Source organism: Mesorhizobium sp. C277A (assembly GCF_040324395.1).
In the GTDB taxonomy this organism is placed as follows: Bacteria; Pseudomonadota; Alphaproteobacteria; order Rhizobiales; family Rhizobiaceae; genus Mesorhizobium.
Genome location: NZ_JAMYVW010000002.1, coordinates 1,013,710 through 1,069,626 on the forward strand (window position 1 = coordinate 1,013,710; position 55,917 = coordinate 1,069,626).

At 64.8% G+C, this 55,917-nt stretch carries 54 protein-coding genes and 1 pseudogene (2 of these 55 cut by a window edge); 21 read left to right on the forward strand and 34 right to left on the reverse strand.

All coding sequences use genetic code 11. The features are described 5' to 3' along the window. Window positions 1-376, forward strand: the 3' portion of a protein-coding gene (locus NKK52_RS05010; RefSeq protein ID WP_023685460.1) for an SDR family oxidoreductase. Its footprint begins 353 nt before the window's first position; the window shows 376 of its 729 coding nt (coding positions 354-729); the start codon falls outside the window, past its left edge; the stop codon is at window positions 374-376. Between the two features lie 119 nt (window positions 377-495). Then, complete coding sequence (locus NKK52_RS05015) at window positions 496-2,103, forward strand: FGGY-family carbohydrate kinase (protein WP_023685461.1); 1,608 nt, start codon at window positions 496-498, stop codon at window positions 2,101-2,103. 10 nt (window positions 2,104-2,113) lie between these two features. Here NKK52_RS05015 and NKK52_RS05020 read toward each other — a convergent pair whose 3' ends face one another. The 6 genes from NKK52_RS05020 to NKK52_RS05045 are packed head-to-tail and all read right to left on the reverse strand — an operon-like array spanning window position 2,114 to window position 7,981. Beyond that, a complete protein-coding gene (locus tag NKK52_RS05020) occupies window positions 2,114-3,043 on the reverse strand; it encodes a phosphatidate cytidylyltransferase (RefSeq protein WP_023685462.1) in 930 nt (309 codons plus the stop codon). Window positions 3,044-3,063: 20 nt separating this feature from the next. Further along, on the reverse strand, window positions 3,064-3,732 hold the full coding sequence (locus NKK52_RS05025) for a lysophospholipid acyltransferase family protein (RefSeq protein ID WP_023685463.1): 669 nt from the start codon (window positions 3,730-3,732) through the stop codon (window positions 3,064-3,066). 3 nt (window positions 3,733-3,735) lie between these two features. Then, window positions 3,736-4,170, reverse strand: coding sequence for a hypothetical protein (locus NKK52_RS05030; protein ID WP_023685464.1), 435 nt, complete (start codon window positions 4,168-4,170; stop codon window positions 3,736-3,738). A gap of 10 nt (window positions 4,171-4,180) precedes the next feature. Beyond that, entirely contained in the window at window positions 4,181-5,551 is a 1,371-nt protein-coding gene (locus NKK52_RS05035) for a phosphatase PAP2/dual specificity phosphatase family protein (RefSeq protein WP_023685465.1), read from the reverse strand. A gap of 4 nt (window positions 5,552-5,555) precedes the next feature. Beyond that, window positions 5,556-7,337, reverse strand: coding sequence for a bifunctional alpha/beta hydrolase/class I SAM-dependent methyltransferase (locus tag NKK52_RS05040; RefSeq protein ID WP_031198109.1), 1,782 nt, complete (start codon window positions 7,335-7,337; stop codon window positions 5,556-5,558). Window positions 7,338-7,378: 41 nt separating this feature from the next. Continuing rightward, window positions 7,379-7,981 (reverse strand): CDP-alcohol phosphatidyltransferase family protein, encoded by a 603-nt coding sequence (locus NKK52_RS05045; protein WP_023685467.1) that lies wholly within the window; start codon window positions 7,979-7,981, stop codon window positions 7,379-7,381. A 237-nt stretch (window positions 7,982-8,218) separates the two neighbouring features. Here NKK52_RS05045 and NKK52_RS05050 point away from each other — a divergent pair, with 237 nt between their 5' ends. From NKK52_RS05050 to NKK52_RS05060, 3 genes are read left to right on the forward strand one after another with little or no spacing between them, the layout of a single operon-like run. Beyond that, window positions 8,219-9,220 carry a sugar phosphate isomerase/epimerase family protein gene (locus tag NKK52_RS05050; protein WP_023685468.1) on the forward strand — a complete coding sequence of 334 codons (1,002 nt, stop codon included), beginning with the start codon at window positions 8,219-8,221 and terminating at the stop codon, window positions 9,218-9,220. Then, a complete protein-coding gene (locus tag NKK52_RS05055; protein ID WP_023672510.1) occupies window positions 9,217-10,092 on the forward strand; it encodes a MurR/RpiR family transcriptional regulator in 876 nt (291 codons plus the stop codon). The genes NKK52_RS05050 and NKK52_RS05055 overlap by 4 nt, the downstream gene beginning before the upstream one ends. Next, the gene (locus NKK52_RS05060; RefSeq protein WP_023685469.1) at window positions 10,089-10,979 is read left to right on the forward strand and encodes a ribokinase; all 891 of its coding nucleotides are present in this window, start codon (window positions 10,089-10,091) and stop codon (window positions 10,977-10,979) included. Before NKK52_RS05055 ends, NKK52_RS05060 begins: the two co-directional genes overlap by 4 nt. 140 nt (window positions 10,980-11,119) lie before the next feature. On the opposite strand, the gene NKK52_RS05065 is transcribed toward NKK52_RS05060, so the two are convergent. The 3 genes from NKK52_RS05065 to NKK52_RS05075 form a co-directional block, all read right to left on the reverse strand. Then, entirely contained in the window at window positions 11,120-11,620 is a 501-nt protein-coding gene (locus NKK52_RS05065) for a hypothetical protein (RefSeq protein WP_023685470.1), read from the reverse strand. Between the two features lie 95 nt (window positions 11,621-11,715). Further along, a complete protein-coding gene (locus NKK52_RS05070; RefSeq protein WP_023685471.1) occupies window positions 11,716-12,366 on the reverse strand; it encodes a substrate binding domain-containing protein in 651 nt (216 codons plus the stop codon). Window positions 12,367-12,416: 50 nt separating this feature from the next. Further along, entirely contained in the window at window positions 12,417-12,662 is a 246-nt protein-coding gene (locus NKK52_RS05075; protein ID WP_023685472.1) for a LysR family transcriptional regulator, read from the reverse strand. Between the two features lie 105 nt (window positions 12,663-12,767). Between NKK52_RS05075 and NKK52_RS05080 the strand changes: the two genes are divergently transcribed. Then, window positions 12,768-13,778 (forward strand): zinc-dependent alcohol dehydrogenase family protein, encoded by a 1,011-nt coding sequence (locus NKK52_RS05080; protein WP_023685473.1) that lies wholly within the window; start codon window positions 12,768-12,770, stop codon window positions 13,776-13,778. A gap of 184 nt (window positions 13,779-13,962) precedes the next feature. Here the strand turns inward: NKK52_RS05080 and NKK52_RS05085 are convergent, their stop codons facing one another. Genes NKK52_RS05085 through NKK52_RS05095 form a run of 3 tightly spaced genes read right to left on the reverse strand, consistent with a single transcriptional unit; the run spans window position 13,963 to window position 17,734 of the window. Next, complete coding sequence (locus NKK52_RS05085; protein WP_023685475.1) at window positions 13,963-16,263, reverse strand: xanthine dehydrogenase family protein molybdopterin-binding subunit; 2,301 nt, start codon at window positions 16,261-16,263, stop codon at window positions 13,963-13,965. Next, the gene (locus tag NKK52_RS05090) at window positions 16,260-17,243 is read right to left on the reverse strand and encodes an FAD binding domain-containing protein (RefSeq protein WP_023685476.1); all 984 of its coding nucleotides are present in this window, start codon (window positions 17,241-17,243) and stop codon (window positions 16,260-16,262) included. The genes NKK52_RS05085 and NKK52_RS05090 overlap by 4 nt, the downstream gene beginning before the upstream one ends. After that, window positions 17,240-17,734, reverse strand: coding sequence for a (2Fe-2S)-binding protein (locus NKK52_RS05095; protein WP_023685477.1), 495 nt, complete (start codon window positions 17,732-17,734; stop codon window positions 17,240-17,242). Before NKK52_RS05095 ends, NKK52_RS05090 begins: the two co-directional genes overlap by 4 nt. Window positions 17,735-18,193: 459 nt before the next feature. Here NKK52_RS05095 and NKK52_RS05100 point away from each other — a divergent pair, with 459 nt between their 5' ends. Then, window positions 18,194-18,811, forward strand: coding sequence for a TetR/AcrR family transcriptional regulator (locus NKK52_RS05100; protein WP_033000518.1), 618 nt, complete (start codon window positions 18,194-18,196; stop codon window positions 18,809-18,811). 9 nt (window positions 18,812-18,820) lie between these two features. On the opposite strand, the gene NKK52_RS05105 is transcribed toward NKK52_RS05100, so the two are convergent. Beyond that, entirely contained in the window at window positions 18,821-20,917 is a 2,097-nt protein-coding gene (locus NKK52_RS05105) for an alpha/beta fold hydrolase (protein ID WP_023705137.1), read from the reverse strand. 134 nt (window positions 20,918-21,051) lie between these two features. Here NKK52_RS05105 and NKK52_RS05110 point away from each other — a divergent pair, with 134 nt between their 5' ends. Then, window positions 21,052-21,414 (forward strand): hypothetical protein, encoded by a 363-nt coding sequence (locus NKK52_RS05110; RefSeq protein ID WP_023685480.1) that lies wholly within the window; start codon window positions 21,052-21,054, stop codon window positions 21,412-21,414. 24 nt (window positions 21,415-21,438) lie between these two features. Here the strand turns inward: NKK52_RS05110 and NKK52_RS05115 are convergent, their stop codons facing one another. The 3 genes from NKK52_RS05115 to NKK52_RS05125 form a co-directional block, all read right to left on the reverse strand. Continuing rightward, window positions 21,439-21,747 (reverse strand): hypothetical protein, encoded by a 309-nt coding sequence (locus NKK52_RS05115; RefSeq protein ID WP_023685481.1) that lies wholly within the window; start codon window positions 21,745-21,747, stop codon window positions 21,439-21,441. A 14-nt stretch (window positions 21,748-21,761) separates the two neighbouring features. Beyond that, the gene (locus tag NKK52_RS05120; RefSeq protein WP_023685482.1) at window positions 21,762-24,311 is read right to left on the reverse strand and encodes a caspase family protein; all 2,550 of its coding nucleotides are present in this window, start codon (window positions 24,309-24,311) and stop codon (window positions 21,762-21,764) included. A 244-nt stretch (window positions 24,312-24,555) separates the two neighbouring features. Continuing rightward, window positions 24,556-25,791 carry an ROK family protein gene (locus NKK52_RS05125; RefSeq protein ID WP_023685483.1) on the reverse strand — a complete coding sequence of 412 codons (1,236 nt, stop codon included), beginning with the start codon at window positions 25,789-25,791 and terminating at the stop codon, window positions 24,556-24,558. 166 nt (window positions 25,792-25,957) lie between these two features. Between NKK52_RS05125 and NKK52_RS05130 the strand changes: the two genes are divergently transcribed. The 3 genes from NKK52_RS05130 (at window position 25,958) to NKK52_RS05140 (ending at window position 29,852) form a co-directional block, all read left to right on the forward strand. Beyond that, complete coding sequence (locus NKK52_RS05130) at window positions 25,958-26,614, forward strand: SGNH/GDSL hydrolase family protein (RefSeq protein ID WP_023715137.1); 657 nt, start codon at window positions 25,958-25,960, stop codon at window positions 26,612-26,614. 158 nt (window positions 26,615-26,772) lie between these two features. Then, a complete protein-coding gene (locus tag NKK52_RS05135) occupies window positions 26,773-27,918 on the forward strand; it encodes a sugar ABC transporter substrate-binding protein (RefSeq protein WP_032886623.1) in 1,146 nt (381 codons plus the stop codon). Between the two features lie 71 nt (window positions 27,919-27,989). Beyond that, on the forward strand, window positions 27,990-29,852 hold the full coding sequence (locus tag NKK52_RS05140; RefSeq protein WP_352580046.1) for an ATP-binding cassette domain-containing protein: 1,863 nt from the start codon (window positions 27,990-27,992) through the stop codon (window positions 29,850-29,852). 18 nt (window positions 29,853-29,870) lie between these two features. On the opposite strand, the gene NKK52_RS05145 is transcribed toward NKK52_RS05140, so the two are convergent. The 3 genes from NKK52_RS05145 to NKK52_RS05155 form a co-directional block, all read right to left on the reverse strand. Further along, window positions 29,871-30,875 (reverse strand): zinc-dependent alcohol dehydrogenase family protein, encoded by a 1,005-nt coding sequence (locus NKK52_RS05145; RefSeq protein ID WP_023693809.1) that lies wholly within the window; start codon window positions 30,873-30,875, stop codon window positions 29,871-29,873. Window positions 30,876-30,923: 48 nt separating this feature from the next. Continuing rightward, complete coding sequence (locus NKK52_RS05150; RefSeq protein ID WP_023685488.1) at window positions 30,924-31,196, reverse strand: hypothetical protein; 273 nt, start codon at window positions 31,194-31,196, stop codon at window positions 30,924-30,926. Between the two features lie 86 nt (window positions 31,197-31,282). Continuing rightward, entirely contained in the window at window positions 31,283-32,035 is a 753-nt protein-coding gene (locus NKK52_RS05155; RefSeq protein WP_023685489.1) for a DUF899 domain-containing protein, read from the reverse strand. 389 nt (window positions 32,036-32,424) lie between these two features. Here NKK52_RS05155 and NKK52_RS05160 point away from each other — a divergent pair, with 389 nt between their 5' ends. Then, entirely contained in the window at window positions 32,425-33,645 is a 1,221-nt protein-coding gene (locus NKK52_RS05160; protein WP_023685490.1) for a hypothetical protein, read from the forward strand. Between the two features lie 29 nt (window positions 33,646-33,674). Further along, window positions 33,675-34,307 carry a Vgb family protein gene (locus NKK52_RS05165; protein WP_023715140.1) on the forward strand — a complete coding sequence of 211 codons (633 nt, stop codon included), beginning with the start codon at window positions 33,675-33,677 and terminating at the stop codon, window positions 34,305-34,307. 52 nt (window positions 34,308-34,359) lie between these two features. Here NKK52_RS05165 and NKK52_RS05170 read toward each other — a convergent pair whose 3' ends face one another. Further along, entirely contained in the window at window positions 34,360-34,665 is a 306-nt protein-coding gene (locus NKK52_RS05170) for a hypothetical protein (RefSeq protein WP_023689804.1), read from the reverse strand. Window positions 34,666-34,949: 284 nt separating this feature from the next. Here NKK52_RS05170 and NKK52_RS05180 point away from each other — a divergent pair, with 284 nt between their 5' ends. After that, on the forward strand, window positions 34,950-35,294 hold the full coding sequence (locus NKK52_RS05180; RefSeq protein WP_023685493.1) for a PQ-loop domain-containing transporter: 345 nt from the start codon (window positions 34,950-34,952) through the stop codon (window positions 35,292-35,294). 37 nt (window positions 35,295-35,331) lie between these two features. Here NKK52_RS05180 and NKK52_RS05185 read toward each other — a convergent pair whose 3' ends face one another. Further along, window positions 35,332-36,063, reverse strand: a complete 732-nt coding sequence (locus NKK52_RS05185) for a DUF2270 domain-containing protein (RefSeq protein ID WP_023685494.1) — start codon at window positions 36,061-36,063, stop codon at window positions 35,332-35,334. A gap of 238 nt (window positions 36,064-36,301) precedes the next feature. On the opposite strand from NKK52_RS05185, the gene NKK52_RS05190 reads away from it, so the two are divergent. Further along, window positions 36,302-38,587 (forward strand): cation:proton antiporter domain-containing protein, encoded by a 2,286-nt coding sequence (locus NKK52_RS05190; protein WP_023685495.1) that lies wholly within the window; start codon window positions 36,302-36,304, stop codon window positions 38,585-38,587. 30 nt (window positions 38,588-38,617) lie between these two features. Here NKK52_RS05190 and NKK52_RS05195 read toward each other — a convergent pair whose 3' ends face one another. Continuing rightward, window positions 38,618-39,826, reverse strand: a complete 1,209-nt coding sequence (locus NKK52_RS05195) for an MFS transporter (RefSeq protein WP_352628388.1) — start codon at window positions 39,824-39,826, stop codon at window positions 38,618-38,620. Window positions 39,827-40,075: 249 nt separating this feature from the next. Here NKK52_RS05195 and NKK52_RS05200 point away from each other — a divergent pair, with 249 nt between their 5' ends. Further along, window positions 40,076-40,504, forward strand: a complete 429-nt coding sequence (locus NKK52_RS05200) for a VOC family protein (protein WP_156941257.1) — start codon at window positions 40,076-40,078, stop codon at window positions 40,502-40,504. A gap of 95 nt (window positions 40,505-40,599) precedes the next feature. Here NKK52_RS05200 and NKK52_RS05205 read toward each other — a convergent pair whose 3' ends face one another. Continuing rightward, on the reverse strand, window positions 40,600-41,187 hold the full coding sequence (locus tag NKK52_RS05205) for a dihydrofolate reductase family protein (protein WP_023685903.1): 588 nt from the start codon (window positions 41,185-41,187) through the stop codon (window positions 40,600-40,602). Between the two features lie 135 nt (window positions 41,188-41,322). Between NKK52_RS05205 and NKK52_RS05210 the strand changes: the two genes are divergently transcribed. Then, a complete protein-coding gene (locus NKK52_RS05210) occupies window positions 41,323-41,739 on the forward strand; it encodes a winged helix-turn-helix transcriptional regulator (protein WP_023685902.1) in 417 nt (138 codons plus the stop codon). Between the two features lie 450 nt (window positions 41,740-42,189). Further along, the gene (locus tag NKK52_RS05215; RefSeq protein ID WP_023685900.1) at window positions 42,190-43,293 is read left to right on the forward strand and encodes a flavin-containing monooxygenase; all 1,104 of its coding nucleotides are present in this window, start codon (window positions 42,190-42,192) and stop codon (window positions 43,291-43,293) included. Window positions 43,294-43,351: 58 nt separating this feature from the next. Here the strand turns inward: NKK52_RS05215 and gcvA are convergent, their stop codons facing one another. Then, window positions 43,352-44,251 (reverse strand): transcriptional regulator GcvA, encoded by a 900-nt coding sequence (gcvA, locus tag NKK52_RS05220; protein WP_023685899.1) that lies wholly within the window; start codon window positions 44,249-44,251, stop codon window positions 43,352-43,354. Between the two features lie 117 nt (window positions 44,252-44,368). Here gcvA and NKK52_RS05225 point away from each other — a divergent pair, with 117 nt between their 5' ends. Then, window positions 44,369-45,073: an SDR family oxidoreductase gene (locus tag NKK52_RS05225; RefSeq protein ID WP_023715144.1), complete on the forward strand. Its 705-nt coding sequence runs from the start codon at window positions 44,369-44,371 to the stop codon at window positions 45,071-45,073. A gap of 31 nt (window positions 45,074-45,104) precedes the next feature. On the opposite strand, the gene NKK52_RS05230 is transcribed toward NKK52_RS05225, so the two are convergent. The 7 genes and pseudogenes from NKK52_RS05230 to NKK52_RS05260 all read right to left on the reverse strand — a co-directional run bounded on the left by NKK52_RS05230 (window position 45,105) and on the right by NKK52_RS05260 (window position 52,591). Next, the gene (locus NKK52_RS05230) at window positions 45,105-46,007 is read right to left on the reverse strand and encodes a carbohydrate ABC transporter permease (protein WP_023673469.1); all 903 of its coding nucleotides are present in this window, start codon (window positions 46,005-46,007) and stop codon (window positions 45,105-45,107) included. A gap of 1 nt (window position 46,008) precedes the next feature. Then, entirely contained in the window at window positions 46,009-46,908 is a 900-nt protein-coding gene (locus tag NKK52_RS05235) for a carbohydrate ABC transporter permease (protein WP_460221873.1), read from the reverse strand. A gap of 141 nt (window positions 46,909-47,049) precedes the next feature. After that, window positions 47,050-48,375 (reverse strand): ABC transporter substrate-binding protein, encoded by a 1,326-nt coding sequence (locus tag NKK52_RS05240; RefSeq protein WP_023693796.1) that lies wholly within the window; start codon window positions 48,373-48,375, stop codon window positions 47,050-47,052. Between the two features lie 39 nt (window positions 48,376-48,414). After that, window positions 48,415-49,500, reverse strand: a complete 1,086-nt coding sequence (locus NKK52_RS05245; RefSeq protein ID WP_023685895.1) for an ABC transporter ATP-binding protein — start codon at window positions 49,498-49,500, stop codon at window positions 48,415-48,417. 195 nt (window positions 49,501-49,695) lie between these two features. Next, complete coding sequence (locus NKK52_RS05250) at window positions 49,696-50,286, reverse strand: DUF922 domain-containing Zn-dependent protease (RefSeq protein WP_023715145.1); 591 nt, start codon at window positions 50,284-50,286, stop codon at window positions 49,696-49,698. Between the two features lie 51 nt (window positions 50,287-50,337). After that, a pseudogene (locus NKK52_RS05255) lies at window positions 50,338-51,611 on the reverse strand (D-tagatose-bisphosphate aldolase, class II, non-catalytic subunit). Beyond that, window positions 51,611-52,591 (reverse strand): tagatose kinase, encoded by a 981-nt coding sequence (locus NKK52_RS05260; protein WP_023685891.1) that lies wholly within the window; start codon window positions 52,589-52,591, stop codon window positions 51,611-51,613. The pseudogene NKK52_RS05255 and the gene NKK52_RS05260 overlap by 1 nt, the downstream one beginning before the upstream one ends. Window positions 52,592-52,801: 210 nt before the next feature. On the opposite strand from NKK52_RS05260, the gene NKK52_RS05265 reads away from it, so the two are divergent. Then, window positions 52,802-53,431: a glutathione S-transferase family protein gene (locus NKK52_RS05265; protein WP_023685890.1), complete on the forward strand. Its 630-nt coding sequence runs from the start codon at window positions 52,802-52,804 to the stop codon at window positions 53,429-53,431. A 149-nt stretch (window positions 53,432-53,580) separates the two neighbouring features. Next, window positions 53,581-53,814, forward strand: a complete 234-nt coding sequence (locus NKK52_RS05270) for a hypothetical protein (protein ID WP_081726147.1) — start codon at window positions 53,581-53,583, stop codon at window positions 53,812-53,814. Between the two features lie 67 nt (window positions 53,815-53,881). Here NKK52_RS05270 and NKK52_RS05275 read toward each other — a convergent pair whose 3' ends face one another. The 3 genes in view from NKK52_RS05275 to NKK52_RS05285 are tightly spaced (at most 11 nt apart) and all read right to left on the reverse strand, a layout consistent with a single transcriptional unit that may run on beyond the window. Then, complete coding sequence (locus NKK52_RS05275) at window positions 53,882-54,379, reverse strand: GNAT family N-acetyltransferase (RefSeq protein ID WP_023685888.1); 498 nt, start codon at window positions 54,377-54,379, stop codon at window positions 53,882-53,884. A gap of 11 nt (window positions 54,380-54,390) precedes the next feature. Beyond that, entirely contained in the window at window positions 54,391-55,407 is a 1,017-nt protein-coding gene (locus NKK52_RS05280) for an ABC transporter permease (RefSeq protein ID WP_023685887.1), read from the reverse strand. Beyond that, window positions 55,404-55,917: the final stretch of a sugar ABC transporter ATP-binding protein gene (locus tag NKK52_RS05285; RefSeq protein WP_502902989.1), read on the reverse strand. Its footprint extends 1,118 nt past the window's final position; the window shows 514 of its 1,632 coding nt (coding positions 1,119-1,632); the start codon falls outside the window, past its right edge; it ends in the stop codon at window positions 55,404-55,406. The genes NKK52_RS05280 and NKK52_RS05285 overlap by 4 nt, the downstream gene beginning before the upstream one ends.

Consider the following 55,917-nt stretch of genomic DNA (forward strand, 5'->3'; position numbering starts at 1 on the left):
TTCCATCCACGCCGTGCTGCCGCATATGGTCGAACGCAAGACCGGCGACATCATCGTCACGTCTTCGATCGCCGGACTGGTGCCCGTGGTCTGGGAGCCGATCTACACAGCGTCGAAACACGCCGTGCAGGCCTTCGTCCATACGGTGCGCCGCCAGGTCGCCCCGCACGGCCTGCGCGTCGGCGCGGTGCAGCCGGGGCCGGTGGTGACAGCGCTGATCAGCGACTGGCCGAAGGACAAGCTTGAGGATGAACTGGCCAAGGGCGGCCTGATTCAACCGGTCGAGGTCGCCGAAGCCGTGCTGTTCATGCTGACTAGGCCACGGAACGTCACCATCCGGGACCTGGTGATCCTGCCGCAGAGCAATGATTTGTGAGGCAGTAGGCATTAGGCAGTAGGGAATGGGGAGAGGCTCTTGCAACTGGCCGTTCACTGCTGACCATCTCGCCTACTGCCTACTGCCTACTGCCTACTGCCTAACTTCTGAGGTTTCCCATGTCCCACTTGCTCGGCATCGACGTCGGCACTGGCAGTGCCAGGGCGGGGGTGTTCGACAGCAAGGGCACCATGCTTGCCTCGGCGAAGCGCGACATCGCTCTGTTCATCGAGTCCGGCGAAATCGCCGAACAGTCGAGCGAGGACATCTGGCGTGCGGTTTGCGCCAGCGTGCGCGAGGCGGTGACGAAGTCGGGGCTCGCCGGGCGCGACATTGCCGGCATCGGCTTCGACGCCACCTGTTCGCTGGTCGTGGTCGGCAAGGACGGCGCGCCGTTGCCGGCCGGCAGTTCCGGCGACAGCCAGCGCAACATCATCGTCTGGATGGATCACCGCGCGCTCGACCAGGCGCAGCGCATCAATGCCGGCAAGCACGCCGTGCTCGACTATGTCGGCGGCACCATTTCGCCGGAAATGGAAACGCCGAAGCTGCTGTGGCTGCGCGAGAACCTGCCCGCCACCTTCGATGCGGCCGAGCATTTCTTCGACCTGACGGACTATCTGACCTGGCGCTCAACCGGCAGCCTGGCGCGCTCGATCTGCACGCTGACCTGCAAATGGACCTATCTCGGTCATGAGCGGCGCTGGGACGATGCCTATTTCCGTGCCATCGGCCTCGGCGCGCTCGCCGATGAAGGCTTTGCCCGCATCGGCACCGAAATCGTCGAGGGTGGCACGGCACTTGCCCAAGGCCTCACTGAGGCCGCCGCGGCCGATCTCGGCCTGCTGCCGGGAACGCCGGTTGCGGCCGGCCTGATCGATGCCCATGCCGGCGGCGTCGGCACGGTTGGCGGGCAGGGCTCGGTCGGCACCTTGCAGTCGCGCATGGCCTATGTGTTCGGCACTTCGGCCTGCACCATGGCCAGCACCAGCGAGCCGGCCTTCGTGCCCGGCGTCTGGGGTCCGTATTTTTCCTCGATGGTGCCGGGGCTTTGGCTCAATGAAGGCGGGCAATCGGCGGCGGGTGCTGCAATCGACCACCTCGTCGCTTTCCATCCGGCCACGGCTGAGGCATCCGCAAAAGCCAAGGCGGAAGGTCTCGGCCTGACCGCTTGGCTTGGTCAGCAGGCGGCGAAACAGTCCGCCGACCTGTCCGCAGTAGCGCACCTAGCCGATGGACTGCATGTCGTGCCGGAATTCCTCGGCAACCGCTCGCCCTTCGCCGATCCCGAGTCCAAGGCCCTGATCGCCGGGCTTGGCATGGACACGTCCCTCGACAGTCTGGTCGCGCTCTATGTCGCCGGCCTGCTGGGCATCGGCTACGGCGTTCGCCAGATCCTGGCGGCGATGGCCAAAAAAGGCATTGCCATCGACACTATCGTCGTCAGCGGCGGTGCGGCGCAAAGCGAGCTGGTACGTCAGCTTTTGGCCGACACCACAGGCCTGACCGTCGCCGGTTCGACCTCGCCCGAACCGGTGCTGCTCGGCTCAGCCATATTGGCTGCGGTGGCGGCGCAAAAATTTCCCGATGTGATCGCGGCGATGACCGGCATGTCGCGCATCGGCGACATCTATCGCCCGGCCGGTGGCGACCTCGTGCCCTGGCACGACAAGCGCTTCGCCGCCTTCGAATTGCTGCAGCAGGCAGGCCGCGCCATCCGCGATTGAACGGCTTAGCTCACGTCCAGAAATAGCGGACGATGTGGAAGAACACCGGTGCGGCGAAGACCAGGCTGTCGGCGCGGTCCATCATGCCGCCGTGGCCCTCGATCAGGTGACCCCAGTCCTTGACGCCTTGGTCGCGCTTGATCGCCGACGCCACCAGCCCGCCGAGGAACCCCATCAGGCAGGCGATGAAGGCGACGCCTGCCGCCGCCAGCGGCGAGAACGGCGTCAGGAACGACAGCAGCGCGCCGAGAAGGCTCGATGCCACCAGCCCGCCGACCAGCCCTTCCCAGGTCTTCGAGGGCGAGACGGAGGGCGACAGAAGATGCCTGCCGAACAGCTTGCCGAAAATGTATTGCAGCACGTCGCTGCCTTGCACGGTGATGATCAGGAAGGCGATGAGCAGGAGGTTGCGGCCCTCGAAACCGGGCACGTTGAGGGTCAGCAGCGCCGGCACATGGCTGACGCAGTAGACCGAGATCATGACCGCCCATTGCTGCGCGGACACGCGCTCGAGGAAGCGCTCGGTGTCGCCGTTGAGCGCGGTGACCGCCGGCATCAAGAGGAAGCAGTAGACGGGGATGAAAATGGTGAAGAGCCCGTACCAGGCGGTCCACACCAGCCAGTACTGGAAGGGAATGATGATGCCGAACATGCCGAGCAGCACCCAGTGGTCGCTGCGCCGGCTGTGCGTCAGCGTCACGAACTCGCGCAGCGCGGCAAACGAGATCAGCGCAAACAGGATGGTCATGCCGGTGCGGCCGAAGAAGAAGGCGACGGTGATCGCCAGCACCATCACCCACCAGGCGTTGATGCGCTGGTTCAAGTTGACGAGCGTCGAGGGCAACGGCTTCGGCGCCCGCCACGACAGGATGCCGGCAATGACGCTCGCCGTGGTCAGCACGCAGACAAGGCCGGCCAGCAGGATGACGGTTTCATGCATCGGTGGAAGCGTGAGTGGCATCAGTCGTCTCGATCCGGACGCGGGTTGAGCGACAGCAGCGTCTGGCGCGCGCGCTCGAGGAAGGTGCGGCGTTCTTCGCCGGGCGCGATCGCCACCGGCGGACCGAAGACGACGCGGCACAAAAGCGGCACCGGTAGGAACTGGCCCTTGGGCAGCACGCGCGACATGTTCTCGATCCAGCACGGGATGAGTTCGACATCGGGCCGCGCCATCGACAGATTGTAGAGGCCGGAGCGGAACGGCAGCAGATCCGCCTCCGTCGTGTTGCGAGTGCCTTCGGGAAACAGGATCAGCGAGTGGCCGTCGTCGAGCACCGACAGCATGATCGAGATCGGGTGTTGCGTTTCGTCGGTCCACTGCCGGTGGATGAGCACGGACGACAGCATGTCCTGCGCGATGAAGCGGCGCAGCCGCGACTTGCCCCAATATTCGGCCGCCGCGATCGCATGGGTGCGGGCGCGCACCTTCTCGCTCAGACAGGCCGACAGCAGGATGAAATCACCATGGCTGGCATGGTTGGCGAAGTAGATGCGCTGCCGCTCCGACGGCTGGCTGCCGTTCCAGATTGGCCTGACGCCGGTCACCACCCAGGCCGCCGCCGACAGGCCGACCGAAGTCACCGTCTGCAGCAAGGTGAAGGTGTTGGCGCGCAGGTGAAGTTTTGTCATGGCTCAAACAAACGCTGCGAAAAGGGATGCCGCAGCAAACATGGCGAGCGCCATGCGCTGCCTTGTCAGCAGGCGGCGCGTGCCTGCCATGCGATGGTCGAGCGAGCGGCCGCCGGCAGCGGTGGGCTTCAGGCGCATGCGCGCCAGCACATCGTCGACCGCGGCACCCCCGGCGGCCTCGCTGGCGTGGCTTGCCATCAGCCGGAACAGCAGCGCATCGAACAAAAGCAAGGCCGAAAGAGCCAGCGTGGCCACGGCGCTCGCCGCCGCGACCAGCCAGGCCGCCGCGGACAGCGCTGTCGTCTGCGGTCCGGCCACCAGGCCGATGACCGGCGCTGCCATCACAGCCGCGACCACCAGCAGGATCGGCCACACCGCCTGCACCATCAGCCCGGCGGCGAATATTTCGGCCTTCTCGGGAAAATTGTCGCCACTCATGCCGGCCAACTCATGTCGGTTCTTCCAGCCCCGGTTCTTCCAGCCCCGGTTCATCCAGCCCGATCTGAAGGTGCACGGGCCTGCCCGACGCGGCGAGTTTCTTGCGCGCCTGTGCAGCTGTGTACGAGCGCCCCGTCACCACCAGCCAGTCGGCGACGACGGCTGCACTGCGCTGGAAGCCGAGCGCGCAGCAGACCAGGACGGTGCCGCGCCGGCGCGCCAGCTCGATCGCCGCCACCGCTCGCTCCAGCCTGTCGTGAGGCGGCGCCACGAGGTCGAGCATCGCGTAGCTGATCCAGCGGCAGGTCACGCCGCGCGGCCGTTCCATCTCGCCGGCAAGGTCGATCACTGTGCCGAAGCGGTTGGCCTCGTCGGCACTCGGAAACCGGCCGAGGAAAACACCGTCGGTGATCTCCGCTTGCGGCGCCAGTTGGCGGGTCCATACCCACACATTGATCCGGGCGCCAAGCCGGTAGGGCAGGAGCAGGATGCGGCTGGCCAGCGAGACACTGGCATCGGCCGCCTTCTGGAACACTTTGGCGCCGGCCCCGGCATAGGCGAAGGCGACGATGGCCAGCGCCAATGCCGGCCACAACAGGATGAGAAAATCGGCGGAGACAAACGCTCCGCCGGCAGCGCCGGCCAAGGCAAGGGCGGCGCCCAGCGCGTAGTAGCCCGCCAGCCGCCGCGCCTTGGGGTCGGCGGTCAGACGAAAACCCCAGAAAGGCAATTCGCCCTTGAACGGAAACAGCCATAGCGCAAACAGGCCGAGCAGCGCGCCGGTCGGAATGTCGATGAAATGATGCTGCCACGTCGTCAGCACCGAGGCGCCGATGAGAAAACACCAGACGTGCCAGACGGGGCGGAGAATGCCGCCGAGACGGTGACGTGCCAGAACGTGACGCCAATGGTCCCAGATGATCACCAGGAGTGCGATGTGCAGGGATGGCGCCTGGTTGAACGGCTTGTCGAAACCACCGAGCACTGCAAACAGGAAACCCGGCAGGCCGGTGGTTTCCGGCCGCACGAATGTCGCCGTCAGCGGGAACGCGATGAAGCAGGCGACGGCAATGATCTGCGCCGAGAGATAACGGCCGGCGAGCCGGTCGACACCGCGCCTGGTCGTGTTGAGCAGCAACGATAGGCCGTAGAACAGATTGATCGACCAATAGGGCACGATCGTCCAGGCGACGAAAGGGATGGCGTGTTCCCAGGCAAACACGATGCTGCCGACATGGTCGCGCCGCGACGCCAGCCAGTTGGCAAAGCCATAGGTCGAATAGAAGAACGGCGCCAGCAGCGCCAGCCAAAGGGCGGCCCTCAGCACGATGCCCAAATAGGGTTCCCGCGCCGGGGCAGGGTCAGTGACAGGCAGGGCCATGGTCTCAGACGCGCCGTGCGACCGAGACGGTGAAGATGCCCCATTGGTCGATGCGCTGGTCGATCTTTTCGAAACCGGCAGCCGTCACCAACTGGTCCATCTCGCCCTGCGTGCGCCGCCGCATCACCCAGGCCTGGCCGCCGCGATGCGAGGTCAGGCTGCGCGCGATCATCTCCAGCTGCGGATGCCATGGCTGGTTGGTGTAGACGAGCAGGCTGCCGGACTGCATGGCGCTGGCCAGCCCGCCGAGCGAGCGGGAAATCATCGTGTTGTCGGCGAACAATTCGTAAAGCCCGGAGACGATGGCGAGGTCCGGCGCCGGCTTTTGCCCGGCCAGCATGTCGGCATCGAAGGCGTCGGCCTGGTGGAAGCTGACGCTGGTCGGCAGACGCCGCTCGGCGATCAGCTTCGAACCCAACCCGACATTGAGCTCGGAATAATCCTGCAGCCGCACGCTTGCTGGTGGTTCAGTGCATTTGGCGACGGCATCGAGCACATAGCGGCCGTGACCGGCGGCGATGTCGAGCATGTGGACGGGACGGCCGGCTGCCTTCAGGCTGGCGGCGGCGTTGCCGATCAGCTCTTCCAGATGCAGCTTGCGCTGGCGGATGCCGCGCCAGCCGATGGCGTCGAGGAAGGTGCGGTCGACCATGCGGCCGATGAAGCCGGTGCCGCGCGCATCGTTCTCGTAGACATAGTCGAGCGTCGAGCCGGAATCGAAGCCGGTGGCGATGCCGATCTTCATGCCCGAAGACAGCCAGGCGCCCATGCGGATCGAGGCGCGACTCATCGCCCAGAAAATACCCTTGGGCGACAGCAGCGTCAGCGGCGAGGCGAGCCTCTCGGCCTCGTCGCGGGTGTAGCCGGCGCGGTCGGCCTGAAGCAAGTCGATGGTTCTCCCCGGCGTGGCAAATTGCTTTTCGAGGAATGGCCGGATCAGGTCCAGCGCCTGCTGGCGATCGCGCTCGCCCAGCGTGTCGTGGAAGAAGCCGGGCAGCACATGCCGCTCCTTGGCGCTGCTGCCGAGATTGACGAAGAACTCGTGCTGCGGTCCATGCCGCACCACCCAATCGCTGCCGGAGATCAAGAGCTGCGTCGGCGCGGTGATGGCGCGCGCGTCCGAGACGATGCGGGCAGCGTGGTCGTAAAGCTCGACCAGGATGTTGGAGGCGATCGGTCGCGTGATCAGCGGATCGGCGTCGAAGGAAGCGATGCGCTCGGCATCATGCGTCAGGAACTTCGCCTTGACGTAGGAATTGACGAAGAAGCGGCCCTTGAGCTTCTGCCACAGCGCAATGCCCTCCTTGGCGAAGGGCACGTAGAGCTTGACCGAAAAGGCCGGTGAAGCCACCACCAGCGCGCGGATGTCGGGCGCATAGTCATGCACCCAGGCAGCGGCCAGCACGGCGCCGAAGGACTGCGCGATCAGCGCGATGTCGCGCTGGCCAAAACCATCCCGGCCGATCTCACGCACCAGGCAGTCGATGTCACGAACCAGGGCGGCAAAGGACGGCGCATAGCCGCGCTCGCCGGCCGAGCGGCCATTGCCGCGCGCGTCCCAGGCGTAGAAGGCATGATCGGGCATGGCGAGTTCGTCGACCAGATGCGCCATGCGGCCGCCATGCTCGTGGCCGCGATGGAACAGAAGGATCGCACCCTTTGGCGTCGACTCGGCGGCCGGCCAGTAGCGGTAGAAGATCTCGGTGCCGTCATGGCTCTTGAACGTGCGCTCCTGCGCGATGCGCTCGAGGCTTGCCGGTGCTCCGGCTGCAATGGTCTGGTGGATCATGGTTTCCCTCTGGCGGTCGGGTGCCTGACGCTTTGGCATCATGCGCCGCCCGCTCTAAGGCCGCCGCGTATCCGGTTGATGGCGGTTACGACTGACAGTGTAGCCATGACCGGAAACACAAAGGGCACAATCGCTTGGAACCACAGGCCGCAGGCGATGAGGAAGGCGATGACGCCGAGCACCAGGGCTCGGTCGCTCTTGCCGAACGGCCCGGCATAGTTGCGCCCGCTGCCTGCGGCAACGCCAAGCACGCCGGCGAACTCGACCAGCATGGCGGTAATAGCGAAGGCGACGACACCCCAGGCCGGGAACAAGGTGGCAAAGGCCAGGATCAGCGCCAGGTCCGAGACGACGTCGCAGAGTTCGTTGAGATACATGCCGAGTTTTGATGCTTGTCCATGTTCCCTGGCCAGCATCCCATCAACGGCGTTGAGCACCATGCGCACGAACAGCACCACCGGCATCAACAGGAACACCAGGAGATGGAAGGCAAAGGCCGCGACCACCAGGCCTGTGGCGGTGGAGAGCGCGGCGGCGAGAAGCGTGATCTGGTTGGCGGTGACGCCGGCATCGGCCAGCCGGTCGGCCAGCGGCCGCAGCCTGGCCTGAAAGGCCGGTTTCAGTTGATAAAGCGTTGGCATGTGCGATCCCCCAACCGCGGCTCATGACAGTGTCGGCGAGATTGGTCAATCGGCAGGCAGGGCGCAAGGGCTCGCACCAGCATCCGCACCGTTGCGGGACTCGAAACTCCCGGCATGGATGCAGAGGCGCAGCCGAAGATCTCGGCCAAGCAGGATGTTGCGCGCTACAAACCGCCTCGGAAATGAGAACTTTACAAATATTCGTATTTATGTGAAGTAAACACTGAAAGGTTCATCATGACAAACAGTCGCTTCGCCACCCGCCTGAATTCCTTCGCCTCGCGGCCGCAAGCCGAATGGCCTGATCTCACCGGCAAGCCGTCCATGCTGCAGATGGCCACTCGCGCGGCCAAGGTCGACGGGTTGACCGATCTTGATCTTAATTTCCCCGATCATGTCAGTGAAAAGCCGGCTGAAATCGCCCGAAAGCTCGGCGGTCTCGGGCTTTCCATCAATGGCTTTGCCATGCGTTACTACTCCAATCCGGCCTTCAAGCTCGGCGCCTTCACCAATCCGGACCCGGCGGTGCGCCGCGAAGCCATCGACTTGACCAAGGCCGGTATCGATGCGGTGCGCGCGTGCGGCGCCAGTCTGATGACGCTGTGGCTGGGCCAGGATGGCTTCGACTATGCATTTCAAACTGACTATGCGACGCTCTGGCAGCACGAAATCGAGGGGATTCGTGAAGTTGCCGCGCATGATCCCGGCTGCCAGATCAGCCTGGAGTACAAGCCTAACGAACCGCGCTCCTACTCGCTGATGCCGGATGCCGCGACCACCTTGCTGGCGATCCGCGATGTCGGCCTACCCAATCTCGGCGTCACGCTCGATTTTGCCCATGTGCTCTATGCCGACGAACAGCCGGCCTTCGCCGCGGCGCTGATCGCTCGCCACAGCAAGCTGCTCGGCGTCCATCTCAACGATGGCTATGCCAAGCGCGACGACGGCCTGATGGTCGGCGCGGTGCACACGCTGCAGACCATCGAACTGCTGCGCCAGATTCGGTGCGACGGCTATGCCGGCGCCATCTACTTCGACACCTTTCCCGACATGACCGGGCTCGATCCGGTGCGCGAATGCGAAGTCAACATCGCCACCGTCAAGCGCCTGCTGCGCGTTGTCGACCGGCTGGAGAAGGATAACCGCCTGTCCGCCGCCATGGACAGCCAGGACGCCGTGACGTCGCAGGCTATCGTCCAGGAAGCCATGCTCGGGCCGGAGACGAGGGGACGTGGATGACGTTGAGCAATCTCGATCTGAAAGCCGTGGGGCCGCGCATCCGCATGATGATGCCGCATCTCACCCCGCTTGAGGCCAAGGTGGTGGAAACCGTCTTCGGCCGGCGCGGTTTCGACGAGACCATTCCGCTCAAGCAGATCGCCGAGGAGGCCGGCGTGTCCGAGGCGATGGTGGTCAAGATCGCCAAGAAACTCGGCTTCTCCGGCTACCGCGACTTCCGCACCGCCGTCTATGAATACAGCCGCCTCCCGACCGCCGAGATGCACCAGGAACTGTCGGTCGACGACAGCTCGGCCGAGATCGTGCAGAAAGTGTTCCGCACCTCGATCCAGGCGCTGGAGGAGACGCTCGCGATCCTCGACATGGACGATTTCGACCGTGCTGCCGATCTGCTCTACCGCGCCAGGAACCGCGATTTTTATGGCGTCGGCGGCTCCGCCCAGATCGCCCGCGATGTCTCGCACAAATTCCTGCGCATCGGCATCCGCGCATCGGTCTATGACGACTCGCACATGATGCTGATGTCGGCCTCGCTGCTCGGCGCCGACGACATCGCCGTCGGCTTTTCGCATTCCGGCAATACGTCGGCCGTCATCGACGCCATCCATCTAGCCCGCAAGAGCGGCGCCCGCACGCTGGCCATCACCAACTACGACAACTCGCCGCTGGCGCAGATTGCCGACATCGTGCTGTGCTCGACCGCGCAGGGATCGCCGCTGATGGGCGAGAACGCGGCGGCGCGCATCGCGCAGCTCAACATTCTCGACGCGCTGTTCGTGGCGGTGGCGCAGCGCGACTACCAGGCGGCGGAGCGCAATCTCGGCCGCACCATGTCGGCGGTCACCTCGAAGCGAAAAGACCGGGGCACATGACGGTTCCGCTGGTCACCGTCTTCGGCAGCCTGCATTACGACATCATGGTCGACGCGCCCGACCGTCCGCGCAAGGGGGAGACGGTGACCGGCCGTGCCTGGCAGCCGAAATGCGGCGGCAAGGGCGGCAACCAGGCGGTCTCGGCGGCACGGGCCGGCGTGCGTGCGGCGATGATCGGCGCCGTCGGCGACGACGATTTCGGCACGGCGCTGCTGGCCAATCTCGATCGCACCGGCGTCGATCGCCGCTTCGTGCGCGTGGCGGCAGGCGCAGGCTCCGGCGTGAGCGTGGCGATCTTCGACAGCGATGGCGACTATGGTGCGGTCATCGTCTCAGGCAGCAATCTCACCCTGGGCGGTGATGACATCGCGGCTGCAGGCGAGGTGGTGGTACAGACGGCAGTGCTGTTGCTGCAGAACGAAGTGCCCGATGCCGCCAACATCGCTGCCGCGCGCGCGGTGAAGGCATCCGGCGGCCGCGTCGTGCTCAACGCCGCACCGGCGCGAACACTGTCGGCCGAATTGACCGCGCTGATAGACATCGTCATCGTCAACGCCATCGAAGCGGAATTTTTGGCCGGCGTTCCGGTTGTCGATACGCTCGCCGGCGCAACCGAAGCCGCGCGGCGGCTGATCGATGCCTACCCCTCGGCGATCGTCACCGCCGGCGGCGAAGGTGTCGCCTATTGCGACCGGACCGGCGCGGCCTTCGCACTGGCGGCCGTCCCGGTCAAGGTCGTCAGCACCCATGGCGCCGGCGACGAATTCGTCGGCGCCTTCGCGGCAGGCCTCGCCCGTGGCCATCCGATGGAAGCGGCGATCGCCACGGCCAATGCCGCCGCCGCCTCGCTGGTGGCGACACCGGAGGGAAAGCGCAGCTCGCGTTGAAAACTCAGGCCGCATATTGCCGCCTCCAAACCCGTGCCCCCGTCGATGAGCGAAACGGCAAACCGGGCGCGGCGAGAACCTGCTTGGCTTTGCCCTGATGGAGGCGCGGGACCAAGCTGCGTGGTCGAAAGTGGGGAGCTTCAGTCCGCTTCGCCGGCCGAACTTTTGCCGCACTGCGCCAGCACCTTACCGATCGCAGCGCTCGAGCCCGTCAGCGGAAAGCTGTTCTCGCCATATTTGTCGGCCGTAACCGTGACGTCGCCCTTGCTGCGCAACAGGACGAGCAGTGGATCGTCTTTGCTCAGCTCAGCCGTGAAGTAATTATACATGGCCTCGAGGTCGAGCTTTTTGGTCACGCTCTTGTCACCGCCCTTGAAGGTGAAGGAAGCGCTGATGCCGGGTTCCAGCTGCTGGCCGGCCGCACCCAGATCGTAGCTCAGCACCGGCTTGTCGAAACAGACGAGCATCAGATGCGCATCGGCCTTCGGTCCGCCGCACACCGAAGCCGTCAGCACGCTGCCGCCTTCGTCTTCTTCCATCTTGGCGCTCCAGTTGCAGGACGCGGCAAAAGCCGGCTGCGCGGCTTGTAGCGCGGCCAGAACGGAACCTGCCATCATGAACTTCGCCAATGCACTTTGCATGATCCCCTCCCAAGCTACATTCAACGAGATCATACAGGACAAAAGGCCTGGTGACAGCGGCATATGCCGTCTTAGCCCCCGGCGCGCCCCATTGATCAAGCCTTTGAGACCGGCCTCGACGTCCAGGGCGGCTCCGGCGCGAAGCGCTTGCCGATCCACTCGGCGAAGGCGCGTGTCTTGGCGGCTTGTCCCTTGGCCGAGGGCATGACGACATAGACCGCGCCTTCGTCGGCCAGCGTCCAGTCCGCCAGCACCGGCACCAGCCGTCCGTCGGCGAGTTCGCGTCCGACAAGCCAGTCGGTGCTCATCATCAGGCCGAGGCCTTGCACCGCGGCTTCGACCAGCACCTCGGCATCGTCGCACACCATCGGCCCCGAGACGTCGACGTTGACGCGGCGTCCCGAACTGTCGGTCATCTCCCAGGTTGGAAAGGTCTGGAAGCCGGAGAAGCCGAGGCAGGCGTGTTCTGTGAGCGCTTCCGGCGCTTCCGGCGTGCCCCGGCGGGCGAGGTAGGAGGGAGCAGCGCACAGCAACCGCCGCCGTGTCGCGATCTTGCGCGCCACCAGGCGCGAGTCCTCCAGCGCGCCGAGACGGACGGCGACATCGAAGTTCTCTGCAACGAGATCGACGAACCGGTTGGAGAACTCGGCCTCGATGCTGACATCCGGGAACGTCGCTAGAAATTGCGGCAGCAGCGGCCCGATCCACATACGGCCAAAGGTTCCCGGCAGCGCCAGCCGCAGCAAGCCCCGCGGAGCCCCGCTGGCATGCGCGGAAGCAGCAGCCTCAGCTTCGTCTACCGAGGCCAGATGGCGCGGACACGCACCAGGAACTCCGCTCCGGCCTCCGTCAACGACACGCTTCGGGTGGTCCGGTTCAGCAGCCGCACGCCGAGCCGCTCCTCCAGCGATTGCAGGCGGCGTGACAGAACCGTCGAGTCGCGCCCGACGCGCAACGCTGCCTTGGTAAAGGAGCGCGCTTCCGTGATGGCCGCAAAGGCGGCCATTTCGGCAAGGCTGGCGGGGTCGTGTGATTGCTGCATAAAGCACAGGACTCAATGTAAAAATTCCGGATTATCTGCTTGTAGCGCAGCAAATAGCTTCACTCAATCCTGACGATCGACCCCTTCAACCGGAATGCGTGAGCCATGAAAGCCATCGAACTGACCGCCGCCAAGCTGGACGCCTTTCGCGCCACCACCATTGCCACGCCTGAACCGCAGCGCGGCGAAGTGCTGATCCGCCAGCGCGCCGCGAGCCTGAATTTCGTCGATGTGGCGGTGGCCAGCGGCAATTATCGCGTGCCCGGCTTTCCGCTCATTCCCGTCGCCGACGGCGCCGGCGAGATCGTCGCGCTGGGGGAGGGCGTTACGGATTTCACCGTCGGCGATCGCGTCGTTGCCCATGCCAAGCCGCGCTGGATCGGCGGTCCGCCCCGGCCTAACGAGATGACGCAGATGCGCGGAATTTCGCTGCCGGAGTCGCTCGCCGAATATGTCGCGCTGCCGGCCAACTCGCTCGTGCCGGTACCGGCTCGTCTCTCTTTCGAGGCGGCGTCGACCCTGCCGATCGCCGCGACCACCGCCTGGAACGCCGTCCGCGCCGCCGATGTCGGGCCGGGCTCGGTCGTCGTGCTGCTCGGCACCGGCGGCGTCTCCATCTTCACCCTTCAGCTGGCGAAAGCCGCCGGCGCAACCGTCATCATCACTTCTTCGTCGGACGAGAAGCTGGAGCGGGCGAAGGCACTCGGCGCCGATCATCTCATCAACTACCGCGCGACGCCCGACTGGGACGGCAAGGTGCTGGAACTGACCGGCGGCCTCGGCGCCGACCTCGTCGTCGAGACCGCCGGCACCGCCACCTTCGCCCGCGCCGTCAACGCCACCGCGCCTGGCGGCACGCTGTTCACCATCGGTTTCGTCACCGGCGCCGAGGCCACGGTCGACCTGCTGCCGATCATCATCAAGGCGCTGAAGGTGGTCGGCAACAACACCGGGTCGGTATCTGATCTTCGCGCCGCCGTCCGCGCCATCGCCGCCGCCCGCATCGACCCGGTCGTCGACAAGGTGTTCAGCCAGGAGCAGGCGGCCGAAGCCTACGCGCACATGTCGGCGGGCGGGCAGCATTTCGGCAAACTTGCGTTCAAGCTCGACTGGTAGCCGAGGTGGGCGTGCTGCCAATCTCCCCCCTTGAGGGGGAGATGCCCGGCAGGGCAGAGGGGGTCGGTCCGACCGGGCTCGACCTACTGCGGCGGAAGGAGGTTGGCGCTCTACGAGAGGCGACCCCCTCTGTCGCCTTCGGCGACATCTCCCCCTCGAGGGGGGAGATTACGCACGCCGCTTCCTAGATCAACTTCTCCAGCGTGATCGGCAAGTCCCGCACTCTTTTTCCCGTCGCATGGAACACCGCATTGGCGATCGCCGGCGCTACGCCGACGATGGCCAGTTCGCCGACACCCTTGCCGCCGAGCACCGAAGAGTGCAGGTCGGGAATGCCGACCGAGATGACCTCGATATCGGGGATGTCGGCATTGGTCGGCACCAGATAGTCGCCGAGATTGTTGTTGACGATGCGGCCATGCCTGCGGTCGACAATGCCTTCTTCGAGCAGCGCCTGGCCGATGCCCATGATGATGCCGCCCTTCCACTGGCTCTCCGCGAGTTTCGGGTTGTAGAGCCGGCCGGAATCCAGCGCCGACACCACGCGCGACACGCGCACCGTGCCGAAATCCTCGTCGACGCGCACCTCGATGAAATGCGCGCACCAGGAGTGGCGCGAATAGTCGCCCTCGGTGTGCGGCAGCGCCGCCGCGATGGTGGTGTAGTTCTTGTGGCGATCCTCGGCGGTCGAGTTCGCCGGCATGGTGTCGCCGGTGGCCTCGATGCGGTCGCGGCCGACGCTGGCCAGCAGGTCGGCGATCGAGACATCGGGACCATCGCCGCGCGGCGACCTGATGCGGCCATTGGCGACGACCAAAGTGTTCGCCTGCAGCGCGTGGAAGGGCGAGCGCGGATCGCTGATCGCCAGCCCGACAAGCTGGTCGAGCGCCGATGTCGCCGCCTTGTAGACCGCGCCCGTCATCACGCCGGCCAGCCGCGACCCGCCGGCCACGCCGGCGCGGGGATACCGGGAATCGCCGAGCTTCACGACGACATGGTCGGCCGCCACGCCTACCGTTTCGGCCGCCGTCTGCGCCAGGATCGTGTACGTGCCTTGGCCCATGTCGATCGAGGAGCTTTCGACCTCGACCGAGCCGTTGGCAAGGATACGCACGATGGCCTCGCCGTAAGCGCGCCGTACCGGATAGGTGCCGGCGGCGACGCCCCAGCCGATCAGCTGGTTGCCATCGCGCATCGAACGCGGTTTGGGCGTGCGCTGGGGCCAGCCGAAGCGTTCGGCGCCAGCCGCGAAAGCCTCGCGCAACTGCCGCGTCGACCAAGCCTTTTTTGCGTGCGGATCCTGCTCGGCGTAATTCCTCAGCCGGATCTCCAGCGGATCGATGCCGACCTCGTAGGCGAGCTCGTCAATGGCGCTTTCGATGCCGAAGGCGCTAGGGTTTTCGCCCGGCGCGCGCATGGCGCCAGGCACCACCGAATTCACCCGCACGACATTCTGCTTCGATGAGAAGTTGGGCGTCGCATACATGATCGAGGTGACCACGCCCAAAGGCTCGACCCACATGCCGTCGATCGACGTTTCATTGACGCCGCGATGCACGATCGACTGGATCTTTCCGTCACAGTCGGCGCCGATCGTCACCGTCTGGCGGGTCGCGGCGCGGCCGCCATAGCCGGTAAAAGTCTGCGGCCGCGTCATCACGACCCGCACCGGACGTCCCAGCATCTTGGCTGCGGCAGCAGCCACCGCGCCATGGCCGAGCGCCAGCGCCTTGGAGCCGAAGCCGCCGCCAATATAGGGCGAGACCAGGCGCACATTCTCGAACGGCACGCCGAACCATTCGGCATAGGTGCGGGCCATGCCGTCGAGCCACTGGCTCGGTTCCCACACGGTGAGCTTGTCGCCCTCCCAGCGGGCGATGAGGCCATGCGGCTCCATCGGCGCCTGGTATTCGCGCGGCGTGTTATAGGCGCCGCAGACGCGCACCGGGGCAGCGGCGAAAGCGGCCTGCGCATCGCCCCATTCCTTGGTCATGGCGGCGATCGGAATGCCGTCGCCCGCCTTGGCGTCGCTGAGGTCGACGATGGCCGGCGTCTCGTCATAGCTGACCTTGACCAGGGCTGCGGCCGCAACGGCCTGCTCGAAGGTCTCCGCGATGACTGCGGCGACATGCTGGCCCGAAAAGGTGATATCGCGCGCCAGCGGGCAGTAGGGCTTGTCCGGCGGCGGTGTGCCGAACCAGTCCGATGCAGTCTTCAGCGGCATGATGGTGTCCGGCGTCAGCACCTTGAGCACACCAGGTGCCGCCTCGGCGGCTGACGTGTCGATCGAGCGCACCTTGCCTGATGCGATCGTGCTTTCGACCAGGACGCCGTAGGTTAGCCCGTCGAGCTGCTGCTCGACGGCATATTTTGCCGCACCGGTAATCTTGGCCGGGCCGTCGACGCGCGACAGCCGCCCGCCAACCTGATCGGCAGTGCCGTCCGAAGCGTCGCCGTGCCGTGTCCTCGGGTCGTGAATGGTCATGACATGGCTCCCGTCTTGAGGATGGCGCGGGCAACGACGCGCGGCGCCAGTTCGATCTTGTAGTGGTTGGCGCCGTGGTCGATCGCCCCTTCCATGGCGAGCAAGCTGGCTGCCAGCACCCTGTCTTCGCTGAGCACCTTGCCCTTCAGCGCCGCTTCCACGGCGTGCGCCCGCCACGGCTTCGTCGCGACGCCGCCCAGCGCGACGCGCAGGTCGCGAATGGTGCGGCCATCGGCTTCGAAGTCGATGCCGACTGCGGCACTTGCAGCCGCGAACTCATACGACTGCCGGTCGCGGATCTTGAGATAGGTCGAACGCCGGGCCGTGCCGGAAGCCGGTATGCTGATGGCGGTGATCATCTCGCCCGGTTGGATGGCATGTTCCCTGTCGGGCGTGGCGCCGGGCAGGAGAAAGAAGTCGTCGACGGCAACCTGGCGTTCGCCAAGATGAACCACGGCGTCGAAGGCGACCAGCGCGGTGGCGAGGTCACCGGGATACATGGCGATGCAGGCGTCGCTGGTGCCGAGCACGGCATGGCCGCGGGTGACGCCCCCGATCGCCGAGCAGCCGCTGCCGGGCGAGCGCTTGTTGCAAGCGGGAAAATTCGCGGGATCGCGGAAATAGGGGCAGCGCGTGCGCTGCATGAGATTGCCGCCGATGGTCGCCATGTTGCGGAGCTGCGCGGAGGCCGCCTGCCACAGCGCTTCCGAGACCGCGGGGAAGCGGCTTTTGATCTCGGCATGGTCGGCAACGTGGCTCATCTTGGCCAGCGCACCGATCATGGCGCCGTTGCCGTCAACCTTGATTGCGTCGAGCCCTTTGAGATGGGTGATGTCGACCAGGCTGTCGGGTTCGGCCACGCCGCATTTGGCGAGATCGACCAGCGTCGTGCCACCGGCAAGCAGCATGGCCCCAGGCAGGGCGGCTGCCTGTCGTGCCGCATCGATGCTATCGGCGCGAACGTAGGAAAAATCCCTCATGACGCGACCTCCAGTGCCGCGTGGCGCACGGCGGCAACGATGTGCGGATAGGCGCCGCAGCGGCACAGATTACCGGCCATGTATTCGCGGATCTCGTCATCCGAGCCGGCATGGCCCTCGCGGATGCAGGCGACCGCCGACATGATCTGTCCCGGCGTGCAGTAGCCGCACTGGAAAGCATCCTGGTCGAGGAAAGCAGCCTGAACCGCGTTGAGCGTGCCGTCATCGCCGGCCAATCCTTCGATGGTGGTGATCTCGCGGCCTTCGACCTGTGCTGCAAGCGTCAGGCAGGCCAGCACGCGCTGTCCCTCGACATGCACCGTGCAGGCGCCGCACTGGCCCTGGTCGCAACCCTTCTTGGTGCCGGTCAGGTCGAGGCGATCACGCAATGCATCGAGCAGCGTGACGCGCGGCTCGACCTGCAGTTCGTGACTGTGTCCGTTGATGGTGAGACGGATTGGGATAGTGGTGGATTTGGTTTGGTCGGTCATGAGGCGTCTGGCTCCAGTTGCTTGACGCTAGGGGATTGAAATGGGCTCGAGTGGGAGAGGACAAGGGAAGAGGCGACGGTGCGCCTAATCTCCCCCCTTGTGGGGGAGATGCCCGGCAGGGCAGAGGGGGCGCGAAGGAATGCGACGTTCCCGATTTACATGCGTCGACACGAATCTTGTCCGAGGAGGCGCTAGTCAGGCCTTGATAGGCTGGCGGGACAGCGCCCCCCTCTGTCCTGCCGGACATCTCCCCCACGAGGGGGAAGATTGGCAGCTCTGCCGCCCCGACTCTCCAGCCGGCAGGGGATGCTTCAGTCTTCACAATCTCAACACGTGACATATCGGCTCCCCTGATTATATGATAAGACTGCTCCACTAAAACGGAGGCGCCTCCGTTTATCTAGTTGGGGGCTTACCCCTTTGGGTTCAAGCCCCCATATATCAACAGTGGAGAAAAAATTGACCGAGCAGTCGCAAGCAATTGCCGACGAGAAGCGCGAAGCCGCAGCGCCAAGGCCGCTGCGCGCCGATGCGCAGCGCAACCGCGACCGGCTGGTCGAGGTTGCGGCAGCGGCCTTTGCCGAGCACGGTGTCGATGCCTCGCTGGAGGAGATCGCGCGCCAGGCCGGCGTCGGCATCGGCACGCTCTACCGGCATTTCCCAACCCGCGAGCATCTGGTCGAAGTGGTCTACCGGCGTGAAGTCGAGGCGCTCTGTGCGGCGGCCGATGACCTCGCCAGCCACCATTCGGCCGACATGGCGCTGGAACAGTGGATGCAGCGCTTCGTCGACTACATCGCCACCAAGCGCGGCCTGGCGGCCAGCCTGCGCATCCTGTTCAACACGAATTCCGCCGTGTTCTCCGACATGTCGGGCCGGGTGTCGCTGGCCTTGCGGCAACTGGTCGAGGCGGCGGTGGCCGAAGGCTCGATCCGCAGCGACGTCGATGCCTCCGATGTGCTGCACGCACTCGGCGGCATCTACTCGGCCCCCGACACCAAGGACTGGCGCGACCGCTCGCGCCGGCTGGTCGAGCTGCTGATGGACGGGCTGCGGTTCGGGGCAGGGAAGAGGTGACCTAGCGGCTCAAGCCGAACCATCGACCGCATAGAACGGAAACGCGCCGGGCAGCCCGCTTGCCGCCATTTCGCCACGCTTCTCGAACCGCAGGCCGGAGCCGACCACGAGATCGCGCACCGTCCTTGATGCGATGATTTCGCCCGGCCGCGCATGGTCAAGCAGACGCGATGACAGTTCGATCGCCGCGCCTGAAAATTGATGGCCCCGCTGCTCGCACTCGCCGATATGCACCGCCGAGCGGACCTCGACACCGGATTGCCGCAAGCGATCGCGGATGGCGATCGCGCACTGGATCGACCGCGTTGGCCGCTGGAACACCGCGAGCACCTTGCCGTCCGATCGCCTGATCTCTCTGCCTTCGGCCGCGAGGAGTTCGCCACGGAGCGCTTCGGCGTGCCGCTCGGCCGGGTCGATGCCGAAAGGCGAGCCCGTCATATCGAGGGACAGCACCGACACAAGCAGCCGTTCGCCTGGGGCCGCCGGCAAGGCGCCGGTGACGAAAGCCTGGATCTCGTCGACGATCCGATCGGAATTCTCGCCCCAGATGACGTGGTCGCGGCCGGCGAACTCAATGTATCGGGCGCCCTCGATGTGCGTCGCCAGGTAACGTCCTTCTTCCCGCTTCACCCAGCCGTCGCCAGTCGTCTGCATGATCAGTGTCGGAACATGGACAGCAGGCAGAATGTCGCGAACATCGATTTCGGCTCCCCAGCGCCACAGGGCGATCGCGTCGGCGGGCGAGGCAGAATTCCTGAGATAGGCGGCGAACCATTCTGTCTCGAACGTGTCGCTCATCAGACTGGGCGCCGCGTTGCTCATATCCGCCGCCGCTCCCCATTCTTTCTCGACGATCGCCAGATCCTCTTCCACCTGCTCGCTTGTCTTCGCCCACGGATAGTCTTGTGACCACCTGCCGCGGGCGTAGGCCCCATTGAGCACGAGTGCCGCTGTGCGCTCGGGATAGGTCGCCGCGAACAGCATGCACATCGGGCCGCCCTCGGAGCTGCCGAAAAGCACCGTGCGCTTTGAGCCAACCGCATCCAGCACTGCCCGCACATCTTCCATCCGCTCTTCCAGGGTCGGCAGACCGACATTGCGGTCCGAGAGCCCGGTGCCGCGCTTGTCCATGCGGATTAGGCGCGAGAAAGTGCCGAGCCGCCGGTGCACATGCGAAAGCCGCGGCGAGCCCCAGGCGTGGTCGAGGTTGGAGACCCATCCCGGCACATGGATCAGGTCGACCGGACCGTCGCCGGTCACCTGATACGCGATGTTGATCCCGGCCGATTTGACATAGTGGGTCGGGGGGGCTGCGAGTTCGTGGCTGAAGCCGGTAGCGTCATCCGCATCAGTCGTGGGTGGCCGTGCCGGCGCCATTGTGCGGCGTGTGCGCAGCGTCTCGAACAATTGCCGCGTCTCCGGCTCCGGCTGCAGCTTGAGATCGCGTAGAAGCGCGGTGCGGCAGTGCTCATATTGCTTCAGCGCGAGATTGGTCCTGCCTTGCGCCGCATAGGCGCGCATCAGGGCACGGTGGACATCCTCCCTCAACGGGTCCATGGCCAGCAGGCGCGCCGCCGCGCGCACGCATGCGGCAGGATCGTTCGTCGCTGCATAATGGGCGACGAGCCTGTCGAGCGCCGCGACGGCCAGTGCCCGCAGCCGCTCGCGTTCGATCCTCAGCCAGTCCTCGAATGGCTCCTCCTTCAGGCCGAAGCCGTCGAGCAGGTCGCCGCGGTAGACATTGAGCGCCAGTTCGAGGTCTTCGGGTGCCGGGCTGGCGACCAGCGCCTCGAACCGCGCGACGTCGAAATCAAGGCCGTCGAGATGCAGAGCGACGCTGTTGCCATCGGTGAGGAAGCGGCCGCCGCCGCACGTCTGCATGGCCTTCCTGACAGACGATACCGCTTGCCGCAGGCTCATTCGCGCCTGCGCCTCGCTGTTGATGCCCCAGAGCAGGGTCGCCAGCTTCTCGCGCGACTGCGAATGCCCCGACTGCAGCGCGAGATAGGCGACCATCGCACGCGCCTTGCGGCTGATGGCTGGAACCGTGGCCCCGACGCCGGCAAAGTCGAAACCACCCAGCAGGTGAAGATAAGGTCCGGTCATCGGATCCGCCACGGTCACAGCGCGACGACGATCCGCTCAAGCTCACTCCATTTCAACACTTATTCCGCCGCCGAGGCGCTTTTCACGATTCCATCACGCAGGTTCCCACGCGTTGCTCACGGCGCTTGAGGAGATTGTTCGCACTGGATCTCTTTTCGCAGGAGGATACCGTGCATCACCCTGGCCCGACCGAGTGGCCCATCTGGCATGACGACCCCGGGCGCGACCGGCAGGAGCTTGGCGCACCATCGCGTCACGATATTGCGCTGGCCCGCTATCTCGAAACACAACAGGCCCATCGGGCATTGGCGGCTCGCAGACTCGATCCGGCGGCGGTCGTGGCCTCTGCACTGGCAGCGTTCGTCCGCTGCCTTTTCCGTGCAGCGCTGCGCCGAATTGTCCGCTGGCCAACCGATGCCGCGACAGGGATGGACGATTTCGGCTTGACGTTGTCCAAGGCTCATGCGGATCTTAGCAAGACCCTTTGGGGCCGCTGAGTGCAGCGCCCTTGGTCGACGATCTCATCCCCAACCGCCACCGCCGCCGCCAGCCCCACCGCCGCCTCCGCTGCCGCCGAGAGAAGGAATCACGGGCGGCTTTTGCGGGATCTCCTCGGCCGGCTTCACCACTTTGCCGGTGGTCGCCTTCTTGTATCTGACCACCTTTGGCTGAGGTGCTACGCGAACCACCTTGCGATGTTTCACCGGCGGTGCCGGCTCAAACATCGGCGACACCGAGGTGCAGCCCATGAGCCCGGCCAGAACGCCGGATAGAATTATCCCGATGAATGCCTGCCCGATGAATGTCTGCTTGAATGCCTTGCCCACCATGGCCTCCTTATTGTTCAGAACAAATCCCGACGCGGATTGGCTTCTTCCCAGACCCCCCGGGCCGCATTGACCAGTTGCGTGTCCAGCGAACCGGACGCGGGAATCTTCGACTTGAGCTCTCGACGCAGGGCGTCCAAAGCTGCCGTTTTCGGCTTGGTGCCGAACTGCGCCAGGCCCTTTTTGGCGTCCGGCAGCTCCTTGCGCAGATCGAGCGCGACGGCGAATGCCAGGAAGCGCACCGCGACAGCCTGATCGGCCTTGTCGCCTTTCGCCATTTCAAGCGCCGCGCGATCATAGGCGCTCGACGGATCGCCGCGCGTGGTCGCCAGTTCGAACAGCCTTTGCGCTTCCGCCGGGTCCTGGCGCACACCGGCGCCGTCCCTGTACATGCGGGCGAGGCTGCCCGGAGCGTAGGGCTGGCCAAGATCGGTGGCCTGCTGGAACAACGCCTGCGCCGTCTTCGGATCCTTGTCGATGCCCTGGCCGGCCAGGTAATTGCGGCCGAGCAGGTTCATCGAATACATGTCCTGGCGCTGCACCCCCGCTTGCAGGAAGGCGACGGCGCGGGCCGGATCGGCAGGCACGCCGTTGCGGCCCTCGGTGAAGATGGCGGCAAGATCGTTCATGGCATAGGTGTGCCCCATGGCCGCCGCCTTGAGCAGCAGGTCGAGGCCCTTGGCCGTATCGCGGTTGACGCCATAGCCATTGAACAGCGCGCGTCCCCACGAGGTCATGCCGTAAGGATCGCCCTTGTCTGCGGCAGCCTTGTAGAGAGCGTTGGCCTGGGTGCGGTCTATGGTCGTTCCGGTTCCGGTTGCGTTGAGATAGCCGAGTTCGAAGACGGCGCGCACATGGCCTTTCTTGGCGGCGTCCTCGATGGCTGTCCTGGCCTCTCTAACCTGGCCTGCCGCAAGCAGGGCGCGGCCGAGCTCGTAGTGGAAGCGGGCGACGTCTGGATAGGTTTTCACGGCCGCCTCGCAGGCTGCCACCGCACCGGCGCCGATCTCGTTCGGCAGCAGGCCGGGCACCACCCCTTGCAGGTCGAGAGGCTCGCCGGCGGCGGTATCGCAGGCATCGACCGTCGGCGACAGCTTCATTGTCGCGGGCTTAGCCGAGCTGCTGTCGGCCCGGATTTCGAAGCCGACCTCGACCGGCGCGCCGGCGCCGATCTGCGGCTCGTAACGGAGATGGTCGACTTCACCGGCCAGAAGGCTGGATTGCGGCGACAAGGTTCGATCAGGCAATGACAGCGTTCCCGTTGCCGGATACCCCGAGACCTTCAGGCTGACCGCCGGATCGTCGGTGGGGAAATCCAGATTGAGCGCGACCGGGCCGACGCCGACGGGAATATCAAGCTTGCGGTTCTCGATTGCTTCGGCGGCGCCGGTGATGTGGATGCCGCGCTCCAGCACCTGCTGTTTCTGCTCGGCCTCGAGCGAAGCCATGATCTGCTGGCCGGCAGCGCCTTCGCCGCTCTTGACGCGGAATACGAGTATGCCCTGGCTCCCGCCGCCCCAAATGTCATGCGTGGCGTAGGCCAGCATATCCACCTCGTCCTGCGTGGCGGCTCCTTTGGGGATATCCATCTGCAGGCGCGGCAGGTCCTTGCCGGCAATCGGTTCGCCCACCGCGACGTCTTTGCCGTCCAGCACCAGACGGCCCATTGCCGGCGGCCGTTCGATGCTGATGCTGATGGCGCCGCCATCGACATCGACCGGCTCCGGCAGGCCGAGAGCGACAGGCCCGACCCCCGACAGCACCACCTTCTCCAGCACTGGCGGCAGCGAAGGCCGATTGTTGCGGCGCACCAGCACCACGTCGTCGATCAGCGAGGAATTTTCCCATGGCACCTGCATGCCGTTGGTGGCCTGCACGACATCGCGGCGCACCGCCGACATGACCGTTCGGATCTCCTGGTTCGGCGCCAGCGCGCGCCGCGAAAACGCCGATGAAAACGGGCTCAGGTCGCCGCTGCCGTCATAGGCGACCGCACCTGGTTCGGTGGCGAAGGCAATCAGCGTGTTGAGCGAGCTTCGCACCTGCGCCAGCCCATTATTGCCGGCGGTGACAAGCTGGTCGCGCAGCCAGTAATTGTTGCGCGGGAAGGGGTTGTTGCGGCAGGCATCGAGGATGATCACCTGGATCTTCGACTTCGAGCGCAGCTGCTCCAGCACGTCGTTGAGCTTGATGGCTTGGACCTCGATGTCGGCCGCCTTCTTCAACGAGGCGTCGACGGGTATCAGGAAATTCTCGCCGCCGATCTGAAAGCCGTGCCCGGAATAGTAGACGACGGCGAGATCGGCGCCGTCGGCGGCGGCAAGATAGTCCCGGAACTGGCCTTCGAACTGCTGCTTGGTGAGGTTCTCGGCGACGAAAACCTCGAAGCCGGCCAGCCGGAACGTGGCCGATACGTCCTGGGCATCCTTGGCCGGGTTCTTCAGCGCCGGGATGTCGCGATAATCGGAATTGCCGATGATGAGCGCGACCCTTCGATCGGCGCAGGCCTCAAAGCTTGTGAGGCCGGCAAGGATGAAGGCCGCGATGAATCCGCAAAGTCGGAGCATGACAAAACTCCTGGTCGCGGCCTGACGCCGACGAGAACACCGCTTGCGGCATCAAGGTCCGTTGAGAGTATGCAACCTGCCACAGCATAAAGTGAAAGGCCCGTCACCGCCAGACCATGGCAGGCGATTTCTTTCGGCGTCGACCGACCGCAGAGTGCAAGTAGCACGCGCTTCACGAGCAGGTATGTGACAAGTCTCACAGTTCGCTGTTTTGGGGGAATGCCTGGTGCCGGCGGCTGCGCGCCTATTCCTTGAAGAGCAATTCCTTGTCGTTCGAATATTTCACCAGCAGCGGAATGCTGGCGCCGCCGATAACGGGGCCGAGATGGCCAAACGTCCCCTCGATGACAGAGAACGGCTCGGGACGATCGACAAGGATACGTGCCAGTTTTCTGCGCATGGCCTTGGCGATCTCCTTGCGCACGCCATTGGGTATGGCGCCATCGATCACCACATTGTCGATGTCGAGCAAGGCAACGGCACTGCGGGCGGCATAGGCAAGCCCGTCCGAAACCTCATCGATCCACGCGGTGACCGGCTCTCCAAGGTCGCCCCAATCGTCGGGCGACGACCAGATGCGGCCGGCGTCCTTCTCCCCATTGTCCTGGTCGTTGAGCTTGCCGGCCAGCGAATGCAGCGAAGCGACGCGCAGCAGAGGCGTCATCCGGTCGCCCCTGCGCCCCGGCGCGGGCACCGGCATGTCGCCTAGCGCCCCGGCCAGCTTGTTGCGGCCGGGGAACAAGTGATGATCGAGCACCAGGCCGCCGCCGATGAAGTGCCCGACATAGGCATAGAGAAAGTCGGCGCGCGATCCGCCGGCGCCAAACATCAGTTCGGCCGCGGCCGACACCGTGGCGTCGTTGTAGAGGAACACCGGCCAGTCGAACGCCCGGTCCAGTTCGGCGCGAATGTCGATTTCCCTCCAGGCATCCAGCCTGCTCGCCGGCACCGCGCCCTCTTCGCTCAGGTTCCACTGATGGAATGGCGAGGCGATGCCAAGACCCGCGATGCGGTCTTGCTCTATCGATCTGTGCTTGCGGCACATGCGCGCGATGGCGCCCTTGGCGAATTTCATCACCTCGACGGGCGTCGGATAGTCGAACAGTGTGCGTTCGAACGACATCACGTCGCCGACGAAATTGACCAGGGCGACATCGGCGCTGCGATGGTCGACCTTGAGGCCGAAGGCGTACGCGGCTTTCGGGTTCAACGCATAGGGAACCGAGGGTTGCCCCAGCCGTCCGCGCAAAGGCTCCAGGCGCAGCAGCAGCTTGTTGTCGGCGGCGCGGTTGACGATGGTGGTGATGGTTTGCGCGGCCAGCCCGGTCAGCCGCGTCAAATCGGTCTTAGCCAGCTGCCCGTGCCGGCGGATGAGCGAGACGATCAGGCGTTCGTTGTAGATGCGGCTCTCGGCCTGCGTGGTTCCGCCGCTGCGGCCCTCGGCGATCTTTTCGAGACTGAAGAAGCTGGTTCCGGTCACGCTTTCCCCTGCGCAAGGAGTTTGGCCGCAAGGCGAGCCGATCAAAGCGCTGACGTAGCAATGCGGGCCTGGCAAGGCAACACTTAAATCCACCCGATGGAAAAATGTAGTTGACGCCGGCCGGCCTGCTGTCGTTCAAAGTATGCAGGCCTGGAGGAGCAATGCCGTGACGCAGACCCGGACCATCATGTGCTTTGGCGATTCCAATACCTATGGCGCCATTCCCACCCTGGCCCGGGTCGGACGGCACCGCTTCACGCCCGACCGGCGCTGGCCGGGCATCATGCGCCGCCAGCTCGGCAGCGGATGGGATGTGATCGAAGAAGGGCAGGGCGGGCGCACCACCGTGCACGACGATCCGATCGAAGGTCTCCACAAGAACGGGCTCAAATCGCTCCCGGTGTGCCTGGAAACGCATATGCCGCTCGACCTCGTCATCCTTATGCTCGGCACCAACGATCTCAAGCATAGGTTCTCGGTAACGCCGAATGATGTCGCTGATTCTATTGAGATCTTGGCCAGAATTGTGCTGCGCAGCGAAGCTGGCCCCGCAGGCGTGGCGCCCGCGGTCCTGATTGTTGCGCCGCCGCCGATGCTGGAGGTCGACTGGTTCGGCCAGATGTTCCTGGGCGGCGCTTCAAAGTCGATGCACTTTGCCGGCTTGTTCCGTGATGCCGCCCGGCGCGCCGGCGCCGCGTTCTTCAACGCCGGCGATGTCGTCGAGTCGAGCGCGGTAGACGGCATTCACCTCGACAGCGACGCGCATCGCGTGCTCGGCACGGAATTGGCCAAAGTCGTCCAGTCGCTGATCGGCAAGGCGTGATCGCGTGGGCGAGTCACCCGACTATCTCTGATTAATTAATTCCACTGGAAAAAGTTTTGACTTGCGAGCGGGAAGGTGGGTATCTGGGGAGACTGGGAAGAGTAGCGACCGCGAGGCTTGCGATGCGCGGCAACAATCAACGACAGGGAGGAAGTGAAATGCGATCTGACAGGAACATGATGCTGGCGACGCTGCTCGGCGTTGCCGGTGTGCTCGCGGGCGGTACCATTCTGGCAGGCGCGCAGGACGGCCCGGCCGGGCTCACCAAGCCGGCGGTATTTGCGCCGTTCGATCCGAAGGCGCCGGCCTGCAGCCCACCGCCCGGCCTGAACAAGGTGCTGGCCTTCGCGCAGGATAACGAGCGTGAATTCATGCAGGGCGTCGACCGCGGCCTGGCCGCCGCCGCCAAGGATCGCGGGCTGGGATATCGCCGCGCGCTTGCCAACAATGACGCCGCCAAGGGGGTCGAGCAGGTGCAATTGTTTCTCGCCTCCAAGATCGGCGGTCTGGTGGCGGCGCCTGTGGACCCGGCCTCCATGAGCCGCAGCCTGCAGGAGCTTATCTGGTCGGGCGCCTATGTCGGCACCATCGTGCCGCCGCCAGCCACGTCGCTGCTCAATGCGCCGCAATACGAGACCGGCAAGGTGCTGGCCGAAGCGGCCGCAGCCTACATAAAGGACAAGCTCGGCGGCAAGGCCAATGTCGTCATCCTGTCCCATGACAGCATGGAATTCCTGGCGCCGCGCTTTGCCGCCATGCGCGACATCTTCAAGGCCATGCCTGATGTCACCATCGTCGCCGACATCTCACCCAATCCCGTCAACAAGGAAGGCGGCTTTGCCACGATGAGCACCATTCTCCAGGCCCATCCCGACGTCGATGTCGTGCTCGGCGCCGACACGGTCGTGCTCGGCGCGCTGGCTGCCCTGGAAGCGGCGGGCAAGGCGCGGCCGGACCAGTTCCTTGGCGGCATCGACGGCGAACCGGAGGCAGTCGCCGCGATCAAGAAAGGCGGCGGTCCCTACAAGGCAAGCATCAGCCTGGCGTCGCCGGTCTTCGCTTATGCCATGGGCCAGCACGCGGCCGACTGGCTGGAGGGCAAGAGCATCCCGCAGGCGATGGATATCCTGCCCGTGGCGCTGACCAGCGACTACATGGCCCAGTACGAGGCCGATGTCGCCGACCCGGCCGCGGTCTACAAGGACCCGAAGCGCCGCGATATCTATCTCAGGATGTACGGCAACATCTGCTACGATACGCGCGACCAGTATGTGAATTTCCCCTGGTCATCCGAGGCAAAGTAGCGCCTGTTTTTCCCGCGCGATACGGGCGGTTCAGCCTGACCTGAAACCGCCCGCTTCAGTGAGAGGCAAGCATGAGCACAGACAGCCTTCGAACGGGGACGACACCGCTGCAAACGGGCCGGTTTTCATCCTTGCTGCCGGGCGTCAAGGCGCCGGGCGAAGCGTCTGGCCGCATCGGGCTGGCGCTGGTCGCGCTCGGCTTGATCGTCGCCTTCTCGCTGTTGAACAAATCGTTCTTCAGCCTCGACAATTTCGTCGTCATTGGCGTCAACTCGACCTCGATCCTGATCGCCGTGCTCGGCACCTCCGCGCTGCTGATCGCCGGCTATGTCGACCTCTCCATCGGCAGCATGGTCGCCCTGATCGGCATCATCACTGCCAAGGTCGCGGTGGCGACGCAGAGCGCGCTGCTGGCAATCTGCGTCGGCCTGGGTCTGGGCCTTTTGCTCGGTCTGCTCAACGGTCTGCTGGTGCGCAGGCTGAGCATCTCGCCGTTGATCGTCACGCTGGCGATGCTGGCGCTCTATGGCGGCCTTGCCTTCGTCGTCTCCAGCACCGCGGTCTATGGTTTTCCCGAGGCTCTGCTCGAATTGGGGCGGGGCAAGATCTTCGGCATCCAGTACACCGTGATCATCGCCGCGCTGGTCTTTGTCGCCGGAGCCTTTGTCCTGACCAGCACGGTCACCGGCTTGAGGCTCTACGCCATAGGCGGCGATCCGCGCGCAGCCGAACTCTGCGGCATTCCGGTGGGGCGCACGGTGGTCGGCCTCTACGCCTCCAATGGCTTGCTGATCGGTCTGGTATCGGTGCTGATCGCCGGCCGCCTCGGCAGCATCACGCCGACCATCGGCGTTCGCTTCGAGCTCGACGTGCTCACCGCCGCCATCCTAGGCGGCGTCGCTTTTTCCGGCGGCTCCGGCCGGCCGCTCGGCATCGCCATCGGCGTTGCCACCATCGGCATCCTCAATGCAGGACTGATCTTCGTCGGCCTGCAATCATGGTGGCAATCCATTTCGGTGGGAAGCATGCTGTTGCTGGCGTTGGTGGCCGACCAGGCTGCGATCGGTTTTCGCGGCCGGCGCGCTCGGGCCGCCGCGACCAACTTCGCGGTGGCGGACGATGGTGCCGTCGCCTCGGCCGGCCCTGCCGTGACGGAGGGCAATGGAGAAGCCCCGCAAGGTCCGGCATTCTCGATTGCCGACGCCCGCAAATCCTACGGCGCGCTGACGGCATTGGAAGAGGCGAGTTTCACGGTCGGCAAAGGCGAGATCGTCTGTCTGCTCGGCGACAATGGCGCCGGCAAGTCGACGCTGGTGAAGATTATTTCGGGCGCCATCCGGCCCGATGCCGGCGCGATGACCCTCGAGGGCCAGCCGATTTCCTTCAGGAGCCCGCAGGATGCACGCGGCGCCGGCCTGGAGACCGTCTATCAGGATTTGGCGCTCTGCCCGAACCTCAGCGTCGCCCACAATATGATCCTCGGGCGTGAGGAAACGCGGCGTTGGCTCGGTGTCTTCCCGGTTCGCGACGACCGAAAGGCCGCCGAGCAGTGTCGTGCCCGGCTTGCCGCGCTGGGCGTCACGCTTCGCGACGAAAACGTTCTGGTGCGCTCGCTGTCGGGCGGCCAGCGGCAGTCCATCGCCATTGCCCGCGCGCTTGCCGATCACGTCAAGCTTATCTGCCTCGACGAGCCCACCGCCGCGCTCGGCGTCAAGCAGACCGCGCAGGTCGTCAAGCTGATCCGTTCGATCGCCGCCAGCGGCACCGGCGTCATCCTGGTCACGCACGACCTGTCGACGGTCAGGGCGCTGGCCGACAGGATCGTCGTGCTCAGCCTCGGCAGGGTGGCTTACGACGGCTCGGCCAAACAGCTGACCGCCGATCAGCTCTGGGGCCTGATGGCAAGCGGGACGCTGGCGCCGGCCGCTGGGTAGGAATGCCGATCGCAGGATCTAAAGCTCGAGGCAGACCTTGCCGAAATGCCTTTGCGCTTCGTAGTGCCTGAAGGCGGCGGCGATATCCTGCAGTGGAAAGCTGCTGTCGATGACAGGCTTCAGGCGGTTGACCTCTATCGCACGGATCATGTCCTGCTGGTCGGCTTTGCTGCCGATGGAAATTCCGCTGATGCGGATCTGGTTTGAAAACAGCGCCGGGATTGAAACTTCTGCTGCAAAGCCGGTCAGGACGCCGATGAGTGCGATATGCCCGCCTGTCCGGCAGGCCGCTATCGACTGCGCCAGCGTCGCCGGTCCGCCGACCTCGATCACATGATCGACGCCGCGTCCGTCCGTCAGTTCCCTGGCCCTGCCGCCCCACTCCGGCACCGCCTTGTAGTTGATGACGCTGTCGGCCCCGAGTCGTCTGAGCTTCTCCAGCTTCTCTTCATCGGACGACGTGGCGATGACCCTTGCGCCGGCGGCCTTGGCAAATTGCAGCGCAAACAATGACACGCTGCCGGTGCCAAGGATCAGCACCGTGTCGCCGGGCTTTACCTTGCCGCATGTCACCAGGCCGCGCCAGGCGGTGACGCCCGTGCAGGTCAGCGTTGCCGCCTCGAGATGCGTATAGCCCGCCGGCGCCGTGGTGAAGGCCTGCGCCGGCATGCACACATACTCGCTGGCGAAGCCGTCGAAACTGTCTCCGGGAATGTCGCGGCTTGTATCGGATCTCATGTCGCTGGCCAGCCACCAGGGGTAGAAAACACTGACGACGCTGTCGCCCGGCTTGAACGTGTCGACGCCGTCACCGATGGCGATCACCTCGCCGGCGCCATCCGACAGCGGCACGCGGCCGTCGGCGAGCGGCACCTTGCCCTGTACGGCGAAATCGTCGCGCATGTTCAGCGCGCAGGCGCGAATCCTGACCAGCATTTCTCCCGGCCCAGGCCGGGGCTGATCCTCCTCGACTAGGTCTAGCTTGTCCAACCCGCCCGGCGCTCTCAGCCTGACCAGCTTCATAGTCTCTCTCCGACGTAAAGAGCGTTAGCATGGCGGCGGCGGTCCAGCCTATCGCCGGACCGGCCGGCCGGAAATCACGCGCAGCCAAGGCGCCAGATGGACGGCGCTCATCAAGAGATACATCAGCGGCATGCCGGTGAGCGGGGAGGCATCGGCCCCCAGGCACGACATGACGCCGTCGCCAGCGTGAATGCAGGTAAGCAGCGCCATCACGGCGAAAACAGGGGCCGCGGCGAGGCACAGCCAGTCGGCGGTGCGGAGAGAAACTGCATCGGAGCGTTGAGGGACCTCACTGCCGGTGCCTGTGCCGATATCGCTCATGGTCGTAATCCCTTGATGATCAATGCCCGGGTTTCCTGTCCCGTGAGGCACAGGAAACCAAGCTGGATGGGCGCCGCTCCAGGTCCTTACTTGCCGTCCTTGTTGCGGAACGCGGCTTCGCCGGCCGCCGACACTTCCTCCCACGTCTTGTCGGGTGCGGCGTCGTAATTGTCGTGCCAGTTCCACCAGCTGTAGAGCTCGGTCTGCGGATAGCCTTCGGGCGAATCCTCCCAGATTTCCTGGCGGCCGAGCGGCGTTGCGTCGAGGTAGCTCCAGACCGTGCCCATCTGCTCGTCGCCGCGGTTGTTGATGAAGTAGGTGCGATAGACTTTCTTGCCGTCCTGGATGAACACGTTGTGGCCGTGCCATTCGTCGACGCCGAAATCCTTGTCGAAACTGTCGGTGATTGTGTACCAGGGCATCTCCCAACCCATCCGCTGCTTCAAGCTGGCAATGTCGGCCTGCGGCGCGCGGGAGGCATAGGCAAGCGTGGTGTTGCGGGCGTTGAGATGGGCGAGATGGCCGACCTGGTCGGCGCCGAGCGAACAGCCGCGGCAGGCATGTTCGGGCCAGCCGTGGACGCCGGGTTCGTAGAAGGCGCGGTAGACGATCAACTGGCGCCGGCCCTCGAACAAATCGAGCAGGCTCGCTTTGCCGTTGGGACCTTCAAACACATAGGGCTTGTCTACTTCCATCCATGGCATGCGCCGGCGCTCGGCCGACAGCGCGTCCCTGGCGCGCATCGTTGCCTTTTCCTTCACCAGCATCTTTTCGCGCTCGGCTTCCCATTCCTGCCTTGAAACGACCGGTGGGGTCTTCATTGCCACGTGCTTGGTCATTGCTTGTTTCCTTTGCCAGTTGTTGAGCCGTTGTGGCTTGTCGTTGCCTGTTGATCGTGAGGCAGGCTAGGGCCGCGAGGCGGCGAGGGCGGAGTTACAAATGTGACGGCATTTGCAGGCGGGCCACCGCAGCAGGGGTGGCGAGGCCGCACGGTGGGCTCGAAGTCCTCGGAAGCAGGCATGGTCGGTTTTTCCTTATTGAGAAGCTTAACACGACTGTCTGAGATGCTCAGGCTAGCGAATGCGAATATTGCCGTCAACGCAGGCCTGGGCGTCTTCAACCAGTCCAGATGGCTAGGTCGCCGTCCGCGGCTTGCTGCTTGGCGGTGGTGACTTAAGTTAGGGCCGATAAGGGGAGCGGTGGGAGTTACAAATGTGACGGGATTTGCATGGACTCGCTGATCACCGCGGCAGGGCTGGCGCTGGCGGCGGGCAATCCGCTGGCGGCACTCGACCGCGTCGCCTTGCGCGAGGATGCCCCGGCGCTGGCGTTGCGCGGCATTGCCATGGCGCAGCTCGGCGATTTCGATCGCGCCAAAGTACTGTTGCGTAGGGCCGGCCGTGCCTTCGGTCCAAAGGAGGCGGTGGCGCGCGCCAGGTGCGTTGTCGCCGAAGCCGAGATCGCACTTGTTTCGCGTGATCTCGGCTGGCCGTCCAAGGCGCTCGACGCGGCGCGGTCGACATTGGAAAAGCATGGCGACCGGCTGAACGCGGCGCATGCCGGGCATCTCAAAGTGCGCCGCCTGCTGCTGATCGGCCGCCTCGACGAGGCTGAAGACGTGCTGGCTGGGCTCGATCCGTCGCCGCTTCCGCCGGCCTCACGCGCCGCGCATGAACTCGCGGTTGCCGGCATCGCCATGCGGCGCCTGAAGACGAAGGCCGCGCGCGCAGCCCTTGAGTGGGCGCGCCATGCCGCCCGCCGGGCCGGCATTCCGGGTCTTATGGCGGAGGTCGACAGCGCCTTCCTGGCGCTGGAGACGCCGGCGGCGCGGCTGATCGCAGGCGGCGAGGAGCATCCGCTGTTGCTCGAAGAGGTCGAAGCGCTGCAGGCGTCGCGCGCGCTGGTCGTCGATACGTTCCGCTATATCGTGCACAAGCAGGAAACAACGATCTCGCTGGCAACGAGGCCGGTGCTGTTTGCGCTGGCGCGCGCGCTTGCCGAAGCCTGGCCGGCGGATGTGCCGAGGGCGACGCTGATTGCCCGCGCCTTTGGCGGCCGGCATGCCGATGAATCGCATCGCGCCAGGCTGCGGGTCGAGATCGGCCGGCTGCGCGCCGAATTGCGGCCGCTGGCGGGCATAGGCGCGACCAGCCAGGGCTTTGCGCTAAAGCCGCGCGAAGCAGGCTCCGTGGCGGTGCTGGCGCGGCCGATCGAGGAGCGGCACGCCGCGGTGCTGGCCTTCCTGGCTGATGGTGAATCCTGGGCCAGCTCGGCGTTGGCGCTGGCGCTGGGCGCCGGACAGCGCAGCGTACAGCGGGCGCTCGAGCAGTTGGCCGAGACCGGCAAAGTGCAGTCCTTCGGCCACGGCCGGGCGCGGCGCTGGATGACGCCACCGGTCGCTGGTTTCACGACCACCTTGTTACTCCCGTCGCCGCTGCCGAACGGCTAGGAAAGGTGACCATGATCGAGGACCAGGACATGAAACATTCAGCAGCGGAAATCCTGCGCGAATACGGGCCCTTTCCTGATGTCGACACCGTGCACGGCGTGAGCTTCGACGGACAGAATGTCTGGTTTGCGACGGGCGAGCGGCTGACCGCCTTCGATCCGGCAAGCGGTGAGACGCTGCGCTCGATCGATGTCGCCGCCCATGCCGGCACCGCCTATGACGGCCGACATCTGTTTCAGCTCGCCGGGGACCGCATCCAGAAGATCGACCCGGATACCGGCAAGGTGCTCTCCATCATCCCGGCGCCCGGCGGCGGCCGCGATTCCGGCATGACCTGGGCCGAGGGCACGCTCTGGGTGGGGCAAAACCGGGAGCGCAAGATCCACCAGATCGATCCCGAGACCGGGAAAATCCTGCGGACCATCGACTCAAACCGCTTCGTCACCGGAGTGACCTGGGTCGATGGCGAGCTCTGGCACGGCACCTGGGAAGGCGACCAGAGCGATGTCCGGCGCGTCGATCCGCAAAGCGGAAAGGTGCTGGAACGGCTCGACATGCCGGCAGGGGTGGGCGTTTCCGGGCTCGAATCCGACGGCGGCGACCGCTTCTTCTGCGGCAGCGGCCCCGGCGGCATGGTGCGATCAGTGCGTCGGCCGAAGTAAGGCCGTCAAGTATTGGGCCGGCAGCATATTTCCTACGGTCATCCCGCCGAGATCATATCCCGGAGCCGTCGAGCAGCGGGACGTCTTCGCCTTGCCACGGACTTGGCATTGAAGCCCGGCTCAGATTGGCCGTCGGCAGCGGCATCCAGCATTTTAACTCCGGTTCGGGGTATTCGATCACCCGTCCTGGCGACGAATCGGAAGAGCGCCAGCCCTCCGTGCCGAACTGGTCGGCGCGCGACCAGTAAGCGAGGTCGACCTCGGCCGGCCCCTGTTCCGATGGCCTGACCGTGACCAGGATGCGGCTGCCGTCCTTGGGCGCGCTCGCCATGTGCCGCCAGCGATCGGGTTCGTCCATTCTCATGTCCTCCTGCACGTTGCAGGGATAGTCGCCGCGCTCTTGGCAGCGGTCAACCCGAACTTTGCCCAAGCACGAGATCTGTTTAGTACTCCCGCGCCGTCGGCCGAAACAGGATCTGGTTCATGTCGACCTCGTCGGGCTGGCTCACGGCGAACGCCCACATGGCGAAAGAATCCGGGTGCCGGGCCGCAACAGGAAAATCAAAGCCGGCATGTGAACGGGCTCACATGCCGCCACTGCAAGGAACGCTATGGGACGTCCGGCCATGACAGGGGTTTCGGATGACACTTGCAGATCTGTCTTTTTATCTCTTCACTATTTTCAATGGCTTGCGCGTGGTGTCCTACCTGCCGCAGATCGTGCGGGTGGCCCGGGACAGGCACGGGGCGTCGGCGATTTCCTACGCGACCTGGCTGTTGTGGACAGGCGCCAACGCCACGACGGGACTCTACGCCCACATCAATCTGAACGATCCCGCTCTGGCGGCGATCAACTGGCTGAACGCCGTATGCTGCGTGCTGGTCATCGCGCTCACCGCCTACAAGCGCCATCGCGCACGGCTTCCGGTTGAGGAAGCCGCAAGCCGGTCGGAAGCGACCGCTCTGTTGGTCGACAATGTCTGCTGAAGATCACCGCGGCAGATTGCGCTTTTCGAGGCCGCTCTCAGACATGCACGGTGCCATGCGAAAGCTCGCCCTCGTCGCTTGAGATGAGGAAAGCGGCTGCGAGCAGGCCGACATAGAACAGCCCGACCATGCACACGACATAGATGCCTGGAACCGGGCCGAGCTGCGCCACGCGCGCGGCGTCGAGAAATGACGCGCCCAAGCCTATCGGCGACCCTTCGCGCTGCAGACTGGGCGTCGTGATCTTCAGCACCCACGCCAGCATCAGGATCGTGTACATGAAAATGTAGTTGCGGCGCAGCCGGCGCACCAACGCCGCGCGTTGCGAGATCAGGAAGCGCGGCGAACGCAGGCCTTCGCCGACGATGGCCAGCCAGTTGGAGGCGTAGTCGGGCTGCGGCGAGAAGATCTGCGCGAAATAATAGCGCTCGAACTGGCGCACCCTGGCCCGGTAGACGTCGAAGAAACGATAGCGCCGCGCCTCGATCCATAGCAGCAGCGTGGTCAGCAGCATGGCAAAGAGCAGCACCCCGTGATGGGCGCTGGGCGTCGACAGTGAGACTGAGAGCATGGCGGCGACGACAGTAATCGCCCAGTTGCTGGTACGGTCCAGCCGGTCGCGCCAGCCGGCCATGCGGGCGATTTCGGCGCGGTGGAAATGCGACATGGTGGCCACGAATTCCGATGAGGTGAGCTTCAGCGCGAACGCATCAGAGGCCCGCGGCGCTGCAGCCGCTTCGTCGGTTTTCACGGTCTTGACCCGGGACATCCCTTGCCATGCGCCTCCCAACGCCATGGCCGGCCGAAACGACGCCGGTCATCCCCATCTGCGCAACGCGCAATCGGTTGAAAATGTTCCGTCGCCGGCCCGGGTCTCGGCGGTTTATCCGCAGTCAGATAGGCCTGTTATGCGATTCAGGTAAGGAGGAACCTGCGGCGCGCCAAGGGAGCGTGGCGTGCAACCGATCTCGCCCGCAAACGTTATACCGGGCACAATGAGGGGGTGCATGTCCTTCGTGGTCAACCGGCGCTGGTCGGTCGCGCTTGCCGCGGCAGCTTTCGCATTCATGCCGGCCGCATCGTTGGCAGCCGAAAAGACCGGCATGTCCAGCGAGGGCATTTTCGTTCTCGAAATCCTCCTTCTGCTTCTCGTCGGCCGCGGCATCGGCGAGTTGCTGGAGCGTCTCGGCCAGCCGGCGGTGATGGGTCAGCTCATCGGCGGCATCCTGCTCGGGCCATCGCTGCTCGGCTGGCTATTGCCGGAAGCAGAACGCGTGATCTTTTCAGGCGACGCCACCCAAAAGAGCATGATCAGCGCCATCGCCCAGCTCGGCGTGTTGATGCTTCTGTTGCTCACCGGGATGGAGACGGATCTGCGGCTGGTGCGCAGGGTCGGCCGCGCGTGCTTTTCCATCTCCGCCGCGGGCGTCGCCGTGCCTTTCGCGCTCGGCTTCACCGCCGCGCAGTTGATGCCGGCCTCGCTGCTGGCCGACGGAACCGAGCGCATTGTCGCCGGTCTCTTCCTCGGCACGGCGCTGTCGATCTCCTCGGTCAAGATCGTCGCCATGGTGGTGCGCGAGATGAACTTCATGCGCCGCGATCTCATCGTCTCGTCGGCCATCATCGAGGACACGATCGGCTGGGTGATCATCGCCATCACCATCGGCATCGCCACCAAGGGGCGCATCGAGCTCGGCAGCCTTGCCTTCACCATTGTCGGCGTCGCCGCCTTCATGGGGTTTTCCTTCACGATTGGCCGCCGCATCGTTTTCGACGCCATCCGCTGGACCAACGATACGTTCCGCAGCGAATACGCCGTCGTCACCGTCATTCTCGCCATCATGGGCGCAATGGCGCTGATCACCGATCTGATCGGCGTCCACACCGTGCTCGGCGCCTTCGTCGCCGGCATACTGGTTGGGGAATCGCCGATCCTGTCGCGTCATATCGAAGGGCAATTGCGCGGCGTCATCATGGCGCTGTTCATGCCGGTTTTCTTCGGCGTCGCCGGCCTTTCGGCGGATCTCACAGTGCTTGTCGACCACGAGCTTGCGCTACTCACGGCCGCTTTGGTGCTGATCGCCAGCTTCGGCAAATTCGCCGGCGCCTTCATCGGCGCCGAGCTTGCCGGCATGAGCCGCAAGGAAGGCATCGCCGTCGGTTGCGGCATGAACGCGCGCGGCTCGACCGAAGTCATCGTCGCCTCTATTGGCCTGTCGATCGGCGTTCTGTCGCACAATCTTTTCACCATGATCGTGACCATGGCCGTCATCACCACGCTCGCCATGCCGCCGACCTTGCGTTGGGCACTCGGCCGCTTGCCGATGGGCGAGAACGAGAAGAAGCGTCTGGAGCGCGAGGAGATCGACCAACGCGGCTTCATCGCCAATCTGGAACGACTGCTGGTGGTGACCGATGAGGGCGTTGTCGGCCGCTTTGCCGCTTACCTCGCAGGAGTCGTGGGCGCCGGCAGGCCGACGACGGTGCTGCATGCCCGAGGCGAGGGGGAGGAGGCCGAGCCCGGCACGGATGCGAAGCTCGAGCCGATCGAAAAGGGTGCCGAGGACAGCCGCGAGGCCGCCAGGAGTTCGGACGAGGAGCTGGCCCGCGCGGCGCCTGTCACGCGGCGCCACGAGGCCGAGCTTTCGGCCGAAACGGTTGCCAAGGAGGCGCGCAAAGGCTATGGGCTGCTGCTGATCGGGCTCGGCCGCGCGGTCACGTCGAAAGGTGGGTTTGCCCGCCGCATCAACGAGATCGCCGGCTCCTTCGAGGGCCCGCTATGCCTGGTGCTGAAGGCGACCGGCGCCGGCCGCCAGATGCCAAGGCTAGGACCTGAAGGCGGGAAGATTCTGGTTCCGGTCAACGGCACCGCGATCGCCCGCCGGGGTGCAGAAATGGCGCTGGCGATTGCAGCGGTCACGGGTGCGCGGGTCAAGATACTTTATGTCGCGCGCGTCGGCCGCGACGAACCGCGCGACACTGTCTCGCATCGCCGCAGGGAGGCGGTGCTGAAGGATACCGTCGCACTAGCCGACCGCTATGGCGTCGAGATCGAGACGGCCATCCGCAGCCGGGCCGCCGCCGCCGATGCCATTGCCCGCCAGGCCGGCAGGGGGGCGGCGCTGATCGTCATGGGCGTGGCGCGGCGCCCTGGCGAGGAACTCTTCTTCGGCGAGACGACCACCGGCGTGCTGCAGCGCTGCCAATGCCCGGTGGTGCTGATCTCGGACGCCAGGCTCAGCCGCGACGACGAGGGCAGAGAAGAGCTGCGCTCGGGAACGGGGACAGGGTGATGAGTATTTCCCCTCGAGGGGAAATTTCGCTCATGCCGCCTGCAGCCTCTCTCGGCCGGGCTGCGGCGGGAAGGCGATGGCGATGCCGGCAGCACCCAGGCCGATCAGCGCCGAGCCGATGAACAGCCAGGAATAGCTGGCATAGGCGTCGAAGATCATGCCGCCGGCGAGCGGGCCGAACGACATGCCGAGGCTGGACAACAGGGTCGCGGCGCCAAGTATCGTGCCGATGATGCGTGGCCCGAAATAGTCGCGCGCCAGAACCGCATAGAGCGGCATGACGCCGCCATATGTGGCGCCGAAGATGATCGCCAGGAGATAGAACTGCTCGAGATTGCCGACGGCGAGATAGGCGGCGATCACCACCGCCTGGATGGCGAGGCCCACGATCAGCACCGGCTTGGCGCCCAACCTGTCGCCGAGCACGCCGTAGAGCACGCGCCCGCCAAGGCCGGCAAGGCCCTCGACGCTGTAGATCGACACGGCTGCCATCGGCGCCACGCCGCACGACATGGCATAGCTCACCATGTGGAAGATCGGCCCCGAATGCGCCGCGCAACAGGCGAAGAAGGTCATGCCCAGCACCAGGAATTGCGGCGAGCGCAGCGCCTGGCCGACTGACGTGCCGGGGGCCGCGGCAGGCGCGGGCGCGCTGCCATCCGCTGCCGCGACCGCCGCCGACGGCTGGCGCACCAGGAAGACGGCCGGCAGCAACAGCACCCAGGCCATGATCCCGATGTCGAACATGGCGGTACGCCAGTCATAGGCCGTAATCAGCCAGCGCGCGAAGGGCGAAATGGTCATCGGCGCCACGCCCATGCCGGCCGAGACCAGCGACACGGCCAGGCTGCGATGGGTCTCGAACCAGGCGGTGGTCAGCGCGATCATCGGCGCGAAGAAGGCGCTGGCCGCCAGCCCGACGATGACGCCATAGCTCAGCTGGAAGACCAGCAGCGATTGGGCTCGGCTCGCCACCACCAGCGACAGGCCGAGCAGCACCGCGCCGGCAAAAACCACCGGGCGGGCGCCGACACGGTCATAGATGGCGCCCCAGGCGAAACCGCCTGCACCCATCACCAAGAAATTCAGCGTCATGGCGCTGGAAATGCCGGTTCGCGACCAGTTGGTGTCGAGCGCCATCGGCTCGAGAAAGATCGCCAGCGAAAACATCGCGCCGAGCGCCACACAGGTCATCAGCGCGCCGCACGCGACGATCACCCAACGGTAGGAACTGTTCATGCTCTTCTCCCGAGATCGGTTTCGATGCGGCGCCACTCGCTCCAGCTCCGTTGCGCCGCTTGCGTCCGAAGGACGTTGGCGGGATTTCGAATCCGACAATCCGGTTGCATTTTTTATCCGGTCTGCGTGGAAGTCCATCCGGATATGACAAAAGCAGGGGTGTAAGGCTGCCAAGCGCGCCGACAAGATAGACTGCCGAATTGACGAGCCGCTCCCCGCGGCACTAGCTTTGTGGTCTCGCGACGGGAGATATCGCTCATGGAACTGCATCGCGGCCGCCTCATCGACCACGTCCAGCTGGTGGTCAGGGACCTCAAGGCGAGCCGGCGCTTCTATGAAGCCGTCTTCAAGGTGCTCGGCATTCCGATCGGCGGCGAGGCCGAGGACTATTTCTGGGCCGACGAGCTGTTCATCTCAAGCCTCGACAGCCGGGCGGCGAAGGGACAGCTGACCGGGCGCCATCATCTGGCCCTCCAGGCCAGGGACAAGGCCATGGTCGATGCCTTCTACAAGGCCGGCCTCGATGCCGGCGGCGCCGACAATGGCGCGCCGGATGAGCGGCCCTACCACCCCGGCTACTACGCCGCCTTCCTGCTCGACCCCGACGGCAACAACATCGAGGCGGTGTTTCACGGGCCGGCAAAGCGAAGTGCCGCTTCGGTCGAGATCAATTTCTAGCGCAGGTTCACGAGGAGCGGGTTGCGGTGATCCGTCCGGAGTTCTCGTAAAAACAAAGAGTTGAAGCGGTCCACGGATTCAATCGCTGAACTGCTTCACATTGCCGGCGCGTAGCGGTTCACCACCATTCCGCAGGCATAGGCTTTAGAGCCGAGCAGGCGCAATTTCCGGAAGCCGCCACGGTCGAAAATCCGCTCGCCGTCGCCCAGCGCGGCCGGATTGATGAACAGCTGGAACTCATCGACCAACCCCGCTGCAATCAGCGCCGAGGCAAAGCCGGCGCCGCCGAATACCGCCATGTCGCCTTCACCTTCAGCTTTCAGGGCCTTGACCTCGCGCGGCAGGTCGCCGCTGGCAAGCGTCGTGCGCTCCCACCGCGATGCCGCGAGCTTGTCGCTCAGCACCACCTTGCGCGCCTCGACGATGCGCTGCGCAAAGGCGTAGAAGGGATCGCGCTGATAGTTTTTTGCCGCATTGCCCCAATGGGTTAGATAGCCTTCTTCGGCCATCTTGCGGCTGAGCAGAATGGTATCGATGCCGGCGAACACCGCGTTGAAATCCTGCTTCAAGTCGTCGTCCCACGGGCAGTTGGCGCCCCATTCCCAGAGCTGCCAGTGCTCATCGCCGGCCGCGCCGACAAAACCGTCGACCGACATCTGCATCTGCAGGATCAGTTTTCTCATCGTCGTTCTCCTGATTGAGCTCTGGTGTCACCAGTGCCAGGTCAGGCGGCGTTGGTTATTGCTTTACTTTCGGAACCATTGACACGAGAGAAAATGATGTCAATAGTAAAGTGATTTAGAAATGGAAGCATTGAAATGTCGACCAGGGAAAGATCCGGCTGCCCCATCAGCCTGTCGCTCGAACTGCTGGGTGACCGCTGGACGCTGCTGATCATCCGCGACATGATTTTCGCGGGAAAAAGGCACTTCAGGGAGTTCCTGCTATCAGGCGAAGGCATCTCGTCGCGCACGCTGGCCGAGCGGCTGCAGAACTTGCAGGATGAGGGCATCGTCACCAGAAGCGACGACCCCACGCACAAGCTCAAGGCGATCTACAGGCTGACCGAGGCCGGCATCGACCTGTTGCCGGTGCTGGCGACGCTCGGCGCCTGGGGCAGCAAATACCGCAACGCCGACGACAAGCTGGCCAGGATCGCCGACGAACTGGCGGCCGGCGGCGAGGCAGCGCTCGAGCAGATAAAGAAGAAGCTGCGCGCCGAGCATGTCGGCTAGGGAGGAACGCCTCCCTTCGCGCTGGTGGCGGGCTAGATCGACACGACATCGCGCAGCCTCACCCTTCCCATCCCGCAAATCGCTGTGGCCGGAGCCATGTCTGCTTCGGATTGCCATCGCCCGAACCACGGCCTCCTCCAGCCAGCGCGCGGTGGCGGGGGCGGCATGCATGCCGATTGGGCCTATGCCGCCATGCACGTAGAGCTCTTCGACCGCGGTGCGGCCGGCGACAGGCAGCCCGTCCGACAGCATGGGGCGATTGCCGGGATAGACATTCGTCACCGGGGTGAGCCGAGACCGGACAGGATGCGTAGCGTGCGCGCCGCGATGCGAAGGCGTCTCGGCGCTAGCGCGCCGTCCACCTTCTCCAACAAGGGGAGAAGGTGAGGCGCGCCTTGTCCCGCCTGCGCTTCTACGCGTAGCCTAAGGAGCTAGCGGGAGGAGAATCGCTTGGACACCACTGTCGTTATTGTCGGCGCCGGGCCCGCCGGCCTTGCGGTCGGTGCCTGCCTGAAGCGGGCAGGAGTGGATTTCATCCTGCTCGAAAAATCGCAGGAGATCGCGCCCGCCTGGCGGCGGCACTATCGGCGGCTGCATCTGCATACGGTCAAGTCGTTCTCGTCGCTGCCGTTCCTGCCCTTTCCCAAAAATTATCCGCGCTACGTGCCGCGCGAACTGGTGGTCCGCTATCTCGACGACTACGCGGAAAAATTCGATCTGCGCCCGCGCTTCGGCGTGACGGTGAAAGCCATTCGCCTCGGGGACGGCGGTTTTCTGGTCGAGACAGGATCGGACAACCTCAAGGCGCGCCATGTCGTTATCGCCAGCGGTAACAATGCCGAGCCGATCGTCCCCCGGCTCCCTGCCATCGAGGCTTTCAAGGGCGAGGTGCTGCACAGCGCCGACTATACGCAAGCGGCGCCCTTTGCCGGCCGCTCGGTGCTGATCGTCGGCATGGGCAACACCGGCGCCGAGATCGCGCTCGACTTGGCGGAAAGTGGCGCGCGTCCGACCATTTCGGTGCGCAAGGGCGTCCACATCGTGCCGCGCCAGCTGTTTGGCGTGCCGATCCAGATGGTCGGCATCGCCAGCCGGCCAATGCCGCAGGCGCTGAACGACTGGATGTTTCCGATCATCCTCGATTTCGCGCTGGGCAAGCTCGAGAAATACGGCATCGTCAGGCCGAAACAGGGCATCCTGCAACAGATCGACGAAGTCGGCCGCATCCCGGTCATCGACGTCGGCACGGTCGACGCCATCACCAAAGGCGCCATCAAGATCGCGCCCGACATAGCGGGCTTCACCGAGCGCGGCGCTGCGTTCACCGACGGCAGGCAGGAAAATTTCGACGCCGTCATCCTCGCCACCGGCTATCGCCCGGGCTACGAAAAGTTTCTGCCCGTGGAATTGCAGCCGGAGCGCAGTGGCGTCAACGCCCGCGCCTCGCAACTCGGCCTCTACCTCGTCGGCTTCTACAATCCGGTCACCGGTCTGCTCAGGGAAATTGGACGCGAGGCGAAGGCAGTGGCGGCCGACATTGCTCGGCGAGGCTGAAAGGGGCGGCGTCGGCCAAGCTGCGGATCTCCCGCCTTGCGGGGAGATCGGCTATCCATCACAGCCCCGCCGCGTCGCCCTCATCGAGCAGCCATTGCCGCACGGCTTGCGTCGGTTCTGGGTGCCGTTGCTTGCGCGGCATCACGACATAGAAATCGTGCGTCCCACGCATCTCTGCGTTGATCGGCTGCACCAGCCGGCCGGCGGCAATGTCGGCAGCGACGAGAAACCGGCTGGCCAGCGCGATGCCCTGGCCGGCAATGGCGGCGTCGATCGCGAGGCCTGTCTGGTTGAAGCGCATGCGTTTGGCCTCGGTGGCCATCTTCAGCCCGAGCGCTCTCTCCATGAATTCCGGCCACAGATTGTGCGCGTCGTGCAACAGGACATGATGCTGGATATCGGCCGTCGCGATCTCGTTCGCCTCGGTTGGCAGCAGGGCAGGGCTGCAGATGGCGACGATCTGCTGTGGGAACAACAGGTCGACCATCAGGCCGGCGCCGAAGGGCGGGCGGCCTTGCCTGACCGCAATGTCGACGCCGTCGGCCTGAAAACTCGACAGGCTTTGGCTGGCCAGGATGCGCAAATCGACGAGCGGGTTGTGGGCGACGAACTCCGGCAGTTTGGGGATCAGCCATTTGGTGGCAAAGCTCGGCGTGACGCTGATCGTCAGCCGCGCCGGCTCGGGCCGCAACAGCAGCGTTGCCTCGGAGATCAGCTCGAAGGCGCGGCGAATGTTCGGCGCATAGGCACGTCCCTCATCGGTCAGCGCCAGGCCGCGCGGCAGCCGGTCGAACAGCTTTGCGCCGAGATCCGCCTCCAGCCCGCGTATATGCTGCGCCACCGCCCCTTGCGTCACGTTCAGCTCCTGCGCGGCGATGCGGAAGTTGAGATGACGCGCGGCGGCTTCGAAGGCACGCAGCGCATTCAACGGCGGCAGGCTCAGGAAGGCTTCGGGCATGCAGGAGTTTTTCTACAGCTTGATTTCAGGCTTTCTGGTTCGAACCAGATGGCAAGACCGGCTATATCATCCTTTGAAGTCGCGAGACACACGCCGCAAAACCCCAAGGAGAGAAAAATGAGTGTAGAAAAAGTGGCAGTCGTCGTCGCGGGTGGCAGCGGTATGGGCGCGGCGGCGGCCAAGCGGCTGGCGGCGGACGGGTTCAAGGTCGCGATCCTGTCGTCCTCCGGTAAGGGCGAGGCTCTGGCCAAGGAGATTGGCGGCCTCGGCGTCACCGGCTCCAACCAGTCGAATGACGATCTGCAGCGGCTCGCCGACCTGACGCTCGAGCGCTTCGGCCGCATCGACGTGCTGGTCAACAGCGGCGGCCACGGGCCACGCGCGCCGATCCTCGAAATCACCGACGAGCAGTGGCACACCGGTCTCGACGTCTATCTGATGAACGTCATCCGGCCGGTGCGCATCGTGGCGCCGCAGATGGTCAAGCAGAAGGCCGGCGCCATCATCAACATCTCGACCGCCTGGGTGGTCGAGCCGAGCCCGATGTTCCCGACATCCGCCGTGTTCCGCGCCGGTCTTGCCGCCTACACCAAGATCTTCGCCAACACCTACGCCGCCGACAATGTGCGCATGAACAATGTGCTGCCCGGCTGGATCGACAGCCTGCCGGCCACCGAGGAGCGCCGCGACAGCGTGCCGATGCAGCGCTACGGCACCTCGGAGGAAATTGCCGCGACCATCGCCTTCCTCGCTTCCGAAGGTGCGGGCTACATTACCGGCCAGAACATCCGCGTCGACGGCGGCATCATCGGCGCGATCTGACCGCGCCGGTCGCCTCGCGTGAGCCGGCGCGTCACTCCTTCACCGCGCCGGTCATCGACGAGACATAGTGCTCGACGAAGAACGAATAGAGCACCACCACCGGCAGCGAGCCGATCAGCGCTCCCGCCATCAGCGCCCCCCATTCGTAGACGTCGGAGCGCACCAACTCGGTCAGCACACCCACCGGCACGGTCTTGTTTTCCGAGGACTGGATGAATGTCAGCGCATAGATGAACTCGTTCCATGACAGGGTGAAGGCGAATATGCCGGCGGAGATCAGGCCGGGCACCGACAGCGGCAGCACGATCTTGGTGAGGATCTGCCACCGGCTCGCTCCGTCTATCAGCGCGCATTCTTCCAGTTCGAACGGGATGGAGCGGAAGTAACCCATCAACAGCCACGTGCAGAACGGCACCAGGAAGGTCGGATAGGTAAGGATGAGCGCGAAGGGCGTGTCGTAGAGCCCGAGGTTGAACACCATCACCGACAGCGGAATGAACAGGATCGAGGGCGGCACCAGATAGGCGAGGAAGATGCCGAGGCCGACCTGCCGCGCCCCGGAGAAGCGCAACCGCTCGATCGCATAGGCGGCGAACACCGACGCCAGCAGCGACAGGAACGTGGCGGCGGTCGAGATGATGATCGTGTTGAGCAGCCAGCCCGGATAGGAGGTCTCGAACAGGAGATAGCGGATGTGCTCCAATGTCGGATGCACCACCCAGAACGGATTGAACTGCGCATAGTCGGTCATCTCGAGATTGGGCTTAACCGCCGTGATCGTCATCCAGTAAAACGGAAACAACAGCACGAAGACGAACACCAGCAGCGGCAGATAGACCGTCACCACGCGGCGCGGCAGGCTCTGCAGGTAGCCCATGCCGCCTTCGTCGATATCCCCACGTTTCGCCTTCCTTGTCGCGGCCGTCTTGACCATGTCAGTCTCCGCCGCCTTGTTGCCATTTGCGGCGTTGCAGGCCGAAATAGCTGAACAGGATCGCCGCCAGCAGGAACGGGATCATGGCCACCGCGATGGCCGCGCCCTCGCCAAGCTGGCCGCCGGAAATGCCGCGCTGGAAAGACAATGTCGCCATCAGATGCGTGGCATTCACCGGTCCGCCCCGGGTCAGCACGTAGATCAGCTGGAAATCGGTGAAAGTGAACAGCACCGAGAAGGTCATGGTGATGGCGATGATCGGCGTCAGCAGCGGCAGAGTCACATAACGAAACAACTGCCAGCGACTGGCGCCGTCGAGCGTGGCCGCCTCGTAGAGCGACTGCGGAATGGTCTGCAGGCCGGCGAGCAGCGTGATGGCGACGAAAGGAATGCCGCGCCAGACGTTGGCGGCGATAACCGAAGCGCGCGCATTCTCCGGATCGCCGAGGAAGTTGATGCGGTGGTCGATCAGGCCCATTTGCTGCAGCGCCCAGGACAGGATCGAGAACTGCGAATCGTAGATCCACCAGAAGGCGATGGCTGACAGTACGGTGGGCACCACCCACGGCAGCAGGACTATCGCGCGGAAGAACGATTTGAACGGCAGGTTTTCATTGAGGATGAGCGCCAGCCAGAGGCCGAGCACGAACTTCAGGATCGAGGCGCTGACCGTGTAGAGCAGCGTGTTGAAGACGGAGAGCCAGAAGACGGTGTCATTCCAAAGGTACTGATAATTCTCGACGCCGATGAAGATGCCGGGGCGGCCGATCCGGGCATCGGTGAAACCGAGCCAGACGCCCAGCCCGAGCGGATAGGTCAGGAAGACCAGCAGCAGCGCCGCCGCCGGCAGCATGAAGCCGAAGCCCAGCGCGTTGCGGCTTTCGGAGATCCGCGAAAGCATCGACGGACGCGGCTGGGCGGCAACGGACGGCACGGCCATGGAGGGCTCCTCATCGGGGAATCAGGTCACGGCGTCAACGGCCGCCATGGGATTGTGCGACGGGCCGGGCAGCGCACTAGACGCTGCCCGGCGGTGCCGTGATCAAACGCGGTAGTAGCGGTTGGCGCGCTTCTCCGCCTCCTCCATCGCCTCCTGCGGCGTCGCCTGGCCGGTCACCGCCTTGGCAAACATGTCGACCAGGACATAGTCGGCCATGGTCGCCGCCGAGGCATAGCCGAGCGGCCCGGCATAGCCGTTGGGGCGCAGCGTCGCCGAGGCCTTGGCATAGGCGGCATTGTTCGGGTCGGCCGTCCACACTGGATTGTTGTCGAAGGCCTTCAGCGTCTGGCAGCAATAGCCCGCCGAGGAGGTGATCCAGTCGGTCATCTGCGGATCCTCGAACATGAACTGCAGATAGGCCTTGGCCGCATTGGGGTAGGGCGTGTAGTTGAAGATGACGGCGGTGGTCACCTGGAACAGTTCGACCGATTTCCCTACAGGACCGATCGGCAGGTTGGTGGTGCGGATGTCCTTGGCAATCTCAGCCAGTTTCGGATCGTTGTCCTTGTTGATCTTGGCCGTGTTGTAGGCCGAAATTCCGTTTGCGATGACACCGAGTTCGCCGGCCAGGAAGGCGCGGTTATTATTGACGTCCAGCCAGCTTTCGGTCCCGGGAATGAAGGTCTTGTAGAGTTCCTGCGCGTAACCGATCGCCTTTAGCGTCTCGGGGCTGTTGATCGCCACCTTGCCGCTCTCGTCGACCATCTGGCCGCCATGGCTCCACAGCAGCCAATGCGCGTAGTTGTTGCCGTCGCCGACGCCGTGGCCGTGCGTGAAGCCGGCCGGATGTCCCTTCGCCTGCAAAGCCTTGCAAAGCTCGAGGAAGCCTGCCGTGTCCTTCGGAAATTCGGAGAAGCCGGCCTCCTTCACCCAGCTTTCGCGATAGACGATGGCATTGCCGATCGTGGCCAGCGGCAGGCCGACGAACTTGCCGTCCCGCGTCGCATATTGCTTTGGTCCGTCGTGCCAGCCGCCATATTTCGAGCCCAGATACTCGCCGAGCTCGGTCACGTCGTGCAGCTTGTCGGGATATTGATGCGGGTCGTCGAACCAGACGAACATGAGGTCCGGGCCGGAACCGACATTGGCGGCGACCGCTGCCTTGGGGCGAATGTCCTCCCAGCTTTCCTTGTCGACACGAACCTCGACACCTGTCGCCTCGGTGAAGCGCTTGGTGTTGGCCAGCCATTGATCCTCATCGCCCTTGACGAAGGGCGACCAGCGCAGCAGCCGCAGCTTTGCGCCTTCCTCGGGCTTGTATTTCAAGCCCTCCTGGGCAAAAGCCGGCGAGCCGACGAAGCGGCTTCCCAGGGCTCCCGCCGCAGCACCTGCGGTCGTGCGGATTACATCGCGTCTCGTGAATTTCATGGTCGTCTCCTCCGGTTTATCTTCCTCGCTATGCGGTCCTTACCATCCATTACGCGTTTCAAATCGTGTTCCGGTCTTGCCGTCAAAGAGATGAATCAGGCCAGGCGCGGCAGTGAGCCGTATGGTTTCGCCCGGTGTGAAGGCATGGCGTTCGCGGAAATTGGCGACGATCTCGTCCCCGCCGGCGGTGCGGCCGATGAGCTGCACTTCCGACCCGGTCGGCTCGACGACCGCGACGGTGACTGGAATGCCTTGGTCGGACGATAGCCGCAAATGCTCGGGCCGTATTCCCAGCACCACCGGATGACCGTTGCCAACGGCCGGCGCGCCGGCCAGCGGCACGGAAATTCCCCCCGCGCCGCGAAAGGACGGAGACCCGTCGGTGACGATCTCGCCCTTGATCAGGTTCATGGCGGGCGAGCCGATGAAACTGGCGACGAAGAGATTGTTGGGCCTGTCGTAGAGCTCCAGCGGCGGTCCGATCTGTTCGACGATGCCGTCATGCATGACCACGATCTTGTCGGCCATGGTCATGGCCTCGATCTGGTCGTGGGTGACATAGACTGTCGTCGTCTTGAGCCGCTGGTGCAGTTCCTTGATCTCGGCGCGCATCTGCACCCTGAGCTTGGCGTCGAGATTGGAGAGCGGTTCGTCGAACAGGAAAACCTGTGGATCGCGCACGATCGCCCGGCCCATGGCGACGCGCTGGCGCTGGCCGCCGGAAAGCTGGCGCGGATATCGCGTCAGCAATGGCACCAGCCCGAGGATTTCGGCGGCGCGCTGAATGCTGGTAGCGCAATCGGCCTTCGAAACACCTTTGAGCATGAGCGAGAACGCCATGTTCTCGGCGACCGTCATGTGCGGGTAGAGCGCGTAGTTCTGGAACACCATGGCAACGTCGCGCTCTTTCGGCGCAACGTTGTTGACGACCCGATCCCCGATCGCGATCTCGCCCCGAGAAATCTTTTCCAGGCCGGCGATCATCCTGAGAAGGGTCGATTTTCCGCAACCCGACGGGCCGACAAGCGTGACGAACTCGCCGTCGTCGATATCCACACTGACGCCGTGCAGGACCTCGACGGTCCCGAACGATTTGTAAACGTCGCCGATCGCGACAGACGCCATCGATCTCCTCCCGAATGCTTCTTGCGACGCCCCGAAGGAAACCGCTCCTCTCCCGCCTGGCGACCGTCTCCCATTCCCCCAACAGGTCGCGCGACGATCAGACGGTAGCGCTACCAAGCCTGCCTGTAAAGCGGCCATGCGGACGGTTTTCTTGTCGTTCGAAACACCCGGCGCAATGAACGGCACACCGGCAAACTACCCCCCATTCACAAAAGCCAGCACCAGCTTTTGCAGGTTTCCGCCGGGGCCGAATTCGACCCGGTCGAAGTCGCGGCTCGCCTGCCGCTGTGCCAGCGAGATCTGGACGAGTTGCCTCGTCAGCTCGGTTCTGATCTTGCTGCAGCCGGGGTCATCAGTAACGGTCAGGCCGACGCTCACCGCCTCGATCTTGCGCACCATCTCGGCGATGGCTGCGCCATGCACTCTCTCGTGGGCGGCGAGCCCGGCGATGAACACCGTCCAGTTCTTCTGGACGGAAGCCGGCAACGGTTCGGCCGGCTTTGGCAAGGTGTAGGTGATGATCAGTTTCGGGCGCGCCGATTTGAGCACGCAGGCGTCGCCTTGCGGCCTGTAGTCTCTGGTCCAGGTCAGCTTGAAATTGGTGTGCGCAATGACCCGACCCTTGCCGAGCAAGGGGCCGGCTTCGCCGATCGCGGCATAGAGTTCCGGGGCGGTCTTCCCTGCGATGGCGTAGGTCTCGACCTTTTCGACCGGCTTCCAGTCGGCACGTGCCGGCGACGCCAGCAGGGAGGCCGCGAACAGGAGAAAGAACATGGCTGGTTTCATGGAAACGTCAGAGACACTGGGCTGAGGCAAAGATCAACCCGGCGCAATGCCTCAGGTCCCACGGCAGGCCGCGTCATAGTCGGCCAGCACCTGATCGACAGCTTCGAGAAGGATAGCCTCGGGATTGCCCGCCGGCCCGAGTTCGGCCGGCAGCGCCGGCAGGAATTGCCGCATCAGCGTTTCGGGAATGGCGACCCCGTCCAGCGCCTTGCGCAGGTGCTCGACGGCCGCGACAGCGGTGGAGTTGCTCCAATAATAGCGGATGCGGTCGCTGTAGCTGTAATGCCGCTGCACATAGAGCTCTGCTTCATTGCCGTGATAGTGGCTGTGCCAATGGCCGGGTGCTGCCAGCATCGCGCCTTCCATGGTCCGGGCGAGCGACCGGTCGCCATAATCCGTGATCATTTCGGATGCTATCAGGTCGAGCCCGTAAAGCGCCTCGCGCAAGGCGAAGGTCAGGCCGGGGCCGACCTTGAGGATGGAAAGCCGTTTGCGACCAGCGCGGTCAAAGCCGCACGGCTCTGGTAGTCGGTCGAATGCGCCTCGTAGACGAGCGACGGCTGCTCATCGAGCAAGCCGGTCAGGCCCTTGGATTTCTCGGGCGCGTAGGCGACGACGTTCTGGCTGCCGAATTCCACGCCCGGCTGCACGACCACGGCGATGACGCGGCCGAAGGCCTCGGACAGGCCTTCGCGGGCAAAGATCTCCCGGTGAACCTCGATCGTGCGCCGCGCCGCCGCCGCCTCGGTCGGCTTCAACTCGCTGATCGGATGGTCGACTCCGCCGGGGGCGGGGACTTCGGTGCCGATGATGTAGACCGGCAAGGTGCTGCCTGCGGCGTGCGCGCCCGTTTCGGCCGCCTTTGCCAGCCTCGCCGCCCGGGTGGCGATGGTCTCGTCGTCAAGCGCCGCCGGCTCGCCGGCGCAGCCCATCGATGCGTCGAGATGAATCTTGGTGCAGCCGGCCGCGATATAGGCGCCGACCATGGCCTCGGCCTTGTCCATCGCCTGCGCCGCCGGCTCTGCGCGCCACGGGTTCGGTCCCAGATGGTCGCCGCCGAAGATGATGCGCGAGGCTTCCAGCCCCTCGCGGCAGGCGATCTCCAGCACGAAGGCGACGAACAGCGCCGGGGTCATTCCGGTATAGCCGCCGAACTGGTTGACCTGATTGCAGGTTGCCTCGATCAGCAGGTTTTTCTCCCTGTCGGCAACGGCGCGCCGTATCGCTGTCTGGATCACCAGGGGATGAGCCGAGCAGATCGAGGTGATGCCGTAGGGTGCTCCGTTCCGGCGGGCCGCCGCGAGACCGGCAAGGGGATTGGCCATCATCTCGCTGTTCCCTTGATGAATTGATCGAGTCCGTCGAAGCTGGTGACGCCCTCCATCGGGCCGCGCCGGGTGACGTTGCGGGCGCCGGAGGCATTGGCATAAAGCAGCGCCTTGCCGGGCTCCATCCCCTGGCGGCGGCAGGTCAGGTAGGTGGCGCCGAAACAATCGCCGGCGCCCGTGGGGTCGACTTCGTCGACCTGAAAACCGGCGCAGTCGATCCTGGCGCCGTCGGCGCCGAACCAGGAAGAGCCGTCAGCACCGCGCTTCAGCACGATCTCGCCGACGCCCCTGGCAAACAGCGCCGCCACCGCCTGATGCTCGTCATCGACGCCCGCCGTAGCGAGCAATTCGTCGCCGGACGGCAGCAGCAGGTCGGCATCGTCGATGAGTGCGGAAAACAGTGCGCCGTCGGAGCCGTCGATCAGCTCCTTGCGCACATTCGGGTCGAATGAGGTCGAGCCGCCGCGGGCACGAACCGCCTGCACTGCGTAGCTGACGATCTCCTTCAGCCCTGCCACCGACAGCGTCGATCCCATGATATGCAGATGGCCGGCCCTGTCCGCCAGCAGGCGCGCAGCAGTGGTCAGGTGGATCTGCCCGGCGGCGGATTCGGCGATGTTGTAGACGAAGTCCCTGATACCATCGGGCCGGTAGCGCACGAAGGCGCATCCCGTCGGGAAGCGGTCGCTGATATCGACGGCTGAGACGTCGACGCCGTCGAGCTCCAGCCTGTCCAGGTTGAGCGTGCCGAAATCGTCGCGGCCGACGCAGCCGATAATGCCGGCGCCGCCCCCCAGCCGCGCAACCTGATCGATGAAAATCGCCGGCGCACCGCTGGGGAATGGCCCGACGAGCGTTTGCGGCTCGAGGAAGCCGAAACCCCGTTCCGTCGCCATGATCTCGACCAGGATTTCGCCGGCGACGATCGTTGGCCCCACGGCCTCGGCGGCGATCTCGCTGCGGCGCGAAAGGCTCATGCTTGCGATTCCTCTCACACGCAGACTGATTGCTTGCCCGCGCAGTTATCCGACGCAAGTGTTTATCGGGTAAATCGCACATACAGCGAAGTCAATAAAACTTTACATGCGTATAGTTTATCTGTTTTCGCGCGTACACATTGCAGGATTCGGGTGGCTGGTATCGTGGCACCGTGCAAATCAGGCGTCGACCCCAGCGAAAGGACAGCCATGCTCACGCTTCATGATTATTTGCCGTCGCAAAACGGTTGGAAGGCGAGGGTCGTGCTCGGCCTGCTCAACATCCCCTATGAAAGCCGCCTGGTGTCGATTTTCGAGGGCGAGAGCCACACCGACGCCTTCCTGAAGCTCAACCCGGCCGGCGCCGTTCCTGTGCTCGAACTCGAGGATGGCCGTGCAATCGCCGAATCGAATGCGATCCTCATTTATCTTGCCGAAGGCACGCCCTTGCTGCCGGCGGATCGCTATGTCAGCGCGAAAGTTATGCAATGGCTGTTCTTCGAACAGTACCATGTCGAGCCGGTCATCGGCTCCCTGCGCTTCTGGACGCTGGCCGGAAGGCTGGAGCGCAACCAGGCGATGCTTCCGGCCAAGCGCGAAGCCGGCGCCCGCACGCTGGCAGCGCTGGAGCGCAGCCTGAACGACACGCCGTTCCTTGTCGGCGACATGCTCACGATCGCCGACATTGCTGTCTATGCCTACGGCCACCGTGCCGAAGATTGCGGCTTTGCGCTGGCGGCTTATCCGGCGGTCCTCGCCTGGACGGACCGGGTGCGCGACGCCATCGGTCCCGGCTATCCCGTGCATCTCTACAGCATCGATCCGCACTCGGCTGCTTGACGGCAAAAGGCGCGCGCGTTCACCTTGCTTAGTCGAAAAGAAGACCCAGATTCTGCTTTGTCGGCGGTTTTTACTCGCAATCCGTTGGCTGGATGGCCGGGTCTCGGCGTCATCTCGACGACCGGCCGGCACTTAGCATGGAGGTGACCATGACACGCAACGACATCATTTCGGTGTTGGGGCCGGTAGACGAGGCGGTCATAGCCGACATCGCGCTGACCGGCGCCACCCTTGAAGAACTGCGCGAGGCGTTCGCCTGGCTCAGTGCCGACGAGGCCCTGGTCAACGAGGGTCGCCCCTTGCCGGGAACGAAGGTGGCGCGGCTGATCGAAATCCTCGATATGCCGGACGACGAGGACGGCCACCAGGCGGTGGCGCAGTAGGCCGTAGGCGTAGGGTATCGGTCTGCGCCACCTTATTCCCCTATTCCCTACGGCCTATTCCATTCCCTTACGCCCTCGACAGCAGCCGGCGCATGATCAGCGAGGCGTGGCCGCCAACGCCGTGCGCGGCCGTGTGGCGCTCGACCACTTCGAAACCGTGCTTGCGATAGAAGGCGATCGCCCGGTCGTTGCCCTCGATCACTTCCAGCGCAATGCTGGGGATGCCGGCATGCGCGACAAGCACCGCGTGCAGCAGGTCGGTGGCGAGCCCGCTGCCGAACTCTGTCTTGTCGATGTGCAGCCGGTCGAGCAGGACATCGCCACGATCGTCCATCGCCGCCATCGCGTAGCCGGCGATCGAACCGTCCGGCCGTTCGGCCACGAACGACATCTTGTTGTCGTCCGCAAGTTCCTCGGCCAGCCGCTCGGGCGCATGCTTGTCGTCCGAGAGCCGCGCAGTGGTCTCTGGCCCCATAATTGCCGAATAGGTGCGCCGCCAGGATTCCCCCAACAGCCGCGACACCGCCGCTATATCTTTCTCGGTCATCGCCCTGATCTGAACCATGGCCTGAATCCTCACCGCCTCACCCGCGACTTCAGCCAACGATCGAAGGCCACGGCGAGGATCAGGATCAGGCCGATGACGATGCTTTGTGTGTAGGACGAGACATTGTTGAACTGCAGCCCGTTCTGCAGCACGCCGATCAGTGCTGCGCCCACCACCGTGCCGCCGACTGAGCCGATGCCGCCGAATAGCGAGGTGCCGCCGATGACCACGGCCGAAATCACCGTAAGCTCGTAGCCGATGCCGGCCACGGCTTCGGAGGAGTTGAGCCGTGCTGACAAAACGAAGGCGGCCAGCCCGGCGAAGAAGCCGACGATGACATAGACCGAGATCAGAATGCGGTCGACGCGCAGGCCCGACAGGCGTGCGGCCTCGGCATTGCCGCCGACGGCATAGACGGCGCGGCCGTAGCGCGTATAGCGCAGCACGATGTGGCACAGGATGGCCGCCGCCGCGAAGATGATCGCCGGCACCGGCACCGGTCCGATGAGCCCGGTGCCGAACCAGCGCATCGAGGCGTCGAAACCGGAGATCGGTCCGCCATTGGAGATGGTCAGCGTCAGGCCGCGAAACACGGTGAGCCCACCCAGCGTGACGACGAAGGGCGGCACTTTCAGCCTGGTGATGGCAAAGCCCTGGACGCCGCCGGCCAGCGCCCCGACGATGACGGCGGCAAGCAAGGCGGCGAACCAGCCATATCCTTGCGTGCCCGTGGTCGACAGCGACAGCGTGTTGGCGGTGCCGCCCTTGGCCACCACCGCGGCCACCATGCCGCAGAAGGCGAGCAGTGAGCCGACCGACAGGTCGATGCCGGCAGTGAGGATGACGAAGGTCATGCCGAGCGCGATCAGCCCGGTGATCGAGATCTGCCTCAAAATGTTGAACAGGTTGATTGGATCGATGAAGCTCGGCTTCAGCACGGTGAAGATGACGATCAACACCGCCAGGAACATCAGCGGCCCAAAACTCATCAGAAGCCGCGCGATGTTAATGCCGCTGCGCTGGGTCTGTTCGGTGGTGCTGGTCATTGCGTTGCGTCCTGCTTGCGGTCGAGCGCCATCAGTTCCATCAGTTTTTCCTCGGTCGCTTCGATGCCCGGCATTTCGCCGGTGATACGGCCGCGCCGCATCGTAACGATGCGATCCGACACTGCCAGCACCTCCGGCAGTTCCGACGAGATCATCATGATGGCGATGCCGCGCGCAGCCAACTGGACCAGGATCTGGTGCACTTCGGCCTTGGCGCCGACATCGACGCCGCGCGTCGGCTCGTCGACGATCAGTACTTTCGGGTCGCGCGCCAGCCAGCGGGCCAGGATCACCTTTTGCTGATTGCCGCCGGACAGGCCCTCGATCGCCTGCTCGGGCGAGGCCATGCGGATCGACAGTGCCTTGCGATAGCCGGCCAGCGCCTCGCGCTCGCGCCGTTCGGCCATGAAGCCGGCCCCATTGCTGTAGCGGCCGAGCGAGGCGATGGAGAAATTGTTGAGAATGCCAAGTGCTGCAAAAATCGCCTGGTGCTTGCGGTCTTCCGGCACC

Coding starts and splice junctions, on each gene's coding strand:
- NKK52_RS05190 (WP_023685495.1), top strand. CDS start 36,302: ATGTCCTTCGTGGTCAACCGGCGCTGGTCGGTCGCGCTTGCCGCGGCA.
- NKK52_RS05160 (WP_023685490.1), top strand. CDS start 32,425: ATGGACTCGCTGATCACCGCGGCAGGGCTGGCGCTGGCGGCGGGCAAT.
- NKK52_RS05180 (WP_023685493.1), top strand. CDS start 34,950: ATGACACTTGCAGATCTGTCTTTTTATCTCTTCACTATTTTCAATGGC.
- NKK52_RS05045 (WP_023685467.1), bottom strand. CDS start 7,981: ATGCCAACGCTTTATCAACTGAAACCGGCCTTTCAGGCCAGGCTGCGG.
- NKK52_RS05105 (WP_023705137.1), bottom strand. CDS start 20,917: ATGACCGGACCTTATCTTCACCTGCTGGGTGGTTTCGACTTTGCCGGC.
- NKK52_RS05280 (WP_023685887.1), bottom strand. CDS start 55,407: ATGACCAGCACCACCGAACAGACCCAGCGCAGCGGCATTAACATCGCG.
- NKK52_RS05170 (WP_023689804.1), bottom strand. CDS start 34,665: ATGGACGAACCCGATCGCTGGCGGCACATGGCGAGCGCGCCCAAGGAC.
- NKK52_RS05195 (WP_352628388.1), bottom strand. CDS start 39,826: ATGAACAGTTCCTACCGTTGGGTGATCGTCGCGTGCGGCGCGCTGATG.
- NKK52_RS05185 (WP_023685494.1), bottom strand. CDS start 36,063: ATGTCCCGGGTCAAGACCGTGAAAACCGACGAAGCGGCTGCAGCGCCG.
- NKK52_RS05095 (WP_023685477.1), bottom strand. CDS start 17,734: ATGACCGACCAAACCAAATCCACCACTATCCCAATCCGTCTCACCATC.
- NKK52_RS05075 (WP_023685472.1), bottom strand. CDS start 12,662: ATGCAGCAATCACACGACCCCGCCAGCCTTGCCGAAATGGCCGCCTTT.
- gcvA (WP_023685899.1), bottom strand. CDS start 44,251: ATGCCCGAAGCCTTCCTGAGCCTGCCGCCGTTGAATGCGCTGCGTGCC.
- NKK52_RS05265 (WP_023685890.1), top strand. CDS start 52,802: ATGCTCACGCTTCATGATTATTTGCCGTCGCAAAACGGTTGGAAGGCG.
- NKK52_RS05035 (WP_023685465.1), bottom strand. CDS start 5,551: ATGGCCCTGCCTGTCACTGACCCTGCCCCGGCGCGGGAACCCTATTTG.
- NKK52_RS05085 (WP_023685475.1), bottom strand. CDS start 16,263: ATGACCATTCACGACCCGAGGACACGGCACGGCGACGCTTCGGACGGC.
- NKK52_RS05140 (WP_352580046.1), top strand. CDS start 27,990: ATGAGCACAGACAGCCTTCGAACGGGGACGACACCGCTGCAAACGGGC.
- NKK52_RS05055 (WP_023672510.1), top strand. CDS start 9,217: ATGACGTTGAGCAATCTCGATCTGAAAGCCGTGGGGCCGCGCATCCGC.
- NKK52_RS05115 (WP_023685481.1), bottom strand. CDS start 21,747: ATGGTGGGCAAGGCATTCAAGCAGACATTCATCGGGCAGGCATTCATC.
- NKK52_RS05235 (WP_460221873.1), bottom strand. CDS start 46,908: ATGCTTTCGCGGATCTCCGAAAGCCGCAACGCGCTGGGCTTCGGCTTC.
- NKK52_RS05240 (WP_023693796.1), bottom strand. CDS start 48,375: ATGAAATTCACGAGACGCGATGTAATCCGCACGACCGCAGGTGCTGCG.
- NKK52_RS05145 (WP_023693809.1), bottom strand. CDS start 30,875: ATGAAGCTGGTCAGGCTGAGAGCGCCGGGCGGGTTGGACAAGCTAGAC.
- NKK52_RS05230 (WP_023673469.1), bottom strand. CDS start 46,007: ATGGTCAAGACGGCCGCGACAAGGAAGGCGAAACGTGGGGATATCGAC.
- NKK52_RS05120 (WP_023685482.1), bottom strand. CDS start 24,311: ATGCTCCGACTTTGCGGATTCATCGCGGCCTTCATCCTTGCCGGCCTC.
- NKK52_RS05245 (WP_023685895.1), bottom strand. CDS start 49,500: ATGGCGTCTGTCGCGATCGGCGACGTTTACAAATCGTTCGGGACCGTC.
- NKK52_RS05090 (WP_023685476.1), bottom strand. CDS start 17,243: ATGAGGGATTTTTCCTACGTTCGCGCCGATAGCATCGATGCGGCACGA.
- NKK52_RS05165 (WP_023715140.1), top strand. CDS start 33,675: ATGAAACATTCAGCAGCGGAAATCCTGCGCGAATACGGGCCCTTTCCT.
- NKK52_RS05080 (WP_023685473.1), top strand. CDS start 12,768: ATGAAAGCCATCGAACTGACCGCCGCCAAGCTGGACGCCTTTCGCGCC.
- NKK52_RS05205 (WP_023685903.1), bottom strand. CDS start 41,187: ATGAGAAAACTGATCCTGCAGATGCAGATGTCGGTCGACGGTTTTGTC.
- NKK52_RS05260 (WP_023685891.1), bottom strand. CDS start 52,591: ATGAGCCTTTCGCGCCGCAGCGAGATCGCCGCCGAGGCCGTGGGGCCA.
- NKK52_RS05015 (WP_023685461.1), top strand. CDS start 496: ATGTCCCACTTGCTCGGCATCGACGTCGGCACTGGCAGTGCCAGGGCG.
- NKK52_RS05210 (WP_023685902.1), top strand. CDS start 41,323: ATGTCGACCAGGGAAAGATCCGGCTGCCCCATCAGCCTGTCGCTCGAA.
- NKK52_RS05135 (WP_032886623.1), top strand. CDS start 26,773: ATGCGATCTGACAGGAACATGATGCTGGCGACGCTGCTCGGCGTTGCC.
- NKK52_RS05060 (WP_023685469.1), top strand. CDS start 10,089: ATGACGGTTCCGCTGGTCACCGTCTTCGGCAGCCTGCATTACGACATC.
- NKK52_RS05155 (WP_023685489.1), bottom strand. CDS start 32,035: ATGACCAAGCACGTGGCAATGAAGACCCCACCGGTCGTTTCAAGGCAG.
- NKK52_RS05150 (WP_023685488.1), bottom strand. CDS start 31,196: ATGAGCGATATCGGCACAGGCACCGGCAGTGAGGTCCCTCAACGCTCC.
- NKK52_RS05065 (WP_023685470.1), bottom strand. CDS start 11,620: ATGCAAAGTGCATTGGCGAAGTTCATGATGGCAGGTTCCGTTCTGGCC.
- NKK52_RS05050 (WP_023685468.1), top strand. CDS start 8,219: ATGACAAACAGTCGCTTCGCCACCCGCCTGAATTCCTTCGCCTCGCGG.
- NKK52_RS05030 (WP_023685464.1), bottom strand. CDS start 4,170: ATGAGTGGCGACAATTTTCCCGAGAAGGCCGAAATATTCGCCGCCGGG.
- NKK52_RS05025 (WP_023685463.1), bottom strand. CDS start 3,732: ATGACAAAACTTCACCTGCGCGCCAACACCTTCACCTTGCTGCAGACG.
- NKK52_RS05270 (WP_081726147.1), top strand. CDS start 53,581: ATGACACGCAACGACATCATTTCGGTGTTGGGGCCGGTAGACGAGGCG.
- NKK52_RS05250 (WP_023715145.1), bottom strand. CDS start 50,286: ATGAAACCAGCCATGTTCTTTCTCCTGTTCGCGGCCTCCCTGCTGGCG.
- NKK52_RS05225 (WP_023715144.1), top strand. CDS start 44,369: ATGAGTGTAGAAAAAGTGGCAGTCGTCGTCGCGGGTGGCAGCGGTATG.
- NKK52_RS05020 (WP_023685462.1), bottom strand. CDS start 3,043: ATGCATGAAACCGTCATCCTGCTGGCCGGCCTTGTCTGCGTGCTGACC.
- NKK52_RS05275 (WP_023685888.1), bottom strand. CDS start 54,379: ATGGTTCAGATCAGGGCGATGACCGAGAAAGATATAGCGGCGGTGTCG.